Annotated in this window: 54 protein-coding genes and 5 pseudogenes (2 of these 59 only partly in view); 34 read left to right on the top strand and 25 right to left on the bottom strand. The window is 61.4% G+C overall.

The genetic code is table 11. The features are described 5' to 3' along the window. The 7 genes and pseudogenes from WS75_RS03815 to WS75_RS31475 form a co-directional block, all read left to right on the top strand. A protein-coding gene (locus tag WS75_RS03815) for a spinster family MFS transporter (RefSeq protein WP_059679226.1) crosses the window boundary here: on the top strand, window positions 1–395 show its end. 883 nt of this gene lie to the left of the window's left edge; only the last 395 of its 1,278 coding nucleotides appear in the window; the start codon falls outside the window, past its left edge; the stop codon is at window positions 393–395. A 92-nt stretch (window positions 396–487) separates the two neighbouring features. Beyond that, entirely contained in the window at window positions 488–1,240 is a 753-nt protein-coding gene (locus WS75_RS03810) for an SDR family NAD(P)-dependent oxidoreductase (protein WP_059679225.1), read from the top strand. Between the two features lie 28 nt (window positions 1,241–1,268). Continuing rightward, window positions 1,269–3,221, top strand: coding sequence for an oxidoreductase (locus tag WS75_RS03805; RefSeq protein WP_059679224.1), 1,953 nt, complete (start codon window positions 1,269–1,271; stop codon window positions 3,219–3,221). Window positions 3,222–3,322: 101 nt separating this feature from the next. Further along, complete coding sequence (locus WS75_RS03800) at window positions 3,323–4,219, top strand: SDR family NAD(P)-dependent oxidoreductase (RefSeq protein WP_059679223.1); 897 nt, start codon at window positions 3,323–3,325, stop codon at window positions 4,217–4,219. Next, window positions 4,216–4,974: an SDR family NAD(P)-dependent oxidoreductase gene (locus tag WS75_RS03795; RefSeq protein ID WP_059679222.1), complete on the top strand. Its 759-nt coding sequence runs from the start codon at window positions 4,216–4,218 to the stop codon at window positions 4,972–4,974. The genes WS75_RS03800 and WS75_RS03795 overlap by 4 nt, the downstream gene beginning before the upstream one ends. Window positions 4,975–5,003: 29 nt before the next feature. Further along, the gene (locus WS75_RS03790) at window positions 5,004–5,681 is read left to right on the top strand and encodes a carboxymuconolactone decarboxylase family protein (protein ID WP_082729498.1); all 678 of its coding nucleotides are present in this window, start codon (window positions 5,004–5,006) and stop codon (window positions 5,679–5,681) included. A 94-nt stretch (window positions 5,682–5,775) separates the two neighbouring features. After that, window positions 5,776–5,979 (top strand): annotated as a pseudogene (locus WS75_RS31475) (transposase); the annotation flags it as partial. Window positions 5,980–6,448: 469 nt separating this feature from the next. On the opposite strand, the gene WS75_RS03780 reads toward WS75_RS31475, so the two are convergent. From WS75_RS03780 to WS75_RS03765, 5 genes are all read right to left on the bottom strand, one after another. After that, the gene (locus WS75_RS03780; protein WP_059679219.1) at window positions 6,449–7,990 is read right to left on the bottom strand and encodes a class I adenylate-forming enzyme family protein; all 1,542 of its coding nucleotides are present in this window, start codon (window positions 7,988–7,990) and stop codon (window positions 6,449–6,451) included. Continuing rightward, a complete protein-coding gene (locus WS75_RS03775) occupies window positions 7,983–8,780 on the bottom strand; it encodes an SDR family oxidoreductase (RefSeq protein WP_059679218.1) in 798 nt (265 codons plus the stop codon). The genes WS75_RS03780 and WS75_RS03775 overlap by 8 nt, the downstream gene beginning before the upstream one ends. Beyond that, window positions 8,780–9,127, bottom strand: a complete 348-nt coding sequence (locus WS75_RS31470) for an EthD family reductase (RefSeq protein WP_082729485.1) — start codon at window positions 9,125–9,127, stop codon at window positions 8,780–8,782. Before WS75_RS31470 ends, WS75_RS03775 begins: the two co-directional genes overlap by 1 nt. 17 nt (window positions 9,128–9,144) lie before the next feature. Then, window positions 9,145–9,951, bottom strand: a complete 807-nt coding sequence (locus WS75_RS03770) for an enoyl-CoA hydratase/isomerase family protein (RefSeq protein WP_059679217.1) — start codon at window positions 9,949–9,951, stop codon at window positions 9,145–9,147. A gap of 184 nt (window positions 9,952–10,135) precedes the next feature. Then, on the bottom strand, window positions 10,136–11,317 hold the full coding sequence (locus tag WS75_RS03765) for a porin (protein WP_059679216.1): 1,182 nt from the start codon (window positions 11,315–11,317) through the stop codon (window positions 10,136–10,138). Between the two features lie 361 nt (window positions 11,318–11,678). Between WS75_RS03765 and WS75_RS03760 the strand changes: the two genes are divergently transcribed. From WS75_RS03760 to WS75_RS03730, 7 genes are all read left to right on the top strand, one after another. Beyond that, window positions 11,679–13,064 carry an FAD-dependent oxidoreductase gene (locus tag WS75_RS03760; RefSeq protein WP_257129315.1) on the top strand — a complete coding sequence of 462 codons (1,386 nt, stop codon included), beginning with the start codon at window positions 11,679–11,681 and terminating at the stop codon, window positions 13,062–13,064. A gap of 59 nt (window positions 13,065–13,123) precedes the next feature. Continuing rightward, window positions 13,124–13,585 carry a Zn-ribbon domain-containing OB-fold protein gene (locus tag WS75_RS03755; protein WP_059679302.1) on the top strand — a complete coding sequence of 154 codons (462 nt, stop codon included), beginning with the start codon at window positions 13,124–13,126 and terminating at the stop codon, window positions 13,583–13,585. Continuing rightward, on the top strand, window positions 13,578–14,729 hold the full coding sequence (locus WS75_RS03750) for a thiolase family protein (RefSeq protein ID WP_059679214.1): 1,152 nt from the start codon (window positions 13,578–13,580) through the stop codon (window positions 14,727–14,729). Before WS75_RS03755 ends, WS75_RS03750 begins: the two co-directional genes overlap by 8 nt. 42 nt (window positions 14,730–14,771) lie before the next feature. Next, window positions 14,772–15,956: an acetyl-CoA C-acyltransferase family protein gene (locus WS75_RS03745; RefSeq protein WP_059679213.1), complete on the top strand. Its 1,185-nt coding sequence runs from the start codon at window positions 14,772–14,774 to the stop codon at window positions 15,954–15,956. 23 nt (window positions 15,957–15,979) lie between these two features. Continuing rightward, on the top strand, window positions 15,980–16,828 hold the full coding sequence (locus WS75_RS03740) for a 3-hydroxybutyryl-CoA dehydrogenase (RefSeq protein ID WP_059679212.1): 849 nt from the start codon (window positions 15,980–15,982) through the stop codon (window positions 16,826–16,828). Window positions 16,829–16,887: 59 nt separating this feature from the next. After that, window positions 16,888–17,604, top strand: a complete 717-nt coding sequence (locus WS75_RS03735; RefSeq protein ID WP_257129314.1) for a TetR/AcrR family transcriptional regulator — start codon at window positions 16,888–16,890, stop codon at window positions 17,602–17,604. Window positions 17,605–18,467: 863 nt separating this feature from the next. Next, the gene (locus WS75_RS03730; RefSeq protein WP_059679211.1) at window positions 18,468–19,088 is read left to right on the top strand and encodes a TetR/AcrR family transcriptional regulator; all 621 of its coding nucleotides are present in this window, start codon (window positions 18,468–18,470) and stop codon (window positions 19,086–19,088) included. A gap of 224 nt (window positions 19,089–19,312) precedes the next feature. Here WS75_RS03730 and WS75_RS31465 read toward each other — a convergent pair. Beyond that, a pseudogene (locus tag WS75_RS31465) lies at window positions 19,313–19,577 on the bottom strand (helix-turn-helix domain-containing protein); the annotation flags it as partial. A 455-nt stretch (window positions 19,578–20,032) separates the two neighbouring features. On the opposite strand from WS75_RS31465, the gene WS75_RS35030 reads away from it, so the two are divergent. The 3 genes from WS75_RS35030 (at window position 20,033) to WS75_RS03715 (ending at window position 21,496) form a co-directional block, all read left to right on the top strand. Then, window positions 20,033–20,518, top strand: coding sequence for a hypothetical protein (locus WS75_RS35030; RefSeq protein ID WP_059679210.1), 486 nt, complete (start codon window positions 20,033–20,035; stop codon window positions 20,516–20,518). Window positions 20,519–20,564: 46 nt separating this feature from the next. Beyond that, window positions 20,565–20,777: a DUF2964 family protein gene (locus WS75_RS34020; protein WP_179948869.1), complete on the top strand. Its 213-nt coding sequence runs from the start codon at window positions 20,565–20,567 to the stop codon at window positions 20,775–20,777. Between the two features lie 407 nt (window positions 20,778–21,184). Further along, window positions 21,185–21,496, top strand: a complete 312-nt coding sequence (locus WS75_RS03715; protein ID WP_059679300.1) for a hypothetical protein — start codon at window positions 21,185–21,187, stop codon at window positions 21,494–21,496. 120 nt (window positions 21,497–21,616) lie between these two features. On the opposite strand, the gene WS75_RS03710 is transcribed toward WS75_RS03715, so the two are convergent. Beyond that, a complete protein-coding gene (locus WS75_RS03710; protein ID WP_059679208.1) occupies window positions 21,617–21,991 on the bottom strand; it encodes a DUF3564 family protein in 375 nt (124 codons plus the stop codon). A 55-nt stretch (window positions 21,992–22,046) separates the two neighbouring features. After that, a complete protein-coding gene (locus WS75_RS03705; RefSeq protein ID WP_373558495.1) occupies window positions 22,047–22,391 on the bottom strand; it encodes a c-type cytochrome in 345 nt (114 codons plus the stop codon). Window positions 22,392–22,622: 231 nt separating this feature from the next. Here WS75_RS03705 and WS75_RS03700 point away from each other — a divergent pair, with 231 nt between their 5' ends. Further along, the gene (locus WS75_RS03700) at window positions 22,623–22,844 is read left to right on the top strand and encodes a DUF3562 domain-containing protein (protein ID WP_059679207.1); all 222 of its coding nucleotides are present in this window, start codon (window positions 22,623–22,625) and stop codon (window positions 22,842–22,844) included. A gap of 11 nt (window positions 22,845–22,855) precedes the next feature. Here WS75_RS03700 and WS75_RS03695 read toward each other — a convergent pair whose 3' ends face one another. Beyond that, a complete protein-coding gene (locus tag WS75_RS03695) occupies window positions 22,856–23,638 on the bottom strand; it encodes a helix-turn-helix domain-containing protein (RefSeq protein WP_082729497.1) in 783 nt (260 codons plus the stop codon). Window positions 23,639–24,476: 838 nt separating this feature from the next. On the opposite strand from WS75_RS03695, the gene WS75_RS03690 reads away from it, so the two are divergent. Next, entirely contained in the window at window positions 24,477–25,196 is a 720-nt protein-coding gene (locus tag WS75_RS03690; RefSeq protein ID WP_059679206.1) for a Bax inhibitor-1/YccA family protein, read from the top strand. Window positions 25,197–25,310: 114 nt separating this feature from the next. Here WS75_RS03690 and WS75_RS34410 read toward each other — a convergent pair whose 3' ends face one another. Next, window positions 25,311–25,601 (bottom strand): hypothetical protein, encoded by a 291-nt coding sequence (locus WS75_RS34410; protein WP_059679205.1) that lies wholly within the window; start codon window positions 25,599–25,601, stop codon window positions 25,311–25,313. A 224-nt stretch (window positions 25,602–25,825) separates the two neighbouring features. Here WS75_RS34410 and WS75_RS03680 point away from each other — a divergent pair, with 224 nt between their 5' ends. The 3 genes and pseudogenes from WS75_RS03680 (at window position 25,826) to mgtA (ending at window position 30,398) form a co-directional block, all read left to right on the top strand. After that, window positions 25,826–26,479 (top strand): response regulator, encoded by a 654-nt coding sequence (locus tag WS75_RS03680; protein WP_059679204.1) that lies wholly within the window; start codon window positions 25,826–25,828, stop codon window positions 26,477–26,479. Window positions 26,480–27,228: 749 nt separating this feature from the next. After that, window positions 27,229–27,660: pseudogene (locus tag WS75_RS03670) on the top strand (Crp/Fnr family transcriptional regulator); the annotation flags it as partial. Window positions 27,661–27,860: 200 nt separating this feature from the next. Continuing rightward, the gene (gene mgtA / locus WS75_RS03665) at window positions 27,861–30,398 is read left to right on the top strand and encodes a magnesium-translocating P-type ATPase (protein ID WP_059679201.1); all 2,538 of its coding nucleotides are present in this window, start codon (window positions 27,861–27,863) and stop codon (window positions 30,396–30,398) included. 67 nt (window positions 30,399–30,465) lie between these two features. Here mgtA and WS75_RS03660 read toward each other — a convergent pair whose 3' ends face one another. Together WS75_RS03660 and WS75_RS31455 are read right to left on the bottom strand one after the other, a co-directional pair. After that, on the bottom strand, window positions 30,466–31,338 hold the full coding sequence (locus WS75_RS03660; RefSeq protein WP_059679297.1) for a slipin family protein: 873 nt from the start codon (window positions 31,336–31,338) through the stop codon (window positions 30,466–30,468). 390 nt (window positions 31,339–31,728) lie between these two features. Next, on the bottom strand, window positions 31,729–31,932 hold the full coding sequence (locus tag WS75_RS31455; RefSeq protein ID WP_082729484.1) for a hypothetical protein: 204 nt from the start codon (window positions 31,930–31,932) through the stop codon (window positions 31,729–31,731). A 382-nt stretch (window positions 31,933–32,314) separates the two neighbouring features. On the opposite strand from WS75_RS31455, the gene WS75_RS03655 reads away from it, so the two are divergent. The 4 genes and pseudogenes from WS75_RS03655 to WS75_RS03640 all read left to right on the top strand — a co-directional run. Next, window positions 32,315–32,767 (top strand): type II toxin-antitoxin system HicB family antitoxin, encoded by a 453-nt coding sequence (locus tag WS75_RS03655; RefSeq protein WP_059679200.1) that lies wholly within the window; start codon window positions 32,315–32,317, stop codon window positions 32,765–32,767. Between the two features lie 61 nt (window positions 32,768–32,828). Beyond that, on the top strand, window positions 32,829–41,435 hold the full coding sequence (locus WS75_RS03650; RefSeq protein WP_059679199.1) for a GH36-type glycosyl hydrolase domain-containing protein: 8,607 nt from the start codon (window positions 32,829–32,831) through the stop codon (window positions 41,433–41,435). A gap of 155 nt (window positions 41,436–41,590) precedes the next feature. Continuing rightward, window positions 41,591–41,815: a glycine zipper 2TM domain-containing protein gene (locus tag WS75_RS03645; protein WP_174908190.1), complete on the top strand. Its 225-nt coding sequence runs from the start codon at window positions 41,591–41,593 to the stop codon at window positions 41,813–41,815. 88 nt (window positions 41,816–41,903) lie between these two features. Continuing rightward, window positions 41,904–42,668, top strand: a pseudogene (locus WS75_RS03640) (DesA family fatty acid desaturase); the annotation flags it as partial. Here WS75_RS03640 and WS75_RS31450 read toward each other — a convergent pair. Further along, window positions 42,662–42,841 (bottom strand): hypothetical protein, encoded by a 180-nt coding sequence (locus WS75_RS31450; protein ID WP_082729483.1) that lies wholly within the window; start codon window positions 42,839–42,841, stop codon window positions 42,662–42,664. The pseudogene WS75_RS03640 and the gene WS75_RS31450 overlap by 7 nt on opposite strands. A 67-nt stretch (window positions 42,842–42,908) precedes the next feature. Further along, the gene (locus tag WS75_RS03635) at window positions 42,909–43,181 is read right to left on the bottom strand and encodes a hypothetical protein (protein WP_059679198.1); all 273 of its coding nucleotides are present in this window, start codon (window positions 43,179–43,181) and stop codon (window positions 42,909–42,911) included. A 263-nt stretch (window positions 43,182–43,444) separates the two neighbouring features. Between WS75_RS03635 and WS75_RS03630 the strand changes: the two genes are divergently transcribed. Continuing rightward, window positions 43,445–43,639 carry a hypothetical protein gene (locus WS75_RS03630; protein ID WP_059679296.1) on the top strand — a complete coding sequence of 65 codons (195 nt, stop codon included), beginning with the start codon at window positions 43,445–43,447 and terminating at the stop codon, window positions 43,637–43,639. Between the two features lie 70 nt (window positions 43,640–43,709). Beyond that, window positions 43,710–44,045 (top strand): hypothetical protein, encoded by a 336-nt coding sequence (locus WS75_RS03625; protein WP_082729495.1) that lies wholly within the window; start codon window positions 43,710–43,712, stop codon window positions 44,043–44,045. Window positions 44,046–44,161: 116 nt separating this feature from the next. On the opposite strand, the gene WS75_RS03620 is transcribed toward WS75_RS03625, so the two are convergent. Next, window positions 44,162–44,338 (bottom strand): CsbD family protein, encoded by a 177-nt coding sequence (locus WS75_RS03620; RefSeq protein WP_059679295.1) that lies wholly within the window; start codon window positions 44,336–44,338, stop codon window positions 44,162–44,164. 589 nt (window positions 44,339–44,927) lie between these two features. Between WS75_RS03620 and WS75_RS31440 the strand changes: the two genes are divergently transcribed. Both WS75_RS31440 and WS75_RS31435 read left to right on the top strand, forming a co-directional pair. Continuing rightward, window positions 44,928–45,074 carry a DUF3096 domain-containing protein gene (locus WS75_RS31440; protein ID WP_082146180.1) on the top strand — a complete coding sequence of 49 codons (147 nt, stop codon included), beginning with the start codon at window positions 44,928–44,930 and terminating at the stop codon, window positions 45,072–45,074. 466 nt (window positions 45,075–45,540) lie between these two features. After that, window positions 45,541–45,699: a DUF3309 family protein gene (locus WS75_RS31435; RefSeq protein ID WP_082729482.1), complete on the top strand. Its 159-nt coding sequence runs from the start codon at window positions 45,541–45,543 to the stop codon at window positions 45,697–45,699. 127 nt (window positions 45,700–45,826) lie between these two features. On the opposite strand, the gene WS75_RS03615 is transcribed toward WS75_RS31435, so the two are convergent. The 3 genes from WS75_RS03615 to WS75_RS03610 all read right to left on the bottom strand — a co-directional run bounded on the left by WS75_RS03615 (window position 45,827) and on the right by WS75_RS03610 (window position 48,674). Further along, on the bottom strand, window positions 45,827–47,116 hold the full coding sequence (locus WS75_RS03615) for a cation:proton antiporter (protein WP_059679196.1): 1,290 nt from the start codon (window positions 47,114–47,116) through the stop codon (window positions 45,827–45,829). Between the two features lie 491 nt (window positions 47,117–47,607). Then, a complete protein-coding gene (locus WS75_RS34405) occupies window positions 47,608–47,760 on the bottom strand; it encodes a hypothetical protein (RefSeq protein ID WP_179948866.1) in 153 nt (50 codons plus the stop codon). Between the two features lie 134 nt (window positions 47,761–47,894). Then, complete coding sequence (locus tag WS75_RS03610; RefSeq protein WP_059679294.1) at window positions 47,895–48,674, bottom strand: PRC-barrel domain-containing protein; 780 nt, start codon at window positions 48,672–48,674, stop codon at window positions 47,895–47,897. A gap of 686 nt (window positions 48,675–49,360) precedes the next feature. Here WS75_RS03610 and WS75_RS34865 point away from each other — a divergent pair. Next, a complete protein-coding gene (locus WS75_RS34865) occupies window positions 49,361–49,543 on the top strand; it encodes a hypothetical protein (protein ID WP_082729494.1) in 183 nt (60 codons plus the stop codon). A gap of 151 nt (window positions 49,544–49,694) precedes the next feature. Here WS75_RS34865 and WS75_RS03605 read toward each other — a convergent pair. Then, a pseudogene (locus tag WS75_RS03605) lies at window positions 49,695–50,268 on the bottom strand (Crp/Fnr family transcriptional regulator). Here WS75_RS03605 and WS75_RS34400 point away from each other — a divergent pair. Further along, complete coding sequence (locus tag WS75_RS34400; RefSeq protein ID WP_257129319.1) at window positions 50,224–50,556, top strand: hypothetical protein; 333 nt, start codon at window positions 50,224–50,226, stop codon at window positions 50,554–50,556. The pseudogene WS75_RS03605 and the gene WS75_RS34400 sit on opposite strands and share 45 nt — an antisense overlap. 362 nt (window positions 50,557–50,918) lie before the next feature. Here WS75_RS34400 and WS75_RS03600 read toward each other — a convergent pair whose 3' ends face one another. Both WS75_RS03600 and WS75_RS03595 read right to left on the bottom strand, forming a co-directional pair. Continuing rightward, window positions 50,919–51,191: a hypothetical protein gene (locus WS75_RS03600; protein ID WP_059679195.1), complete on the bottom strand. Its 273-nt coding sequence runs from the start codon at window positions 51,189–51,191 to the stop codon at window positions 50,919–50,921. 62 nt (window positions 51,192–51,253) lie between these two features. Then, window positions 51,254–51,451, bottom strand: a complete 198-nt coding sequence (locus tag WS75_RS03595) for a hypothetical protein (RefSeq protein WP_059679293.1) — start codon at window positions 51,449–51,451, stop codon at window positions 51,254–51,256. A 557-nt stretch (window positions 51,452–52,008) separates the two neighbouring features. Between WS75_RS03595 and WS75_RS03590 the strand changes: the two genes are divergently transcribed. Next, on the top strand, window positions 52,009–52,221 hold the full coding sequence (locus WS75_RS03590) for a hypothetical protein (protein ID WP_059679194.1): 213 nt from the start codon (window positions 52,009–52,011) through the stop codon (window positions 52,219–52,221). 48 nt (window positions 52,222–52,269) lie between these two features. Here WS75_RS03590 and WS75_RS03585 read toward each other — a convergent pair whose 3' ends face one another. The 4 genes from WS75_RS03585 to WS75_RS03570 form a co-directional block, all read right to left on the bottom strand. Beyond that, window positions 52,270–52,572 (bottom strand): hypothetical protein, encoded by a 303-nt coding sequence (locus WS75_RS03585; RefSeq protein ID WP_059679193.1) that lies wholly within the window; start codon window positions 52,570–52,572, stop codon window positions 52,270–52,272. 86 nt (window positions 52,573–52,658) lie between these two features. Continuing rightward, complete coding sequence (locus tag WS75_RS03580) at window positions 52,659–53,081, bottom strand: NUDIX hydrolase (RefSeq protein WP_059679192.1); 423 nt, start codon at window positions 53,079–53,081, stop codon at window positions 52,659–52,661. 98 nt (window positions 53,082–53,179) lie between these two features. Beyond that, the gene (locus WS75_RS03575) at window positions 53,180–54,568 is read right to left on the bottom strand and encodes a nucleobase:cation symporter-2 family protein (RefSeq protein ID WP_059679191.1); all 1,389 of its coding nucleotides are present in this window, start codon (window positions 54,566–54,568) and stop codon (window positions 53,180–53,182) included. Window positions 54,569–54,709: 141 nt separating this feature from the next. Next, window positions 54,710–55,642 carry a LysR family transcriptional regulator gene (locus WS75_RS03570; protein ID WP_059679190.1) on the bottom strand — a complete coding sequence of 311 codons (933 nt, stop codon included), beginning with the start codon at window positions 55,640–55,642 and terminating at the stop codon, window positions 54,710–54,712. Window positions 55,643–55,745: 103 nt separating this feature from the next. On the opposite strand from WS75_RS03570, the gene WS75_RS03565 reads away from it, so the two are divergent. Continuing rightward, on the top strand, window positions 55,746–55,925 hold the 5' portion of the coding sequence (locus WS75_RS03565; RefSeq protein WP_059679189.1) for an SDR family oxidoreductase. The gene runs 558 nt beyond the window's last position; the window shows 180 of its 738 coding nt (coding positions 1–180); the start codon lies at window positions 55,746–55,748; the stop codon falls past the right edge of the window.

Below are 55,925 nucleotides of genomic sequence, written 5' to 3'. Positions count from 1 at the left end.
CGCAGTTCATCATGGTGCCGATTGCAATCGTCCAGTACCTCGTGCCGTCGCACGTCGTATCGATGGCGCTTGGCGCGATCACGATGACGATGATGCTCGTCTACTACGGTCCTATCGTGGCGGTTGCTCACCAGATGATGCCCGCCAGCATTCGCGGCTTTACGTCTGGCGTGCTGACGCTCGTCGTGTCGCTGATCGGCTTGGGGCTCGGGCCTCTCGTTACCGGCTTCTTGAGCGACAGATTCACAGCGGCCTATGGCGTTCAAGGGCTGGGCTATGCGATTTGCGTTACGGTGTGCGCGTCGTTGGTTTCAGCATTCATGTTTTGGCGTAGTTCGGTACAGCTTCCTAACGAAATTTTGAACAAGGAGCTGGTCAAGGAAGCGGTAGTTTAAGTACTGAGTGAAACACGCTGCGTCGCTCTCACCGTGACACAGCGTGATCCGCTTGGTGCAAAGCTAATTTAACGTGAATTCGGACGTAGAGAATGAGAAAGCTTATCGGCAAGGTCGCACTGATCACCGGTGCAGCAAGGGGTCTTGGTGCTGAGATGGCACGAGTGTTTGCACGGCAGGGTGCAAAAGTGCTCGTGGCTGACGTGCTTGATGGCTCGGATGTGGTGGATGAGATTATCGAGAACGGCGGTATTGCCAGGCATGCAAGGCTTGACGTCACCAACGAAGCTGAATGGAAACTCGCGGTTCAGGACGCCATTGATCATTTCGGGAAGCTTGACATCCTGGTCAACAACGCAGGCATCGTTCCAAAGGTTGTTCCGATCGAGGAGCGTACCGTAGAAGAGTGGGATCAGGTGATGGCGGTGAATGCGCGCGGCGTGTTTCTCGGTACGAAGATTGCCATACCCGAAATGCGTAAAGCCGGCTCCGGTTCCATCGTGAACGTATCATCGATTGCGGCACTCGGACAATGGACTCATATGGAAGCGGCATACGCGGCTTCCAAGGGTGCTGTTTTGATATTCACGAAGACGACAGCCGCTCAATATGCGAAGGATGGCATTCGCTGCAATTCGATTCACCCCGGCCCGATTGATACACCTATGCTCCGAGCTACGTTCCCGAACGATGAGACGATGAACAGGCGCCTCTCGCGTATTCCTCTTGGGCGTATGGGTCGAACGCCTGAAGTCGTTAACGCCGCGCTATATCTCGCATCTGACGACTCGTCGTATACGACGGGTACCGAGCTTACCGTCGATGGTGGCGCATCCGTGCTCTGAGTCGTTTACTAAAATTGGGGACAGGAACATGGCGTGCGAAAAACAATCCCAGGCTTTTCCGCGACTCTTCGAAAAGTTCAAGATCGGCAAAGTCGAGCTTCAAAATCGACTCGTAGCCCTGCCGCATGGCACATCGATGATCAAAGGCGGCGCGATCATGGATGCTGACATTGCATACTATGAAGAGCGCGCAAGGTCTGGTCTGGCAATGATTATCACGGGCGCTGCCGTAGTGTCTCGTACGTCGTACATTCGTTCGGGAAAGCTCGTTGCCCCTTACGACCCGGCCGTTTTCGAATCCATGCAAAAGCGCGTCGATGCGGTGCATAAGCATGGCACGAAAATCGTCGGTCAAATCCTGCACCTTGGACGTGAAACGATCGGTGGGGAGTTCGAGAACGCACCGCTTGCTCCTTCGGCTGTCCGTAGCCCGCGCGACCCGTATGGTCCCAAGAAACTCAGTGAGAAAGAGATTCTTGAGATCGTGGAAGATTTCGGTATCTCCGCAGCCAACCTCAAGGCTACGGGGCACGACGGTGTAGAGATTCATGGGGCGCACGGCTATCTCGTCGGACAGTTCCTGTCCGAGGCGACGAATTTCCGTGATGATCGCTGGGGCGGCTCGCTCGAAAATCGTATGCGTTTTCTGCGGATGGTCATCGGGTCGATCCGCAAGCACTGTGGTGAAGAATTCATGCTCGGTCTGCGTCTTAGCGCTTCCGAGGAAATCGCTGACGGGATGGAAATCCCCGACACAGTGCAGATTGGCAAACTTATTGCCGCTGACGGACTGACGGATTACCTGAGTATTACGATGGGTACGCGCGGCCTCTACGTGAAGGATGCAACGCAGCCCAAGGCTATTGCAGCGCGTGCAGCCGGTTTGATTCGTCAGGCGACGGGCTTGCCGGTGATTGTCGGGCAGCGGATCAATAGCCCTGAGATCGCAGAGAAGGTGCTCGCTGAAGGTCAGGCAGACATGATCGGTATGGCGCGAGCATTCATTGCGGATGCCGACTGGGTCACAAAGGCACGTGCGGGACAATCCGAGCGTATCCGTCCATGCGTTGGTCTGAATCAGGAATGTCGTGCATTCTCGCCGCATCTTCACTGCGCAGTGAATCCTCGAGCCGGCCGTGAACTGGTACCTGAATTCGCCATCAAAGGCCCGCTGCGCAAGCGCAGGATCGCGATTATCGGCGGTGGTCCTGCCGGGCTTGAAACCGCGCGCGTGGCGGCTGACCGTGGTCATCAGGTCACCATTTTTGAAGCAACGGATGGGCTCGGTGGTCTGTTCCTCTACGCTGCGTCGTTACCGGGCCGTAGCGATCTGCGAAATCTCATCGATTATCTGCAAAGCGAGATTCGCCGACTCGGCGTCACGGTCGAGCTAAACCGCCGCATTGAATCGGCTTCCGAACTGGAAGGATTTGACGTCGTTGTTATTGCTACAGGCTCGCAGCCGAACCCGTTGTCGGACGAGCAGTCTGGCCCGCACGTCAAGACATGGTTCGAAGTTCTCGATCAAGATATACCTGCGCCTCATGGTGAGAGACGAGTGACCGTTATTGACGATGGCTCGGCATTCTGGTGGACGTACGGAGTGGCGGAAGCGCTGATGAACGCGGGGTGGAAAGTCACGATCGCCAGCCCGGGTGCGAGCGTCGCAGGACAGATTCCCACCGAGAGTATCGGGCCTTTGATCGCCCGTCTGGGTAGTGGTGGAACTGAGTATCGAGTGCTTTCTATTTTAGATGGCATTACCGAGAAGGGTGTTTCGTTAATGAATGGCGGCTCTGGCGAAACGACGGAATATGAATGCGAACTCGTAGTCATTCAGACGGGCCGCACTTCACGTAGTGCTCTGATCGACGCACTCGAAGAATCTGCCATGGAAGTGCACGCCATCGGTGATTGTGTCAGTCCGCGTCGTGTGTCACACGCAATGTTGGAAGGTCAGCGTCTCGGCTTGAGCTTGTAGCTCGACCAGGGCTGTCGGCGGGGCGAAATCGCCACCTCAATTGAAATAATTATCGAATTAGTATCAGATGGCTGGGAACAGCTTGATACCTGGAGAATAGAATGCAATCCTTCGAAGGTCGAGTCGTGGTAGTTACGGGTGGTGGTTCGGGCATCGGTGAAGCACTCTGTTGGCGCTTTGCCAACGAAGGCGCGAAAGTGGTTGTCGCCGACGTCAACGAAGCAGAAGCTGAACGGGTTGCGCAAGCCGTGAAAGACGCTGGGCATCAGGCGCTTGCCGTTCGAACGGATGTGACGAAGGGTGATCAAGTCGAAGCCTTGGCTCAGGCCGCTGTCGATACGTTCGGTTCGATCGATGTCCTGTGTGCCAACGCAGGCGTCGTTCCGTCAGGTCGCTATCGCCCCGTGTGGGAATACCCGATCGAGGACTGGAAGTGGTCGTTCGACGTAAACATGATGGGCGTCGTCAACAGCATCCGTAGCTTTGTTCCTCGCATGCTTGAACAGGGCACGGAAGGTCATATCGTCGTCACGGCGTCGGTCGCAAGTATCGTCAGCGGTTCCGCATCGGTGGCGTACGGTGCAGCCAAGCATGCGGCTCTGCGCATCACTGAAGGGCTGTATGCGGGGCTGAAGGAGCGTGATTCGAAGATCGGCGTGACGGCCCTGATTCCGGGCCTCGTCAACACGAAGATCTATCAGTCGGAACGCAACCGTCCGAAAGAACTGCAACCGGAAGGCGGAGCGCTCGACGAGACGCAAGAGTTGAAGGCCGTGGCAGACAAGATGTACAGCGGTGCCCTTTCGCCTGCTGAGGTCGCGGGCATCGTGGTCGATGCTATCCGTGCGAATCAGCTGTACGCGATTACGACTACGGCGTTCGATGAGGCAATCAAGGAGCGTCATGTGGCTATTCAGAATCGTGAAAATCCGCAATTCGCCACGCTGCTGGAAATGACGAAGCGTGATATTCGAAGCGGGGATATGAAAGCCCAATGAGCCGACTCGCCAATAAGGTTGCACTCGTAACAGGCGCGGCTTCCGGTATTGGCTTTGCTACGGCACAACGGTTCGCTGAAGAGGGGGCCGTTGTGGTCCTCGCTGACCGCAACGGACCATTGTTGACCGAGGCACTTGCCAAGGTCCAAGAGATCGGACGAGACTGTGTCAGTGCGTGCTTTGACGTTACGTCAGAGCAAGCGTGGAAGGATCTCGCGACTACTCTCGTGAGCCGTTTCGGCAAACTGGATGTCCTGATCAACAATGCAGGTTTCGGGCGCTTCCAATCGATTGCCAACCTCTCGTATGAAGACTGGAAGGCAACCGTTGTCGTGAACCTCGATAGCGTGTTCCTGGGCACGAAGTACATGATGCCTCTGCTGGCCAAGTCAGGCTCGGGTTCGATCGTCAATATGTCGTCCATGCGCGGTATCGTGGCAGGCCCCAACGCGAGCGCCTACTGCGCAGCTAAGGGGGGTGTCAGGATGCTGACCAAGGTCACTGCACTCGAATGCGCACAGGCCGGTAATGGTGTGCGCTGCAATTCAGTGCATCCGGGTCACGTTGAGACTCCACTGACAGCCGCGGCATACGCAAAACCGGAACTCGCTAAAGAGTTTCTCGCTCATACGCCTCTCGCTCGTTTTGGCAAGGCACGGGACATTGCCAATGCCTTTCTTTTCCTGGCCAGCGATGAGTCTGGCTACATGACGGGGTCCGAGTTGGTGGTCGATGGCGGTGTGACTTGCCAGTAACCGTGGAGAACGAATTGGAAATGAAAAGCATGAGCCCGCTTCTGGATTCGAATTTACTACGTAGAATCGCTCCCTATACGCTCGCTGGCTATTCGCGGTGGCGTCAGATCGTCAATACGGACGGCGCCATTCCGGCGCGTATCAAGGCCCTGTACGTAGCAGTAGCTGCGAACACGAAGGGCTATGGTGAGATGGCCGAACGTGAACTGACGCGTGCGCATCAGTTGGGTCTCACGTACGAGGAGGCCAGCTCGGCAGGTATCATTCTCAGCAGTTGCCGTGGTGAGGGCGCCGCGTTGCGCTTCTTGGCTCTCTTGGACGCCGAGTACCAGGTTGTACCTGTCGCAGCGGCTATGCCGGTCATCGACGTGGAAGCCGGTCAAGTCGAACAGAACTTTCTCAACTACTTCGGCGCCATGCCGCCGTCGCTGGGCAAGCTAATCGATTTGCTTCCTGTCGGTAGCGAAGCCTACTACCTGATGCGCGAAGGCACGATCAATGGAACGCCGCTCGGCGCGAAGTATTCGGAACTGATGCTCGTCACGATCCTCGCGGCAGACTACAGCGACTGGACGAACATCCACATGAAGGGGGCGAAAACTGCGGGCGCGGCTGATACCGAAATCGCAGAGTCGTTGGTCTGCGCTGTCATGACCAGCGGTCTGTCGGCGTGGGTAGTTGGCGCTACCCAGATGGACAAAATGTAAGTGCTGCTCGGGCGGCCAGCGTTTCACGGGCACTCGCGAGCCGTTTGACCCTGGCCGACAAAGCTGTCCCATTTTTGAAGTCGAAAATTCCGGCATGGCGCTGTCGCCGAGACGACGAGGTCATCCCGTAAAGAAGCGCAAGTTCACCGACGAACAGATCGCCTATGCGTTGAAGCAGGCCGACCTGGGCACGCCGGGCGCGGAGGTCTGCCGTATGAGGGGATCAGCGACACGACGCTCAAGCGGCTCGTGGCGGATCTGTCGGTGGACGGCCACGCTGCAGGATGTCCTGTCAAAACCCCCCGTCGAAGCACGTCTGCCGATTTTCAGTGCGAAGGCGAGCCTGCGGCACGATCGCAGGCTGTCCGTCGGTCTCGAAGTACACAAGGAACCGATTACGGTCGCGTATGCGCCCGGGACCGATGGCCTGGCTGGGCTGCACGCCCAGCCGAACACCCGTCGACAAGAAGCGCCGCCAACGCAGCATCACGAAGAATGGCAACAGCTACGCGACAAGGCTGCTCGCCGAAGCCGCCTGCAACCCCCACCGCTGAGACGTACTGCTACGTCGCCCTCAGGAAATGCCAGCTGTATGGACTCGAAAAACCGATCCCGATTGACACCGGGAGCCATATCAGCCTGAAGGTCACTAACTTGACAGTGAAGTACTGAGGAGGAGGGTCGCAGAGCGCAAAGGCTCATTCTCGATCCGCGCCATCAAATGCAGGGCCCCAACATCCAAGCGGCTCTTTTTATTGCTCAGAGCGCTAGATGTGGCCTGCGGTCAGCAGGGCAATCGCGTTCTTCTGCAAGGTCTTCTTGTCGACCTTGCCGGTAGTGGTGACAGGCATTTTGTCGACAATCACAAGATGCTCGGGCCACTTCTTCTTCGTCAGCCCGACAGCTTCCATATGAGCGGTCAAATCAGCCAGTTGCAAGGTCGGGAAACCTGACCGGATGACACAGATAGCGCACGCTTGCTCACCAAGCTTCGAGTCAGGCACACCGACGACAACCGCGTCTTCGATGGCAGGATGCTTGAGTACCGCGGCTTCGACTTCCGCCGGGTCGACGTTATATCCACCGCGAATGATCTGGTCCTTCAAGCGGCCAACAACCTTGATATAGCCATCTTGGCCGACAATGATTTCATCGCCAGTCAGGAAGTAACCGTTCCCCGTCAGTCGGTACTCTTGGCTGCCGAGTCCTTCCGCGTACTTGAGGAACAGCGACGGCCCCTTGACACCTGCTTGACCGCGCTCACCGACGGGCAAGGGATTGAATTGAGCGTCGAGGGCTTGATCCTGAGTGCCGGGGAAGGGCTTACCGTCCGAGTTTTGACGTACTTCCAGCGAGTCCGTGGGCAGGGCGCTGCAATGACCCATGCACTCGGACATGCCGTACATACGCAATACCGGAATGCCGAGCAGTGCGTCAGCGTCTGCGATCAGCTGCGAGGTCATGGCCGAACCGCCGACTGCGAGCGCTTTCAGCGGGCTACGCTTCGTCCACTGGCCAGAACGAGCACACTCGACCATGGTGTGCAGGTGTGTCGGAACACACATACCCCAACGGCAGTTGTGCGCGTCCATGAGCTCCAGCGCGCGGCGAGGGTCCCACGCATCAACGATGATCAACGGGTGGCCCAGCGACAGGCTGAAGTGCAGCGTGAACGTGAAACCGGGTGCGCTTCCGAGGGGCACGACGCCGACAATCGCGTCACCGGGCTCGAGACCAGCAACCTTGGCGCAGGCACGCGTAGCGTAATTCATCCCGTATACAGAATGCATCACACCTTTCGGGATACCCGTCGTGCCGGAAGTGAAGGCGATAAGCGCGGCCTTCTTGTCGGCATCGTCCCACGTGCGATCTTGACGTTCGCACAGACTGAGGTAAAGCCCTTCGACACCGGGGATGGCCTTTGCGTCGACTTCCGACGAACCGATAATCGCGACGTGACCTAGACGCTGTTCGATGACACCGCGTTCTGATTTGCCGAGATCCGGTGTATAGGGACAGGCAACGGCGCCAACGCTGGAGATCGCGAGCGCTGCGGCGAGGATATTCGCAGTCTTGCGGCCTTCGACCATCACGCGGTCGTATGCACCGACACCGCTTGCGCTCAGTTCTTTCGCTATCCGCGTCGCCATCTCGTAGAGTTCCGAGCGACTCCATTCGCGAGCCGTGCCGTCCACGGCCGCGAGTGCTTGTGGGTCTGCCTCGTGCAGCGCATTGAACTGCTGCCACAGCGAGGCGTCAGTCCATGTCAACCCCTCGACTGAATATTCGATAATTCGGTTGTTAAGCAATTGTCTGTCCCCCGTCTACGATATATGTTTGTCCGGTAATAAAGCCGCCGGCGTCAGACGCCAGTAGAGCGACTGTACCCGTCAGCTCGATGGGCTTGCCGAACCGACGCAAGAGGATGTCATTCAGCAGTTTCGCCTTCTGATCCTCAGGAACCGTTTTCGTCATTCCAGTTTCGATTGAGCCGGGCGCAATCGCGTTCACACGAATGCCGTGCGAGGCCCACTGCGCAGCGAGATTGCTTGTCAGATGGACAATCGCGGCCTTGCTTGTTGTGTACGGAACGACTTGTCCTTTGTCTGGCGTGTAGGACAGGTATGCACCGACGGAGGCTACATTGATGATCGAACCGCCTTGGCCGCGGGCAATCATGTGGCGAGCAACATGACGGCAGGCCAAGAAGGTGCCGGTCACATTTACGTCCATCACCTTCTGCCAGCCCGAGAGGGGGATGTCTTCAGGCGGGCCCCACCATGAAGCGCCTGCGTTGTTGACGAGAATATCGATTTGCCCCAGTTCTTCGACAACTCGGGTGACGGCGGCCTCGACTTCGGCTTCGTTCGAGACATCGCAGCGCAGGCCCAGGGTCCACACACCGAAGCGACGTCCGATGTCGTTTGCCACGGCCTCGCATTCTTCTACTTTGCGAGACATGAAGACCACGCGACAGCCGAGGTCAGCGAGTGCTGCGCCCATCGCGATGGCCATATCACCGCGGCCGCCATTAATGACGGCAACGCGGCCGTCCAGGCGAAAACTTTGCGCGACGAAACCTTTTTCAAGAGTGGTCATCAGTTGTCCTCCTTAGGGGCATGAAGCGCAAACATATCTGCTTCTTCGGTAATCAGCGCAATACGCTTACCCTTCATACGGCCCACGTGAGCCACTGCATCTTTCCATTCTTGCGATACAAATGCTGCATCGAGTGTCGGGCGATCCGGGAACGTCAGAACTGCGTGACCGTCGTACGCAGGCCCTTCAGGGTGATCGTAGTCGTGCACAATCACCCCATGGCGATATGCCTGCAAGCCCGGCAACTTCCGGCCATACGCGGCATGTTCACCTCGCCACCACGTCGTGAACTGCTCAACAGTCCACTCGGGCGGGCGAGAGGCCAAAATTACAAGGCTTACAGTCATTATCGTTCTCCGTCTGCTTACTTACCGACCCACTTCGGCTGACGCTTTTCGAGGAATGCGCGCACGCCTTCCTTGGCGTCTTCCGAGTGGTGGACGACATTGCATGTCATCGTTTCGAGCGTGATCAGGCTGTTCGTGTCCGCGTCGAGGCCACGGTTGACGGCCATCTTCGTCATCCACATGCAGAACGGCGACTTGTCGATCAGCGGTGCGCAGAAGTCCTGGATCAGCTGGTCGAACTCAGCGCGCGGCGCGCATGCGCTCATCAGGCCCCATTCGACGCATTCCTTGCCCGTCAGCAGCTTGCCGGTGAGCATCAGTTCCTTCGACTTGCGCGTACCGATCATGCGCGGCAGGCGATAGATCGGGCCTGCACCGCCGAAGAGAGCGCGGCGAATATGGAAGTCGCCAACCTTGGCTTCTTCGGTTGCGAGTGCAAAGTCGCACGATATCATGAGCTCGAAACCGCCAGCGACTGCGTAACCATCAACGGCGGCGATGGTCGGCTTTTTCATATTGAAGATCTTGTCGTACGTACGTGCAGAGTCGATTGCGAGTTGCAGCGACGTGGACGTTTCTTGCAGCACCGGGCCGACGAGCTTGCCGAGGTCGGCGCCTGCGCAGAACGTGTTTTCGCGACCACGGAACACGACGGCGAGAACGTTGTTGTCTTCCGCTGCACGATCAACGGCAGCTTCGAGATCCTTCAGCAGTTGCGGGCTCACGCAGTTGCGAACGTGCGGGCGATTCAGCCAAATCGTGGCGATGCCGTTGTCAGCTACTTCGTACTGGATCACGTCCTTCTCTTGGGTCACGTCGCTCATGTCAGTTCCTGTGATTGTCATAACAGTGCAGTGTTGGATACTAGATTTTCCCCGAAGAGGGTAAAGCCCTATCCGAGATCTCGACCGACCGTGCGGTCGAGTGATAAATTTACCATCGCCACTCACAAAGTCAATACTTAGTCGTTGCAAACAGCGAAGAGGGTCCTGAGGGGGAGCTTCTCGATTAGAAGCGGTGACGAATGCCGATCGTCACGCCAAGCTGGTCTTTCGCGCCTTGCGTGAGGTAGTAGGCGTCGATGTTGCTGTTGCCCGTGTTATCCATGTCTTGAGCCGCGTTACGGGCATATGACGTGACGAAGTACACGTCGGTGCGCTTCGAAAAAAGGTAGCTCGTGAAGAAGCTGATTTGCCACGGGTTGCCGATACGACCATCCGCTGCGGTAGCGCTCGTCTTCATCGTTGACAGACGATTGTAGTAGAGGCCGAGACCGCTCTTGATGAAAGGTGTAAAGGAATACTGAGCACCCGTCCAGAAGTAGTCGCCGCGATAAACGACATGGCTGTTCTGGTCTGTGGTGCGTCCAAAGCTGTAGCCGCCCATGAGTCTCAGGTTGCTTGTGATCATATAGCTGCCGCCCACAGCGATCTTGGTGGCATTCCAGTTTTCGCCGGCGCCCGTAGTCGACATTGACGGGAAGAGTTGGTCGACGCCGAACGCCAACAGCATCGGGCCGTCAGTATAGGTGGCGCCAATACCCCATGCCGTATTGTCGTGGAAGTGGCCGGGGATCTGACCGTTGCCGCTGTTGGCGACCGGACGTCCATTAAAGTTTACTTGGGCCGCGCTAAAGCTGTAGTGGCCTTCGACCATCACTTTTCCGAAATTGCCGACATACTTGATCGAACTGTCTTGGCGGTAGTTGCTGCCCGTCTGGACAGTGACCGGCTCGTACATCGTTGCCAAATTGATCGGTCCGAGCGTCGCCATCACTTCGAGCAGCGTCGTGTACTGACGACCGAGCGAGATAGCGCCCCAGTCGGCGGACTTGAGTCCGACGAAGGCCATACGACCAAACATGCGACCGCCCTGTTGGAGTTGGCCGCTGGTGAGGCCGAAGCCGTTCTCCAACTGGAAGAATACCGACAGCCCGCCGCCGAGGTCTTCTTTGCCCTTGAAGCCCCATCGCGAGTTCGACAGGCCGCCGCTCGAGTTCAGCGACCAACGATTACCGCCTGGCTTCGGAATGGGAAGGCCGTTTGCATCCAAGGTTGGCGCGCCCGATGCCTGGTGAGTGACGAACTCGAGAGGGGCGTCCACGATGCCGTACATCGTCAAGCTGGATTCCGCGTGCGCTGCTTGAGCAAACGAAGCAAGTGCGGTTAAAGCGAGAAGCTTCTTTTTCATGCCTATGTGTCTCCAAGTCTTCATATTATTTTGGGGAATTTCTGCTAACCACAAACGTAAAGAGTGCGGACTGGCGGTCGCGCTCAGCGACAGGAATCGTTGACGGAAGTGAAGACGACCGATCGCTTTAGTAATGATATGTACTTCTAATTAACGAAGATATCGACTAGATAAATTTACTGCAGTACTACTGCGGCACTCACGGCGGTGGCGAATCTACTTGACGCCAATATAAGGTGTCAACACGGGTAACCATGAGGTTGCCTGTTGTGCGCTGCGGCGCCGGGCTCGTGCGTCGTTTTGGTTGACGCCCGACCAGTCGGTCGAGTAGCATTGGTTGCTATGAGAGGCGATCTCGGGCATGGGTGTCAAGAAGTTTTTCAATTTGAATCTGCATGGGTCTGAAGGAGGCAGTGTGGGTCACGAAACAATGGAATGCGACCTCTTGGTCATCGGCTCCGGCATGGCGGGACTGTCTGCCGCCGGTTGGGCGGCTGAGCGGGGCGCACGCGTTGTCGTAGTTGAGAAAGCGTCGACGCGAGGTGGCTCGGCTGTATTGAGCGGCGGCGTTCTTTGGACAGCGACTTCCGCTTCCAAGATGTCGATGTATGGCTGCGGCGATCCCAGGCTGGGCGATGTTGTGCTCGATACCTATCCTCGGGCGCTTTCCTGGATGCGCTCACGCGGCATTCAGGTCAGTCCGGCGATGAGTGTGCTGCATGGCCGTGGCTACGCAATCGATCTGATCCACCATCTGGACGACTGCATTCAGATGGTGGAAAAGGGGGGCGGCTATGTCGTATACGAGACGACGACCGAAACACTGCTCAAAGACGACGCAGGGAAAGTCATCGGGGCTCGCACTGTATGCGCCGATGGCGTTGTAGATGTCATCTCCGAAAACACTATTCTTGCCACGGGCGGTTATCAGGGCTCGGCCGAGCTCCGTGCACAAAATATCCATGAAAACGCGCGCAACCTTCTGCTGCGTTCCAACCAGGTTTCGCGGGGTGATGGTATCCGTCTGGGTACCGGCGCCGGTGGCGTCTTCGACAAGAACAACAAGGGTTTCTACGGTCACTTGGTGACGAAGAGCCCGAACTGGGGCGAGGAACGCTACTACACGGGTCTCAGCCAATATCACAGCGACCACTCGCTGCTGTTCAATGAACAGGGCTTCCGTTACTGCGATGAAACGGAAGGCGATCATACGAACACGTATCGCACGGTTTTCGAATCCAACGCACGCGCTATCCTGCTTTGGGACAAGCGCATTCAGGAAACGTACGCGACGGCTCACGTCGTGCTTTCCGCGCCCCCGCTGGACAAATACAAGGTCGCTATCGAGAACGGTGGTGAGGGCGTACATACGACGGACATTGCTGAACTGGCGAGGTTTGCGACGGCTCACGGCTTCGACGGCGCGCAACTTGTGAAGAGTCTGGCCGAGTATCAGGAAGGATCGATCAACGATTGGGAAAACCTGAATCCTCCTCGGCGTGAATCTGCGATCCCGCTGGATGGCGAGTACTACGCGCTCATCGTGTATCCAGCAATCACGTTTACGTTCGGTGGTCTGATGATCGATTCCGATGCGCGCGTGCTCAAGGAAGATGGCGCGGTGCTTCCGGGTCTTCTCGCAGCAGGTTCGGATGCCGGTGGCGCATACGGTATCGGCTACGCGGGTGGTCTTGCACTGGCTATAACGTTTGGTATCACGGCAGCTCAAACGGCTGGCTGGAAATAAGTACTGCAGCCCAGGTAGTTGCAAAAACTACCTGAACCACCATGGAAAACAGCCTAAACATGAATGCTGATAATTTTGTACTAGTCTGTCCATCGTCAATTGAGCGAGATGTAAATGGCACCGCGACTCTGGTAGGTAATCAGTGCGTCGACTGTGGTGAAACCTATTTCCCCGCTGCGTCTGGGTGTACGCGCTGCACCAGCACGCACCTAAATCGATTTAATTTTGGGCGTCACGGAACGTTGTGGACGTGGACGATCCAGAGCTTCTTGCCCAAGGCGCCCTACAACAGCGGCGAGATCGAGGCTGATTTCAAGCCGTATGGTGTTGGTTATATCGAAATGCCTAGTGGTATCAAGATCGAGAGTCGCTTGTCTGTTGCTGACGCCGATAAGTTGAAAATCGGCGCGTCGATGGCGATGTCGCTCGAGACCTATGGGAAAACGTCTGAGGGCGCTAGCCTCGTGACGTTTGTGTTCTCGCCAGCAGAATCCGATATCAAGGGGGTAGGCAATGAGTAACGATGTCGCGATCATTGGCGTTGGCATGCACCGATTCGGGCGCTTCGATGGTGTATCGGGTCGAGCGCAGGGCGCTCATGCGGTGCGAGAGGCGCTTAAAGACGCGGGTATTACGTGGGATCAAGTTCAAGTCGCATACGGCGGTTCGCAGGACGCGGGCAATGCGGATGCGCTTGCTAACGATCTGGGTCTCACTGGCCTGCCTTTCGTCAACGTAGCCAATGGTTGCGCGACGGGCGGATCATCGCTCGCAGCCGTCATTGCCGCGATCCGTTCGGGTTCGGCCGACATTGGCATTGCCGTTGGTTTTGATAAGCATCCGCGTGGGGCTTTCAATCCGATGCCTAAAGACTGGGGCCTCGAAGACTGGTATGGCGAAACGGGTTTGATGCTCACTACTCAGTTCTTCGCGATGAAGACTCGTCGCTATATGCACGAATACGGCATTACGGAGGATGCGCTGATTCGGGTCGCTCAACGTGCATCGCGCAACGGAGCACTGAATCCGAACGCATGGCGCAGGCAGGCGCTCGATTACGAGCAAGTCGCCGAATCGAGCGCCGTGAGCCTGCCTCTTCGCAAGTTCATGTTCTGCAATCCGGCAGAGGGTGGTGCAGCTATCGTCCTGTGCTCGGCCAAGCTGGCAAAGAAGTATCAAGCTCATCCCGTGATCATCCGCTCGGCGGCGGTCAGAACCCGTCATCACGGTTCGTTCGAAGTCTTCAGTCCCGCACTGATGGCGCAACAGGTGCCGGCTCCGACAGTGACAGCGTCTAAAGCGGCTTTCGAGGAAGCAGGCGTCGGGCCAGAAGATATCGACGTTATTCAATTGCAGGATACTGATTCCGGGTCGGAAATAATCCACATGGCGGAAAATGGATTTTGTGAGCATGGCGAACAAGAAAAATTGCTCCGCGAAGGCGCGACGGAAATCAACGGACGTCTGCCTATCAATACCGATGGTGGATGCCTGGCAAATGGTGAGCCTGTCGGTGCTTCTGGCTTGCGTCAAGTAATCGAAATCAGTTTGCAACTCCGCGGGCAGGCAGGGGCGCGCCAGGTGCCGAACAACCCGCGACTGGGTTATACACATGTATACGGTGCACCCGGAGTGAGCGGCGTTTCTATTCTCGAACGCGGTTAACTGCTCTTGCTCAACAGCTATCGCAACAGAACAGGATTCAAGATGGATCGTGAAATCTTCGTAGTTGGAGCGGCACGTACCGCTATCGGAAGCTTTGGTGGCTCGCTCAAGGACATCGACCTCATTACGCTCGGCACAACTGCCGTTCGTGCGGTGCTGGATCGTCATGCCGTGCCCGCTGACACTGTCGGTCACGTGGTGATGGGCAACGTCGTCCCGACCGCTCCCCGTGATGCCTACCTGTCGCGTGTCGTCGCTATCGATTCGGGTTTGCGAGAAGATACCCCGGCATTTAACGTGAATCGACTTTGCGGTTCGGGGCTGCAAGCCATCATTAGCGCGGCTCAGTCGATTGCGCTCGGCGACTGCGAAGTCGCTGTTGGCGGCGGTGCCGAATCTATGTCGCGCGGCCCTTACATCGTTCCGACTGCTCGCTGGGGGCAACGGATGGGCGATACGAGTATGGTCGACTATATGAACGGTATTCTTCATGATCCGTGGCAGAAGGTGCATATGGGGATTACCGCTGAGAACGTCGCGGCTCGCTATGGCATTACGCGCGAACAACAAGACGAGCTCGCAGCCGAAAGCCAACGGCGTGCAGTGAATGCAATTCGTGAAGGTCGCTTCAAGAATCAGATCGTCCCCGTCGAGATCAAAACGCGTAAGGGTGTTGTAGCCTTTGACACCGACGAGCACGCAAAGGCTGAAGTTACCGTCGAGTCGCTGTCCCAGATGAAGCCCGTGTTCAAGAAAGATGGCGGCACTGTTACCGCAGGTAACGCGTCAGGGTTGAACGATGGCGCGGGTGCTGTCGTTCTGGCCGAGGGGCGCGCAGTGAATTCGCTGGGCCTGACTCCGATGGCTCGACTCGTGGGTTACGCTCATAGCGGGTGCGAGCCGCTGTATATGGGTATCGGCCCGGTCTTGGCAACGCAACGCGTGCTGTCCCGCACCGGCCTATCGATTAACGACCTGGATGTCATCGAAGCTAACGAAGCGTTTGCCGCGCAAGCGCTGGCAGTGACTCGTGAACTGGGTCTCGATCCCGCTCGTGTCAACCCGAACGGTTCCGGTATCTCGCTAGGCCATCCGGTAGGCGCTACCGGCGCGATCATTACGACCAAGGCTCTCGCAGAGCTTAGACGTACTGGTGGTCGTTACGCACTGGTCACGATGTGCATTGGCGGTGGGCAGGGCATTGCAGCGATCTTCGAACGCGCTTAACCCCATATAAAGGTACGCTGAACATGAACAACAAGACTATTGGTGTAGTCGGTGCGGGTACGATGGGCAATGGCATTGTCCAAGTCGCAGCCGCAGCAGGTTTCAACGTCGTTATGCTCGATGTGTCGGATGCAGCATTGGAGCGCGGCCTGTCCACGATTAGCAAGAGCCTCGACCGTCTGGTACAGAGGGAGAAGATGGGCGCCGAAGAGAAGTCCGCTGCTCTTGGCCGTATCAAGACTACGATGACGTATTCCGACCTCTCAAGTGCTTCGATCGTGATTGAGGTTGCTACCGAGAACGCGGACATCAAACAGAAGATCCTCAAGTCGATTGACGCGTCAGTGGGTTCGGCGGCCGTGATAGCGACCAACACGAGTTCGATCTCAATTACCAAGCTCGCGTCGAAGGTCTCGAATCCTGGCCGGTTCATCGGTATGCATTTCTTCAACCCAGTACCGGTCATGACGCTGGTCGAACTGATTGCAGGCCTCCAGACGGATGGCTCGACGCTCGAAGTGGCGAACGACTTCGTTGAGACTATCGGCAAGACGGCAATTGTGGCTAAAAACAGTCCGGGTTTTGCCGTCAACCGTATCCTGGTCCCGATGATCAACGAAGCCATTTTCGCGCTTCAAGAAGGACTGGCTTCATCCGAAGACATCGACAAGGGCATGAAGCTCGGGGCGAATCATCCTATCGGCCCGCTCGCACTCGCAGACTTGATCGGCCTCGACACATTGCTTATGGTGCAAGAGGTGCTGTACACGAGCTTCAACGATTCTAAATATCGACCGGCACCATTACTTCAGGAGATGGTCGATGCCGGATATCTGGGGCGAAAATCAGGTCAGGGCTTCTATCAGTATTAAGGAGGCGACCGATCATGGTCTGACTGATTTAAAGTGGAATCGCAGGCGTCAGCATTATCATGTGGATGCTTTCCATTCTTGATCGGGACTGGCGGGTAGGTTTTGCGCAAGGTGGTTTCCGTGCAATATTTGCTAGCGCACTGGATAAAAAAGAGAAAGCCAAGGAAATGAAGGATAAGGATAGGGCAACAATGACGGCTGAGCATGGTGAGAAAAGACTGAAAATCTTCGATCACTGTGCCGACCTGTTTGACAAGGTGGGCTACCACAAGATGACTATGCAAATGTTGGCTGACGAAGCTGGAATGGGCAAACCCACGCTTTACCACTACTTTCCTAGTAAGGCTGCGATTCTTTTTGAAATGCACCAGGCGCACGTGGAACTTCTGATAGAGGACCTGGAGAATGCGAGCGATGGATGTACGCACGCGTCATCATTACTGGTTAAAGCCTGTGCGTCCACCTTGCGCCAAATTTCTGAGCATCCGGGATATGTGCGAGCATTCATGGATCACTATGGTGATCTGAAAAATGAGCATCGTGAGCAGATCCGAAAGCTACGCGACAAGTACCTTAAGCGTATTCGCAAGATTGTCACTGACGGGATTTCTTCTGGTGCCTTCCGTGACAATGATCCTGATATCACCGTCTTTGCGTTCCTGGGAATTTGCAACTGGGCTTACAAGTGGTACCCGCGTATGGCCTCAGAGCATCCGCCGCGCGAAATGGCCGAAAAACTTTGCCAAGTTATCCTTGATGGTCTGGTGGCCACGTAAGGTTTTGACCAAAGCCCTAGCATGTAAAGTCCATCGGCTTATACATAACGCTGCCGGCGCGCCAAGCGCTTGGAGCAAGCCGTTTTGAGATCAATCGGATGGGATTGAGGCTGATATGGCTCCCGGTGTCAATCGGCATCGTTTTGTCGAGTTCATATTGCTGGAATTTCCTGAGGGCGACGTAGCAGTACGTCTCGGCGGTGGATCACGGGCGCCGGGTGCAGGGAGTTGCATGCGACTTCGACGAGCAGCCTTGTCGCGTAGCTGTTGCCATTCTTCGTGATGCTGCGTTGGCGGCGCTTCTTGTCGACGGGTGTTCGGCTGGGCGTGCGGCCCAGCCAGGCCATCGGTCCCGGGCGCATACGCGACCGTAATCGATTCCTTGTGTACGTCGAGACCGACGGACAGCCTGCGATCGTGCCGCAGGCTCGCCTTCGCGCTGAAAATCGGCAGACGTGCTTCGACGGGGGCGCTTGTGGCCCAACGAAAGGCCCGACTCGCGATACACGCGCGCTATTCTACGGGCCAGGGTCGCTGTACCGTCGGGGGCGAGGGGGCATGCTAAAATCGCCTAGCGTGAATCGATATCACAGGTAGACAAGGCCGAAAGTGGACAGCGCCGCCGCTCTGGAGCAGCGCATCAACTTGGTGGATGTCGATGGATTGAGCTGCTTTAGAACCAGACACCGGCCGGCGCACTTCAGTCGTCGCTGCGAATCAGCGCTCATCGTCGGGCTCGGTTCCGCCGAGTCAGGAGCACGGGCGGAGCCGATCCGCTTGTTCTTCAAGCAGCTTCGGTATGCATATGTTGCAAGCACGACGTTACTTTCAGGAAAGCTGGTGGTAACAGAAAAGGTCAATCAATGGTAACGGGAAGAAATTCAAAGGCACGAGTCACTACCGCCGCACACGATGAAAGGCGGCTGGAGATTATCCTGCATAGTGCCGATTTATTCGATAAAGTCGGCTACCATAAAATGACGATGCAAATGTTAGCCGATGAAGCTGGCATGGGCAAGCCTACGCTTTACCACTACTTCCCTAGTAAGGCTGAAATCCTCTATGAGATGCATCAGATCCATATGGACGCTTTGCTGGGCGACCTGGACGCTGATGCCGAAGCCAATGCTGATTCTGCTGAGCTACTGGTCAAGGCTTGCGCCTCTGCGCTTCGCCAAATTGCGGAGCATCCTGGATATGTGCGGGCTTTCATGGACCACTACAGCGATCTGGAAGATGAGCACCGTAAACAGATTCGCAAGCGGAGGAGCGAGTATTTCCAACGGATTCGAAAAATCATCACGGACGGCATTGCCGCAGGCAGACTCCGAAAAGTCGATCCGGACGTCACGGTTTTCGCTTTCCTCGGGATTTGCAATTGGGCCTACAAGTGGTACCCAGGCATGGCGACTCAATCGCCACCCGACGTCATGGCGAAGAAGCTGTGCCAGGTGATACTGGACGGCATTAAACGTCAAAAATGATGATGGGCAGCCCGCAACGAGGTATCCGGGAGTGTGCGAGAGACAGGTTGGAATCCAGATTCCGATGCTAGCGCACTCCGGGTAGGGCAGCGCGAACTGCGTCGGATTGAAATCGGCGATGAAGGAGGGCGCATACTCGTTGGCGGCCTCCCATGTGCTGATTCCGGGCAGCCCAAGCGCTTTGACGAGCCAGTCCTGCAGTGTCAGGTTGGCCCGTTTCACACGATCTGGGTCGGTTCGCCCAGGCATGCACGGCGGTTGCGCGGTTGGTCGATCTCCGGCGGGCGTTGCTTGCGTGGAGTCCATAGGCCGGCCGCGGATCAATGCCAGCGTGCGTTGCGCCCTGCGTGCAGGCAGATGGTGATTGCTCGGGCGCCTACGCTTGCCTGACACCAATCCGGCCACGCCGGCCGCGCGATAGCGCAGCACGAGGCGTTCGACTTGCCGCACGCTCAAATCCAGCCGTTCGGCTGCACGGCTGGGCTTGACCCTGAACCGGAATTAGTCCCGGCCGGAAGTGGAAATTTCCATCGTGTGACCCTGAGCCAAATGTGGGTAGGAGGCTATCTGCAACTGCGGGAGTCTTACCCGGCGGGTCTGCGCGAGAGATGGTTGTAGTCGGCTGCCTTCCGCCACATGGGCCTTCCGGCCTGTTCCGATCTCTTCCGGTGACGTCCTCTGCATCGCTGATTTCAAAGCGTTTTGCGGGTGGCGGCATGCTTGCGGCTACCGTTGACGTCCCGCACTATTTCCTCACGAAGTTTGGGTAGCGATGTGGGTTCGTGGGTAGGGAGGGCGACATGGCTGGACGACGGTTGCATCGACTCAGCGCGCTGCGGGTCGCGGAGGCGGTGGCCTCTATATGCAGATCGCGTGTTGATTTTCACTGAGTCGGCATCCACGGTAGGTCAATTCGGTATGCTTATCAAAGCGGGTGGATCATCATGATCGATCCCGACTGGAACCGGCTCGAGGTTGCGCGCCGGTTCGGCGCAACCGACTGCATCGACGCTCGCGCGGGCGACACGGCTGGCGAGATCATGACCTTGGCCGACGGGATCGGTGTCGACTGCGCGATCGAGGCGGTCAGCATCGCCTGGCGCGAACGGGGGCGCTGCGAGTCGTCGACGGCGCAGGCGGGCAATCCGGGCGGCGCCGCGTTTTTTCTAGGGACAGCCGGAGCCGCGCCAGCGCTTGATAAAAGCCAACGCTGCGGATTCCGAAGCTTCGAAGATGAACGTGTGGCTTCGCCTGCCGCGTTCGATGGTTTCGTGCGGCAGGCGGCGCGGGCGGGTGCAGAACCCGGTCCGCCGTCGTGCAGGCCGCCGCCGCGGCATCCGGCGCGCAGTGCCGGGCAGCGTGGCCGTGCGGTTCCCGCGCGTGGCCGGCTGTCCGGTGCCGATGATTTCCGCGGCCCGGGCTACCCATGAGGATGCCTTAAACGTCGTAGTCGTCATCCCTCTCCAGGAGAGCGGCATGTTTCCCAACGATTTTCGCCAGTGTTTTGCCAACGTTGCGATCTTCGCGTCGCAAGCCGGGCTCATCGCAACGGTGCACGCCATGCTGGCCCACGACGGCTGGGCGCTCTATGTCGGCATGCTGTCCTGTTGTTCGGGCGTCGGGGGATTGATCGCGATGTGGCGGCCCGCGATCCCGCGAGTCGTGCGGGTCCGGCGCGATCGCCTGTAGCCGGATGCCTGATGGCGCCCGGAATGAAGCCGCACCGGCTTTCGTGCGGTGCCAGCCGTGCGTGTCGCCGAAGGTCCGGCTGTCCGACCCGCGCACCGATCGGGCCTGTGGATGTTGCCGGCGCGGATCGCCGATGCCGGCACCGTCTCCAGCTGAACGAGCCGGCGGCGGGTTGCCGCCGCGCTGCCGGCCGGCTGGATGCTCGGCACTGACTTCTCGAGGCCGGCGCGGGTTGGCGGACAGCGTGCGGCGATGTCCGTCGCTTGACTCATATCAACGATGCAAACCCAGCGCCACGGAAGATGGATGCACGAAATCGGGCATTGCGAACGCACCACACTGAAGATGAAGAACCGGCTCTCGCCGTCAATCGGTGCGATCAACAGGAGCGGAACATGGGAATCGGGATGCAGATCGCTTACTTCGGCTTTGCTGGATCGGCTCGGCTGGAGGCGGAAGCGAGCATCCAGCTGATGCGCCTCGAGCCGTTCTGTATGCAACTGGCCGGCTGCCATCTCGCGATCGAGGCGATGGGCATGTCGACCCGCGAGCCGACCTACGACGTACGACTCGATCTGATCACCCGCAACGGGGAATTCCGTCCCGTTCCGCATATGACGGGCGCGGATCCCTTCGACGCGCTGCAGCGGGCGTTCGATCTTGCAGGGTGGCAACTCGCCGGGACCGCCGCCGCCGAACCCCACGAGAACCCGCGCTGACACGTTCCGCGCATCGGGCACGATTCGCCGCGGCGCGACGCATCGGCCCGCCGCGGTTCGCCTGGCGTGAGTCGATCCGCCCGGGCGACGGGGGCGGCGCAGCCGGCGCCGCTGGTCCGGCTAATCTTCCTCGTCGCCCGTGAATATCTCGTGCTCCGGCATCTCCGCCGTCTCGTCGATGCACTGCACCCGCCATGCGCCAGGCACGGGCGCCTGCCGGGCATCGCGCAGCCAGCGCGCGATGCCGGCCTGGCCTTCGAACGGCGCGGACGGTGGGTCGATACCGAAATCGTCGAGCCAGCACAGGGCGCCGGCGTTGTCGGGCCCCGTCATTACAGTGGCGCTGCCGTCGCGGACGAGCGTCCCCCACGCGGGCAGGTCCATCCCCGCATGACCTTCGCGTGACCAGCGGCGCATGGCCGTGTCGATCCAGAGAATGGCATAGGCCGAAGGGTTGTCGCAGGCGAAAGTATCGAGATGCAGGGTGATTCGCACGATGGGCTCCGAATCGATGAAGGAGGGTGGCCGCCGTCACCGGCGGCCGACGCTTTTACTGGCTCATGACCCAGTGAGTCAGCGTATGCGCGTCCTCGGAGGACCGCGAGCCGCCGCGCTCGGCGGCCAGCGGCATCGCGGTGTCGCCCCAGTGCGCGCGGCCGCCCAGTCTCAGCTTGTTCGCGAGGAAGTCCTCGGCATGCGGCGTGTCCCGATGCCGTTCCGCGATCTCGTGAAACGTCGGTGCGAGGCACGACATGTCGGCGGTGTAGCAGAACGCACATTGCTGCTGGTCGACGAACGCGGCTGGCGCCGGCACCCGGGCGGACGCCGTCCCAACCGCGAGCCACGCAAGGGCGAGCAGGTCTCCCGGCATGCGTGTCAGAGGAGCGCTCGCCATCGCGCAGTGTCCGGCAATTAGTCCGATCCAGTCTATGCGTGGTCCCGGGCCGGCGATTGATGCAAGTCAAACTCCGGAACACCCTCGCCGGCCGGCTGGATCCGCGGTCGCGGCCGCGCATCGATCCGGGGCGCGTTGACTCATGTCAAGCGCGGTGGCGCTGCCGCGCGTTTCAATGGATTCAGCCAGGACGACCGTGGATGAAGGCCTTGTCCCTGCGGGAGGGCGGTGATGAACCAGGATCGGTTGTTCGCATCGTTGGCGGCGTTGGCGCGCGACCTGTCGATTTCGGACGACGCGTTGCGGCGGATGCTCGACGACGAAATCGCGACGCTGACGAAAGATGCCCACGTGCATGATTACGTGCGGATATTCGCGATCCGTCGCCTGAGCCTGCGCATGCGGTCACCGGATGCCGCAGGCGGGTATCCGGGGCCGAAACCGGGAGAATAGGTGGTCAGCGCTCAGACGCGCGCGAGCCCGGCCAGATCGATGATATGGATCTGCTTGCCGTGCGGCGCGATCAGTCCGTCGCGCTGGAATTTCGACAGCATCCGGCTGACCGTTTCGAGCTTGATGCCGAGGTAGCAGCCGATCTCCTCGCGCGTCATGCGCAGGTTGAAATCCGCCGACGAATAGCCACGCGCCCTGAAGCGTTCGGACAGGTTCAGCAGGAACTCCGCGACGCGCTGTTCCGCCGACATCGTGCCAAGTAGCATCATCAGGCCCGACTCGCGCACGATCTCGCCGCTCATCATCTTGTGGAGATGGTGCTGCATCGACCTCACCTTGGCGCAAACCTTCTCCAGCTGGCCGAACGGGATGATGCAGACGGTGCTGTCCTCCAGCGCGATCGCATCGCCGTTGTGGCGCCCGCTGCACACACCGTCGAGACCGAGAGTTTCCCCAGCGATCTGGAACCCCGTCACTTGCTCCTGGCCGTCGCGATGCATGACGATCGTCTTGAATGAGCCGGTGCGGACGGAATAGAGGCTCTGGAACGTATCGTGCGCGCGGAACAGCGACTCGCCCCGCTTGACCGAGCGGGTCGTGCAGACGACCTCGTCGAGGATGGCCAGGTCTGCATCGTCGAGTTCCGCCGGCATGCACGCCGAACGGACCGGGCAGGTCGAGCAGTGCGCGCCGGGGTGCTTCATTCGCTCGTCCCGATCGACGGGATGCAGTGCGATCGTCATCGCATACGCGACGGCGGGACGGGCATTTTCGTGGGCTTGGGCGGTCGGCATGATCTGCTCCTCGTCACTCGGTCGGGTGCGGCGCCACTGCATGGAGGGTGCGTCATGCAGCGGCACGGTCGATCTGGCCGAAAATTCGTTTCTGGTCATTTGCCGCCCGTGCACAGCTCGGAACCTGGCGATTGAGTCAGCGCGACGGCGGGCGGCGATCCGGTACGCGTAACAGTGCTGCGCTATCGTCGGCGCGACGCTGGCGACGGCATGATCGGCACCCGGACCTCCATACAGATCAGTATGGTTCGCGCGCGGCCGGACCGAAATCGACACGGATGGAAAGTCACGTAGGGTTTGGAGAACGGCTGTAGGAGGATGCTGACAACGGCTGCGGCGGGCGAAAACCCTCGTTGGCGTCGCCCGGGTGCTCCAGCGGGGGTAAGCGCCAGTCGTCGGCTGTCAGATGCCGTCCTCGTCGTCGAACCGCTAGCGCTGCATCGCATGACGCACGAGCGCGGCATCGTGCGGCATGTCGCCGTTCCGGATCGGAAAGGCTGCCGCTGCCATCGATGCGATGCCGCCGCCGACCGGATAGAACCGGCGGCTGTCCCGATCGATGCCGGCCGCGCGGTCGGCGAGCGGCTCGATCCGAATCCTGTGTGCTGCGTTGCGTGGAAAAGCCCCTGGTCAGAATGGTTGAAACCCCTGTCGACGTTCGAGGACGCCGTATCGCCCTGTCGCAATTCGCGAGCGTGCGAGGCTCTGTAGTGCGGGTGCGGCGCCGGATGGGCTTGATGTGAGTCAAGGTGCTCGGTTGCCCGAGGGGCGAGATTGAGTATGGGCGTGGCCAGGGCGAAGCACGGCCGCCACGACTGTGATCCGAGGAGAATCGATCATGGGAAACGACTTTCGACAGGGGGCGCGAGCAGAAGAGTCGCAGCGCGTATTGGGCGGCGACGACGTAGGCCTTCGTCAGTATGTGCGGCGCATCTACAACTATATGGCCGGGGGCCTGGCGCTGACGGGTGCCGTTGCGTACCTCGGCGCGTCAACCGGGCTTTACCGGTCGATCGCCGGAACACCTCTCTTCTGGGTGCTGCTGCTCGCACCGCTGGCGCTGGTCATGTTTCTGAGCTTCCGTATCGAGCACATCAGCTTCGGCGCTGCGCAGATCAGTTTCTGGGCCTATGCCGCGCTCGTCGGGCTTTCGTTTTCCGGCATCTTCCTCGTGTATACGGGCGAGAGCATTGCGCGCGTTTTCTTCATCAGCGCGGCCACGTTCGGTGCAACGAGCCTCTATGGCTACACGACACGGGCCGATCTCTCGCGCTTCGGCTCCTTTCTGCTCATGGGACTGATCGGCATCATCATCGCGGGGTTCGTGAACATCTTCCTGGTTTCGTCGGCGCTGCAGTTCGTCGTTTCCGTGATCGGCGTGCTCGTGTTCACGGGACTCACCGCGTACGACACGCAACGCATCAAGCGCATCTACATAGCGGACGAAGAATACGAGATCGCCGGCAAGAAGGCGATCTTGGGGGCGCTTGCGCTCTATCTCGACTTTCTGAACCTCTTCCTGATGCTGATGCGGCTCTTTGGTAGCCGCCGCAGCTAGGCGAGCGGTAGCGGCCAGGGACAGGGTGCCGCCCGGCAAGCCCCGGCGGGATCGCCGCCGGAGCAAACAGGAGCCGGGATGAATCTGGCCTGGCCGCCCGACACCGGTCGCACATTACGTCGGTTTGGTTTGAACGTTGACGCCGCCCAACACCTCGAGCGCGGCGAGTCGGGCATTCATCAGCTCTGCGTGCAGCTTGATCGCCCGGATCAGAAATTGAACATCCTCGTTTTCGCTCTTCGAAGCAAGGTCATCAAATTCGGCCCATAGCTCATTGATCCGTTCGGCGCGCATGGCAACTCCTTTGGCGTGTGTATGGATGACGTCGTACGGCAGGCTGGAACACCCTTGACGCCGTATGAACAGCATCGGCACTGGCCTGTCTTGTGTGCTGATCTGGATCAAGGGGGCGCCACTTCGGGGTATCGCTCGATATTCGGCACGGGATGTGAAGGACCTTTGCCTCGCTCTAAGTGCGCGTGTCGCGGCGCTCGGTCCGTGCCGCCGGACTTTGTACGGCAGCGTGCAGACGAGACGCATTCCCGATCCCATGCTTTGAAACGAGTCAGTGCCTGCAAATCACCCGCCATCGCGAGTTGGTTCGCTTACCAAATGAATGGGTGTCTGCCATGATCAAAATGGTGATTGCCGACGCGCATGCCGTCATGCGGGCAGGTGTGTGTAGCGTCCTCGCTGAGGTCGACGACGTCGATATCGCCGGTGAAGCCACAGATGGGGCCGGCACGCTGGAACTCGTGAGCGCGGTGAAGCCGCGCGTGTTGTCACTCGGATTGGCGATGTCCGGTATTCACGGGGTCGAACTCATCAGGAAGATCAAGAAGGAGCATCAGGATGTTCGGGTGCTCGTTCTGACCGCGCATTCCGAACAGACCCATGCGGTGCGGGTGTTCAGGGCTGGGGCTTCGGGATTTCTTTCGAAGACTTGCTCGCGGTCGGACCTGATAGACGCGGTTCGAAAGCTTGCCGACGGTGGGGTATACGTGAGCACGATGGTGGGCGATCTGCTGGCGCAAGTCACCAACGGTGACAGTGAGGCGCTCGCACATCATCGCCTGACCGCGCGGGAGTTCGAGATCCTGGTCGGCCTGGCATCAGGACAATCGATTTCGCAGATGGCCGGAAGCCTGGACCTCAGCATCAAGACAGTCAGCACATACAAGTCGCGCATTCTGGAAAAACTGGACCTGAATAATGAATCAGACATGGTCCGCTTTGCGCTACGTCACCAGTTGCTGGATCTTGGTGTTGAAGGAAGCTGTTAAACGGATCAGGAATCGTCCGCGTGGAAGCGTATCGTCTCCCCAACTTCGAGATGCGGAGCCGCCATGCGATGCACGACTGTTCTTGAGTTCGATAATGGCGATTGGAGTGCCGTGAAGCGTGCGCAGGTCATGCGGTTTCACAGGGCCACCGAGGACGTGTAGTGGTCAACTCATCCCGGACACTGCGTTAAGCCTTTCTTCCGAAAAAGCTGGCGGCAGTCCGTCGTTGAACTGATGGGGCCGTATCCAGTTGCACCGTTTTCAGGAGTAGCACATCGACGAGAATTCGACTGCAGGAAACCGCCCGATAGTCACTGGTTGCCATCCTGACAAATCGGGGCGAAAAATTTGCGCACAGGTCCCGGCCCTGAAAGACGCCGAGAGCAACTCGGCATCTATCTGTCCGGGCTCAAGGTCATCTTTCTGATTTCTCCCAGAGTGATAGGATGAAAAATATACATGAAGGGCCATCATGGACGATCTCATATTCAGTACAACAACACATTGCGCACGCATTCGTATAATGGAATCTGCTCACGGTATGTTCCGAGGATATGTGTATCTGCGCCGCGCCACTGAAGGGCCGAACGAGGATGCCCCATACCAAACCGATGCTGACAGAGCCCAGTACGATCTCGCGCTCGAAGACGCCAAGATCCTCGCGCAACGTCTGCTTCGCGAACTCGAGTCCTAAGCGCAACGCCTCGCGTCGCGGGAGCATCAGGTAGTGGCTGCATCACGAGCGACGTGTGTCTGGTCAGCCATCCATCGTCGAGAATCATTGTCTGTCAGCATGGCCGGAAGTAGATCCTGTGCAAATTTCGAAGCAGCTTGCGTTGGCTGACATGCCGCTGGGAAAGGTGCGGTACGAGTCGGGCGGTTCTCGCAGTTGCGTCTACTTTCCGACGACGTCAGGTGTCTCACGGTTGTGCGTGATGGAGAACGTTTCCTCAGCGGAAATTGCTGTCGCCGGCAATGCCGGGCTGATCGGCATCGCGCTTTTCATCGGGGACGAAACAACCCCGAGCCGAGCAAGCTGGCAGAGCGCAGGGTACGCTTACGGACTCGACGCACGCTTCCTGAAAGAAGGGTTCCACCAAGGCGCGTCGATGCAGCGACTGTTGCTACGCGACATCCAAGCGCTCATCACTCGAATGGTGCAGACCGTTTATTTGCACCGAATCCTGACCTCCATGGGCCAAGATTTGGTACAAATCAACAGTCATAGATCTCCGGACATCGATCGACAAGAACCGGAACAGGCGGGCTGCCGCTCACGGCGAACCTCGGAGCCGTGACAGCCTCTTGTGCTGACGTTTGGACCTCGAGCAGTCGTCGGTGGCCTGGCGCGAACGCGCAGTTTCCGCAGAAGGTGTACGCAATGGATCAGCCGGGATCTTGCTTTTGGAACCAGCCTTCTGCTGCACTCCAGGCCCGTTTAGCATCATCGGGTGAGGGCTTGAGCCAGTCGGAAGCACGCAAAAGGGCAGTGCGCTTCGGCCCCAATACACTGCGCTCGCGCGGTGAACGATCCCTGTTGCTACAGTATCTGAATCACTTCAGGAATCCCCTCGTGATGATCCTGCTCGCCGCCAGTGCCGTGTCGGCGCTGACTGGCGAGGTCACCGGATTCGTGGTCATTTGGGTCATCGTTCTTGTCAGCGTGACCCTGGATTTCGTTCAGGAGTATCGGGCCGGGCAGGCTGCGGAGCAGCTCAAACAAACGGTTGCCGTTCGCGCAACGGTGATACGCGATGGACATCCACAGGACGTGCCGATCGCCACGCTGGTGCCTGGCGATGTGGTTCTGCTTACCGCTGGCGATCTCATGCCGGCCGATTGCCGCTTGATCGAGGCTAAGGATTTCTTTGTCAACCAGGCATTGCTGACGGGCGAATCTTACCCAGTCGAGAAGCATGCAGCGGACCTCGCTGAGCCGACGGGCGACCTCAGTCAGGCCGAAAACGCCGTCTTCATGGGAACGTCCGCCATCAGCGGGATGGCAAGGGCGATGGTGTGCCAGACTGGTTCGGATACCGCCGTTGGCAACATCGCCGATTCGCTGGTGGCAAAGGCTCCACCCACTGCTTTTGAGTTGGGTACGCATAGCTTTGGCATGCTGATCATGCGCCTGACCGTGCTGCTGGTGCTCTTTGTGTTTCTGGTCAATGCGCTCTTCCATCGCCCCTTCCTGGAGTCGTTTCTCTTCGCTATCGCGCTTGCGGTCGGGCTGACGCCGGAACTCCTGCCGATGGTGGTTACAGTAACGCTCTCGCGCGGCGCACTGCGCATGGCCCGGCAGCATGTCATCGTAAAGCAGCTCGCCGCGATTCATAACCTCGGCAGCATGGACGTGCTGTGCACCGACAAGACCGGCACGCTGACCGAGGCACGCATCCATCTGGAGCGGCATCTGGATGTGCAAGGGCGAGACAGCGCGCAGGTGCTGCAGTTGGCTTACCTCAATAGCTATTTTGAAACCGGCCTCAAAAGCCCCCTGGACGCCGCCATCCTTGAGCACACTGAGATCGAGGTCGATCATTGGCACAAGATCGATGAAGTGCCGTTCGATTTCGAGCGCAGGCGTGTGTCGGTGTTGCTCGATGATGCCCAGCAGCGGTTGCTGGTGGTAAAGGGCGCGCCGGAGGATATTCTCAGACTGTCCACACAATACGCGCGTGGAGAAGCACTGGGGACGCAACCTCTGGATGAAGCCACGCTGGCGACCATCCAGGCATTGCACGACAGCCTTGAGCGCGAAGGCTTCAAAGTGCTTGGCATCGCGTGGCGTTCGGTCGCGTCGGACTGCTTGCACGCGGGTCTGAGTGACGAAACCGAGCTGATCTTCGCCGGCTTTGCGGCCTTCCTGGATCCCCCCAAGCCCAGCGCGTCCAAGGCGCTCAAGGAGTTGGCGGAAATCGGCGTGGACGTCAAGATCGTCACCGGTGACAGTGAGCTGGTCACCCGACACGTGTTTACACAACTTGGCGTACCAGTCACGGGGGTACTCACCGGCAACGAAATCCAGCAAATGGACGATACCGCGCTAGCGGTGCAGATAAAGAAGGCCAACCTGCTTTGCCGCGTCACGCCCGCGCAGAAAAACCGCGTCATCCTGAGCCTGAAAGCCCAAGGACATACCGTCGGTTATCTTGGCGACGGGATCAATGACGCACCCTCGCTTCATTCGGCGGATATCGGTATTTCGGTCGATAGCGCGGTAGACGTGGCCAAGGCGGCGGCAGCGATGATCTTGCTGCGGCAAGACTTGAACGTATTGCGTGCTGGCGTGCTGGAGGGCCGACGGACCTTCGCCAACATCATGAAGTACATCATGATGGGAACCAGCTCGAATTTCGGCAACATGTTCAGCATGGCGGGCGCAACGATGTTTCTCGCCTTTTTGCCGATGCTGCCGGCGCAGATTCTCCTCAACAATCTGCTGTACGATGTTTCGGAATTGCCTATTCCGATGGATAACGTAGACGACGATTTCCTTGCTCATCCCAAGCATTGGGATACGAAGTTCATTCGCAATTTCATGTGGGTGGTCGGACCAGTGAGCTCGGTCTTCGATTTCTTGACGTTCTTCATCATGCTGAAGGTGTTCAATGCGGGCGAGGCGTTATTTCACACGGGCTGGTTCATTGAATCGATTGCCACTCAGGTACTGGTGATATTTATCATTCGAACGCAGGGCAGTCCGTTCAAGAGTCGGCCAGGTCGCGTACTGACAATTACCTCGCTCGCGGTCGTGCTGATCGCCGGTGCATTGCCCTTCACGCCGGTTGCAGGGCTTCTCGGCTTCGTCGCACCCCCGCCGCAGTTCTTCCTGATTCTACTGGCGATGCTGCTCTGCTATTTGGTTGCGGTGGAATGGACTAAGCAATTGTTTTACCGATTTTTTGCGGCGCATTGATCCGGCGCAACACGACTGCGGACTCTGGTTTTCCGATAGCCAGGGCCGTCGACATGCTGCCGCACCTCTATGCTGCCGTCTTGAGCGTCGGCACCGAAGTCGAATCGGTCACGTCGTGCCCGGCAATTGCCAATGCCAGAACCGGGTTCAGGCTGTCCACCATCGAACTCGGAATCAGAATCGTGGCGCCGCGCTCCTTCGTCGTTTCATAAATGATGTTCATTGCTCGCAATTGAAGTGCGGACGGATGATTCTCATAGACTTTCGATGCCTCGACGAATTTCGCCGCCACTTCTGCCTCCGCGGAACCGAGTATCACACGCGCCTGCTTCTCGCGTTCGGCTTGCGCCTGCCGCGACATCGAATCCTGCAGCGCGACAGGGATTGCGACGTCTCGCGTTTCCACGGACCTCACCGTGATACCCCAATCGGCGGTTTTTCTGCCGATCTCCTCTGCCAGGTGTTCATCGCCCGCTTTTCGATCGGAGAGCAGCGTGGCCAGCATCGACGAACCAATCATCTCCCGCAGCGAGGTTTGCGCGACACGATCGATGGCCTGCCGGTAGTCAGTGATGGCGAGCGCTGCCTTTTGGGCGTCGTGTACGTGCCAGAAGATGATGGCGTCGACGTTGACCGGCACGGTATCCCTGGTAAGCGCCTCTTGAGCATTGAATGCCGTCGTTTGAATGCGCTCGTCGATCACTGCGACGACGTTGTCCAGTATCGGTACAATCAAAAAAAATCCGGCGCCCTTGACGCTCTGCAGTTTCCCAACGCGCAGGATCACGAATTTTTCCCAGACATTCGCCACTTTTACGGAGAGTGCGATCAGGATGGCGACGATGAAGACGGGTAAGGCGAGATACGGATTGACCAAGGCGCCGACGGCAAGCGCCGCGAGCATTACGACGGCGGACAGAAATAGCGTGACGGGGTTCATGGTGGCGCTCCATTCGATGATGCCGACTTGCGGCAAGCGTCACGAAGCACGACAACTTTTCGCGCGATTGTCCTTGCGCCCGGGCATCGGAGATTTGGGCGTTCATTCGGAAGATGCGCCCGATTGCGATGCGAATCTGTACGATGACGTACCGGGTCGGGGCGCAGGAGCCACGACTGGTCGCGAGCAATGCGCAAGACTTGCAAACGCCGCGCACGGTATCGCCAATGCCGCCGATCCGGCACCGGACAGTGCGGCGTTCCGAGCGCCGTTTATCGTGACGGGCGACCTGAACAGGTAAAAAGCCGGCGTTTCGGCCGGCTTCCCATTCCGCCTTGCTGGGGCGGCTCCCCGTTCTGTTTGAGCGCGAGGAGGTTTACTACGGAAACGTTACAGGGTCGATAGAAAACCCATGCCGAGACGCTTCCTTGCGTCGGAAACATATCGTCTGGGCGTCACGGCTTTCCACAAAAGGGGATATCGCTTTTTTCGCTGCGGACCCACGACCGGCATGCCGTCGTCGGTCGCGCGCGCTTCCGCCTGTTCTTGTTGGTTGTCCTTGAGATTATTTTCTCGCTTCGGGTGATCTTTCATCAAACGGCTCCGTCAGGGAATCGTTGCGTCATGGTTCACGCTTGTACTGCTTGAGTCGAATCAAAGCGCGCAGGCGATATGGGGCGAAACGAGGCACAAGGGGGCGCAACAGCCTACGTCCATCATGACGTCCCCCTCGTCATCAAGGCCACGGTCCATCGCCAATCTGCGCATGAAGTACCACCATGCGTCTGCACGCTTCGTCAGTCGGTACGCTGTCGTACAAAGCCGATGGCGTATAGGGCGGGGCGCGCGGGACCGCGTCCCTCGCGCTTCACGCGCGATCATCAAACACGCCACGCAGACTGTTCTTCAGCGTACAGATTCGTCGAGCCCCGCCATGCATGATGACTTTCGTTGCATTTTCCGTCGGGAGCGAGTCATGAAATATCCGGTCTATATCACGCGGCGCGGGAATCCTCGCTATCACGGCGCGCTTCCGGATTTTCCGGAAATCGAGGTGGAGGGTGGCTCGTATGACGAGTTGCGGGTGGCTGCGGCGCAACAGGTCGTGGCCTGCTATGACGGTTCCCGGCGCCTTGTACCGCCGCCGACCACGGATATGTCGATATTGCAGGCGTCGGATATCGACGTGGGTGACGGAATCTGGCGGTTCTTCGATATCGACCTGACCGGCATGACCTCGAGTTCCGAGAGGATCGAGCTGTGCCTGCCGAAATGCGTTGTGCGCGACATCGACCTGAAGGCGAGTGCGCTGCACACGACTCGCGATGCATTCGTGTCGATGGCGTGTGCGAATGCCATCGACCGATCTGCACTGCACGTCGCGGAGCGTTTCGAACCGGACGTGAAATCGCTGTCGGAAGCGGTTTGACGGTGCGACGCTTTGGGCGTGAAGCCTGGGCGGATGGAGTGGTCATTCAGGAGAAGGTGCCGTGAAGATTCCCGTTGCGCGTGTTTCGCGACGCCGGACATCGCCATGGAGCAATGCACGGCCGATTCGCGAGGAGTTCTTCGGCGATGAACGGCTGGCGCAGCATGCGGGAAGCCTGGCGCGTGCGCAGAAGGTAGTGCCCGGGGCGGCCTCTGGTCCGTCTCTGGCGACGCGGCTGAAGGACAACGCGGATCATCTGCTGAAGGCGTACCGGAACACCGTGGCCGCAGACGCGCGCGGCGAAGAAATCACACCGGCAGCGGAGTGGCTGCTCGACAACTACTATCTCGTCGCGGAGCAGGTGCGGCAGATCCGCGACGATCTTTCCCCGCGCTATTACCGGCAACTGCCCAAGCTCGGCAACGGGCCGTTTGCCGGTTATCCGCGCGTTTTCGAGATCAACTGGTCATTCGTCGCCCATACGGACAGCCGTTTCGATCCCGATATGCTATGCCGGTTCATGCTTGCCTATCAGGCCGTGGAACCGCTGACGATCGGCGAACTGTGGGCGGTTGCGATCACATTGCGGATCGTGCTGATCGAAAACCTGCGTCGGCTCGCCGATCAGATCATCGACGACCGGCGCGCGCGGCTCGACGCCGACGCACTTGCGGATCGCCTGCTGGGCGAACGCGGGCATGCGCGGGTGGAGGCGGAGCCGCTTGTCGCCCGTTATGAACAGGCCGTATTGCACGATGCGTTCGCGGTGCAGCTAATTCAGCGGCTGCACGATCCCGATCCGGCCGTCGCGCCGGCACTGGTGTGGCTGCATCGGCACCTGGCGGCACGCGGCGCGACGCCGGAGCAGATCGTCGCCTCCGTCAACCATCAGCAGGGCGCAGCCAGTCTGACCGTGCGCAACGTCATCACCAGCATGCGGCTGATTTCGGAAGTGGACTGGACCGTTTTGTTCGAGCGCATCAGCCTGGTCGATCAAGCGCTGCGTCATCACCCGGGCTTCACGGAGATGGATTTCCCCACGCGTAACCTGTATCGCGACGCGGTTGAAGTGCTTGCCCGTGGCGCACCCGTCAGCGAACTCGAGATTGCCCGCCGCGTCGTCGCCGATGCGGCGGCGCAGGGGACGCGCGGCACGCTGGCCGCCGGTGCCGCGCCGGGGCGCGAGACGGATCCAGGTTACTACCTGCTGGCGGACGGCCGCGCCGCATTCGAGGCGGAGATCGGCTATCGGCCCCCGGTTGCGTTGTGGTTGCGGCGCCTGACGCGCCGCGCCGGTCTCGGCGGCTATCTCGGTCGTATCGGGCTAATTGCTGCAGTGCTGCTGACGGCCATGCTGGCCTGGCTTACCCGCATCGAGCCGCCCGGTCACTGGCTGATCTGGCTCGGCGTTGCCGGCCTGCTACCCGCGCTGGATGTCGCGGTCGCGCTCGTCAATCGCAGCGTGATGCGCGATGTCGGCGCGAAGATCCTGCCCGGCCTCGCGTTGCTTGACGGCATTCCGCCGGACCTGCGCACCATGGTCGCGGTGCCGGTGCTGCTGACGACGAACGCGGCGCTCGCCGAGCAGATCGAGCAACTGGAAATTCATCACCTGGCAAGCCACGATGGTACGCTTTACTTCGCACTGCTTTCCGACTGGGTGGATGCGCCCACCCCGAACACCGATAGCGATGACGGGCTGCTGGCATTCGCGGTGGCGGGTATCGACCGGTTGAATGGCCTTTATCCGCCGGCACCGGGCGAGAGCGAACGCTTTCTGCTGCTGCACCGCAAGCGCGTGTGGAGCGACGGCGAACGCTGCTGGATGGGCTGGGAGCGCAAGCGCGGCAAGCTGCACGAGCTGAACCGGTTGCTGCGCGGGGCGTCGGACACGACGTTCGTCGCGCCGGGAGGCCGACCGCCGCGGGTGCCGCCTGACGTGCGCTACGTGATCACGCTCGATGCCGATACGCGGCTGCTGCGCGATACTGTGGGCCGCCTGGTCGGCAAGATGGCGCACCCGCTCAACCGGCCGGTATTCGACCCGGCGAGCCGGTGCATCGTCGAAGGCTACGGTGTGCTTCAGCCGCGCGTTGCGTCGTCCCTCGCGAACGGCGACGAGGGGTCGCTTTTTCAGCGCGTGTCGTCGAGCGCGCACGGCATCGATCCTTACGTGTCGGCCGTATCGGACGTCTATCAGGACCTGTTCGACGAAGGTTCCTATGCGGGCAAGGGCATCTACGACGTCGATGCGTTCGAGGCGGTGCTCGCCGGCCGCGTGCCGGAGAACACGGTGCTCAGTCACGATCTGTTCGAAGGCATTTTCGCGCGGGCCGGGCTGGCGTCGGATGTCGAGGTCGTCGAAGCGTCGCCGTCGCGCTACGACGTCGCGGCGGGACGCCTCCACCGATGGGCGCGCGGCGATTGGCAGCTCCTGCCGTGGTTGATTTTCGGGCACGAGCCGCTGACGGCGGTTGGCCGCTGGAAGATGCTGGACAACCTGCGTCGCACGCTCACGGCGCCCGCCATGCTGATCGCGCTACTGGCCGGATGGATGCAGCCGCTTCCCGTATCGCTCGGCTGGAGTGCCTTCGTGCTGGTGACGATCGCGCTGCCGTTCCTGTTGCCCGTAATGAGCGGACTGGTGCCGCGCTGGCGGCGCACGCACGTGAAGATGACCACGCGCAGCGTGCTCCATGCGTGGTCGACGGAGCTGCAGTTCGCGTTGACGCGGTTCGGCCTGTCGATCGTCATGCTGCCGCAGCAGGCATGGTCGATGGGCGACGCGATCGCGCGCACGCTGTTTCGCTTGGGGATCAGCCATCGCCACCTGCTCGAGTGGACCACGGCGGCCGAAGCCGGCGCACGCGACCGCCGGACCCTGGCGTCCACCTATCTGCAGATGCGCGGCGGCGTGACGCTCGCGCTGCTTGGCGCGGCCGCCAGTCTGATGGTGGGCTGGCGCGTCGATCGTCATGCGGGCTGGCTGGCCGTCCCGTTCGCGCTAGTCTGGCTCGCGGCGCCCGCGATCGCCTACTGGTTGAGCCGCGCACCGCGGCCGGCGGGCGAGTTGGCGGTGACGCCGCACGATGCGCGTCAACTGCGGCGCGACGCGCGCCGGACCTGGCGTTATTTCGAGACATTCGTGACGGCCGACGATCAGATGCTCCCGCTGGACAATTTCCAGGAGAACCCGAAGCCCGTTTGTGCGCACCGGACTTCGCCCACCAATATCGGGCTGTACCTGTTGTCCGTCGTCAGCGCCCGCGAGTTCGGCTGGCTTGGCACGCTGGATGCGGTGTCGCGTCTGGAGGCGACGCTCGCGACGATGCGGCTGATGTCGCGCTATCGTGGCCATTTCTACAACTGGTACGACACGCGCGATCTGCGGCCTCTCGAGCCGCGGTATGTGTCGACGGTCGACAGCGGCAATCTCGCCGGGCATCTGATCGCGCTCGGAAACGGTTGCCGGGCGTGGGCGAATCAGCCGGCTGGCGTGGGACGGCAGGCCGCGCATGAAGGGATCGGCGATACGCTGGCGCTGTTGCGCAAGGCCGTGTGCCGGGATGGCGACGCCCGGACGACCTTGCACGGTGAATTCGAGCGGGCCGCGACCGAACTGGAGGACACGCTCGCCGCGACGGAATGGAATGCGATCACGATCCTCGCTGCGACGGTCGCCGATATCGCGCGCGCGCTGATGGACGAGATCGGCCGGGTGCGAGGCGGCGACGTCGACGACGTGTTGTTCTGGGCGCAGGCGCTGGAGCACGTGGTGCAAGGGCATTGCCGTGACGCGACGCGCGCGCCGGCCGAGGCGGACGTGCTGAATAAGCGTCTTCAGGTGCTGGCCGATACTGCGTTGCAGATGGCCTATGCAATGGAGTTCGGCTTTCTGCTCGACCCGGTGCGGAACCTGCTGTCGATCGGCTACGCGGTGGCCGATGGTCGGCTCGATCCGGGCAACTACGATCTGTTGGCGTCGGAGGCTCGCCTGGCGAGTTTCGTCGCGATCGCGAAGGGCGACATTCCCGCGCGCCACTGGTTCCGGCTAGGCCGCCTGGCGACGCCGATCGGGCACGGCGCAGCGTTGATCTCATGGTCGGGATCGATGTTCGAATACCTGATGCCGTCGCTCGTGATGCGCGCGCCGGACAGCAGCCTGCTTGCACGCACCAATCACCTGGTGGTGCGACAGCAGATCGCCTATGGCGACGGGCTGCGCCTGCCGTGGGGCATGTCCGAGTCGGCATACAACACGCGCGACATCGAGCTGACCTATCAATATTCGAGCTTCGGCGTGCCGGAGCTGGGGCTCAAGCGCGATCTCGACCAGAATCTGGTGGTCGCGCCCTATGCGACCGCGCTTGCGGCGATGGTCGCGCCGCACGCCGCCGCGTGCAACTTCGAACGGCTGCGTACGGCCGGCGCGTGCGGGCGCTTCGGCTTCTACGAAGCGCTCGACTACACGCCCGCGCGCGTGCCGGAAGGCATGCCGGTTGCCGTCGTGCAGGCGTTCATGGCGCATCACCAGGGCATGTCGATCGTGTCGATCGCCAATGCGTTGCTGGGCGGGCGCATTCGCACCTTCTTCCATGCGGAACCGGCCGTTCGGGCCACCGAGCTGCTGTTGCAGGAGCGGGTGCCGGGCCGGGTCGCGGCAGGGAGGCCGCGGGTCGATACGCGCCCCGCCGGCAGGATGCATGGGATCGATGCCGGCGTCGCGCGGCGCCTGCTGTCCGCGAACGATCCCACACCCGTCACGCATCTGCTGTCCAACGGCCGCTACGCCGTGATGCTCACGGCCGCGGGGTCCGGCTACAGCCGTCGCGACGATCTGGCCGTTACGCGCTGGCGGGAGGACGCGACGCGCGACGATTGGGGCAGCTATCTGTATCTGCGAGACGCCGAGAACGGCGACGTCTGGTCGGCCACGTGGCAGCCCACTGGCGTGGTACCGGACAGCTACGACGTGACGTTCACCGAGGATCGCGCCGAGTTCGTGCGTCGCGACGGTACCTTGACGACGTCGCTCGAGGTGGTGGTATCAGCCGAGGACGACGCGGAGGTGCGTCGGGTGTCGGTGGCCAACACGGGCACCCGGCCGCGCGTGATCGAATTCACGTCGTACGCGGAAATCGTGCTCGCGCCAGCCGCCGCCGATCACGCGCATCCCGCATTCTCGAAGCTGTTCATCGAAACCGAGTACATGCCGGCGTCCGGCGCCATTCTGGCGACGCGCCGCAGGCGCGCGCCGAACGAGGCGGAGGTGTGGGCCGCTCATCTGGCGGTGACGGCCGGCGAAACCGTCGGCGCGGAAGAATTCGATACCGATCGATTGCGTGTCATCGGACGCGGACGCAGCGTTCGCTTGCCGCTTGCGCTGACCGAACGGCGCGCGCTGAGTGCTTCCGAAGGCGCGGTGCTGGACGCGGCGTTCACGTTGCGGCGGCAGTTGCGGATCGAGCCGGGCGCGAAGGCAAGTATCGCCTACTGGACCATCGTCGCCGATTCGCGCGCGCAGTTGCTCGATCTGGTCGACAAGCATCGCGACGGTGAATCGTTCGCGCGTGCGGCGATGCTCGCGTGGACCCAGGCGCAGGTGCAACTGCGGCACAGCGCGGTGAGCCTGGACGAGGCCGCGTTGTTCCAGCAGCTGGCCGGATACATGCTCTACAGCGATGCGTCGATGCGGCCGGGCTCCGCCGCGCTGCAGCGCCATGCGGCGGCGGTATCGGCGGCGGGCGGCGTGGGCGCGTCGCCGTTGTGGACGCATGGCGTATCGGGGGATCTGCCGATACTGCTTGTCCGGATCGACGACATCGAGCACATCGCCATGGTGCGGCAGTTGATTCGCGCGCACGAGTACTGGCGGATGAAGCGGCTCGAGGTCGATCTGGTCATTATCAACGAGCGCGCGGCGTCGTATGTGCAGGATTTGCAGGCGGCGCTCGAGGGGCTGGTGCGGCCCCGGCAGCCGCCGGGCGAAGCCGGACGCGGCAATATTTTCGTCCTGCGCGAGGACCTGATGGCGGTGGCGGCGCGCGCACTGTTTCCGGCCGTTGCGCGGGCCGTGCTCGCCGCGCGCAACGGCCGGCTGGTGGACCAGTTGCGGCGCCTCGCTGCTGCGCCGCTGCCCGTGCGCCCGGATGCCGCGAGCCCGCCGCTGCCACCGCCCGCGATTTCTCCACCGAAGGGCGCACAGGCCGGCGCCGGTCTCGAATACTTCAACGGCATCGGCGGTTTCGCGCGCGGCGGACGCGAATACGTCGTGACACTGCAGCCCGGTCAATGCACACCGATGCCGTGGGTCAACGTCGTCGCGAATCCATCGTGCGGCTTCCTGACATCGGCGGAGGGGGGCGGCCATACCTGGGTGACGAACAGCCGCGAGCATCCGCTGACGCCGTGGTCGAACGACCCGGTCACCGATCCGCCGAGCGAAGTGTTCTACATCCGCGACGACGAGACTGGTGTGCGCTGGGGGCCGCAGGCGGGTTCGATCGGCGACGACGCGCCGAGCGCGACCGCTTTCGTGGCGAGTCATGGCCAGGGCTACAGCCGGTTTGCGCATTCCGCCGCCGATGTCGCCGTCGAGTTGCTGCAGTTCGTGCCGCTGGCCGATCCTGTCAAGATTTCCCGCCTGAGCCTGCGCAATCTGTCGGACCGGCCCCGCCGGCTGTCCGTCGCAATCTATGCGGAGTGGGCGATGGGTGCGTCGCGCAGCGCCTCGGCGCCGCACACCGCGAGCGAGATCGATCCGGCCACCGGCGCGCTGTTTGCCCGCAACGACTGGAGCCAGGTGTATCGCGGCAGAGTGGCGTTCGCCGATTTATGCGGGCTGCAAACCTCGTGGAGCGCGGACCGGCGCGAGTTCATCGGCCGCAATGGTGTCCTGAGCGATCCCGCCGGCTTTCCGGGCAGGGCCGGCGCATCGCCGTTGTCGGGCCGCGTCGGCGCCGGGCTCGACCCGTGTGCCGCGTTGCAGACCACGGTCGATCTCGAACCCGGCGGCAGCGTCGAAATCGTTTTGCTGCTCGGCGAAGGCGTCGATGCGGCAACGGCGCGCCAGTTGATCGCGCATTATCGTCAGGCGGATCTCGACGCGATATTCGCCGCCGTGACGGCGTTCTGGGACGAGACGCTCGGCGCCGTTCAGGTCGAAACGCCTGATCGTGCGATGGATCTGATGCTGAATCGCTGGCTGCTGTACCAGACGCTGTCGTGCCGGATCTGGGCGCGTGCGGGCTTCTATCAGGCGAGCGGCGCGTACGGTTTCCGCGACCAGCTGCAGGATGGCATGGCGCTCGCGGTCGCTCGCCCGGCCTTGACGCGCGAGCATCTGCTGCGGGCGGCGGCGCGCCAGTTTCCCGAGGGCGACATGCAGCACTGGTGGCTGCCCGAAAGCGGCAGCGGCGTACGCACACGGATCTCCGACGACCGGGTCTGGCTCGCCCATGCGGTTGCGTACTACGTCGACGTCAGCGGCGACCGCGCGATTCTCGATGCGTCGATTCCGTTCATCGACGGACGACCGCTGGCCACCGACGAGCAGGACGCGTTCTTCATCCCGCGCATCTCGGAGACGAGCGCGTCGCTGTTCGAGCATTGCGCGCGCGGGTTGGAGTCCAGTCTGGCGCATTTCGGCGAGCATGGTCTGCCTCTGATCGGCACGGGCGACTGGAACGACGGCATGAACCGGGTCGGCGAGGCCGGGCGGGGCGAAAGCGTCTGGCTCGGGTGGTTCCTGCATGCGACGCTCACGGCGTTCGCCCCGCTCGCCACGGCGCGCGGCTCGGGCGAACTGGCGGCGCGCTGGCTGACGCGCGCCGACGCGTTGCGCGACGCGCTTGCCGAGGCGGGGTGGGATGGCGCGTGGTATCTGCGCGGCTACTTCGACGACGGCACGCCGCTCGGCGCGGCCGGCAACGCCGAATGTTCGATCGACTCGATCGCACAGTCGTGGAGCGTGCTGTCGGGCGCGGCGGACCCGGCGCGCGCCGCGCAGGCGATGGGCGCGCTGGACGCGCGACTGATCCGCCGCGACGATGGCCTGGCGTTGCTGTTCGCGCCGCCGTTCGATCGTTCGCCGGTCGATCCCGGCTATCTCAAGGGCTATCCGCCGGGCATCCGGGAAAACGGCGGCCAGTACACGCATGCGGCCACGTGGTCGGTGCTCGCGTTCGCGCAAATGGGCGACGGCGATCGTGCCGCGAACCTGTTCGCGCTGCTCAATCCGATCAATCGCAGTCGCACGCGCAGCGGCGCGAATCGCTATCGGGTGGAACCATACGTGGTTGCGGCCGACGTCTATTCGGTCGCGCCGAATGTCGGCCGCGGCGGATGGACCTGGTACACCGGCTCGGCGGGCTGGCTGTATCGCGCGGGCGTCGAAGGCCTGCTCGGCCTGCGCAGGCATGGCGACATGCTGTCCATTCAACCGTGCATCCCGCAGTCCTGGCCCGGCTTCAGGGCCACGCTGCGTCACGGGGCGGCGCACTACGACATCGTGGTCGAGAATCCCGACGCCGTCAGCAGCGGCGTGTCCAGCCTCTTCGCGGATGGCGTGCGGCTCGCCGCCGGCGAAGTGGCGGTGCGACTCGTGGACGACGGCCGGCGTCACAGCGTGGTCGTGACGCTGGGGGCGGCGCAAGCGGTGCTTCTGTGAGGCGACAGGTCGGCATCCGGGCCGGTACGTTAGCGGACGGACTGTGCGCGATTCACCGCCCATCATGAACTGACGTCCCGAATTTCATCGGGATGTCTGCGCAGGGGCTTCCGTGCGTCGTGCCGGATCGGACGGCGCGGCGGCAACCCGAGGGGATGATCATGAGAAAGCTACATTCCGTGGCGGTCGAGATGGCGATCGTCACGTTGACGATTGTCGTGCTGGCGGGTTGCGGCGGTATGTCTCGTCGCGGAACGGATACCGTGATCGGGGCGGGTGTCGGTGGCGTCGCCGGCGCGGTCCTGACGGGCGGCAGTGCGTTGGGCACGGTGGGCGGCGCGGCCGTCGGCGGCGTTGTCGGCAACCAGGTCGGGAAATAGGCCGGCCGAAGAGTAGGGAATCGGCACGCGCACTCGCCGTCACGGCGAAGCGCGCGCGGATACGTGCGTGACCCGGAGTGCGACCGGTATGTCGGCACTTCTCCTGAACGGTGAACTGAGGCTGTCCTGGTGGCAGCTTGCGGGGGGGCGTGTTCGCGCTCACGCATGTCACCATCATCAGCGTGACCGTGTAACTGCACCGCTGTCAGGCGCATCGGGCGCTGGATCTGCGCCCGTGCGCGAGCCACTTCTTCCGGTTCGGCTGTGGTTGACGACCGGCATGCTGACCATGCAGTGGGTCGCGGTGCATCGCAAGCATCACGCGAGGAGCGAGACCCCGGAGGATCCGCATAGCCCGCGAACCCGTGGCCTCGCGACCGTGCTGCTTCGCGGCGCGGAACTGTACCGGGAGGAAGTGTGGAACGAGGAAACGCTGCTCCGGTATGGATCGGGTACGCCGGACGACTGGCTCGAACGCCACGTCTATGCCCGCTATCCGAATCTCGGCGTCGGTCTGCTCGCCGTGATCGACGTCGGGCTGTTCGGGCTCCCTGGCGTGGCGGCATGGGCGATCCAGATGATGTGGATTCCGTTCTGGGCCGGCGGCGTGATCAACGGTTGCGGCCACTTCAGCGGTTACCGGAATTTTGCGACGCCCGATGCGAGCACCAACCTTTTCCCGCTGGGCATCCTGATCGGCGGGGAAGAACAGCATAACAATCACCACGCATACGTGACGTCCGCCAGGCTGTCGAACCGATGGTTCGAGTTCGACATCGGCTGGCTGTACATCCGCCTGCTGGCGGCGTTCAGACTGGCGACCGTTCGGCGCGTCGCAAGCGCCGCTCATCTCGCCCGATTGTCTGGACGCGAATAACGCCACTTGCTCGCATTGGAATTGATGCCGGCATCCTGGCGGATGCGCTTTTCGGCGCGTTCGACGTCGGCACGGGCCAGATCATCCCGCTGCTTTTGCCGGGTCGCGTCATCGCGCCGATCGATCGAGGCGCCTGTGTGATATTTCATGGACTGCTCCTGAGTGAGGTGTGCTCGCGTCGCGAGACGCCGCGTCGAGCCGGTTGCGGCGGTCGGATCAGATCGCCGCAGGGGCGATCTTGCCGTCCACGATGTCCTTGCCGAATTGCATCGCCGGTTCGAGTGAGAGCGCCGCCGTTTGCGGAGCGCCGTGCTCGAAAATGGTCGAGTAACGCGGTGCCGTTGCTGAGGTCGCCGGAATCGTGGCGATGCGCACGATTGAAGCGAAACGCTTCGGGCCGGGGGCGTGGGGGTCGCCGAACGGCGGGAAAAGCATTTGTGAATAGACGCGGAGTTCACGTCCGCGATATTCGAGAGTGGGGATGGTCATGATTTGCTCCTGACAGAGCAACCGTTGGCGCCGAAGGATTCAAGGGCGCCGATGCCTTGACAACAAACCGGCAGGTATCTTCAGTGTGCGCGCTTGACGGTGGTTTCGCAATAACAATATCGGATGCCGAATCATATTTTCAATGCGGGTCAATCACCGGGTTGCGGTGCAGTTGCGGAAGAATCCGCTTCCAAATAGTCGATACCGTACAGACCAACGCGTGTCGTCCGGTTCACGATGAACTCAACACCGAGGAGGCCGCCATGTGCATCCCACTTTCACCCGAGGTCGTGGAGACCCTCAAATCGCTTGATCGGGTTCCCGATTCCCAGGCCGATATTCCACGCGCCATAGCCGATGAACTGCTGACCCACGGGCTTGCATACGAGTCGCGCACCGGCGGCTCGATCAACATGACGGCCGCAGGCCGGCTGTGGCTGAATCGGTGTGCGGATTAGCGCGCATGCGTTGACCGGGCGGGAGCGGGGTTTTGTCCTGTACAACGATCCATGGACCCATGAGGCAATGATGAAAAGCCAAACTACACGATGGTTTACGCTGAACCGATACGCACCTGTTCGCGACGGATGGTATGAGGTGCGACTGGTGAGCGGCGACGCGGCGTTTGCGAAGTTCGGCGACGGCGAATGGACCGAAAAGCCGGTGCTCACCTTTACACGCTGGCGAGGCTTGTGCTCCGATCCGGCCAAGTCGGGCGACCAGGAGACGATTGCCGCGGATGCGACCGCTGCGAAAGGTGTCCGCGATGCGTGGGACGCGTTCTTTCCCGGCGTGGGAGACGAGCAGCACAAACCACTTGCCGCCGCGCATAGCGGCCGCCCTCGACGCATTGCGGCATTGTGATGGTCAGTCGGGAAACGGGTATCGCCGGATGTTGCCGGCACGCGCCGTCAACATCCGGTGAATCCGCATCACGTTGCCCGATCGCGCGGCGCTACAGAACCGTTCGCGCGAACACCCTACGGCCGCTTCTTGAACTGCTCTTTCGCGTCACCGAATGACGCTTGCGTCTTTCCGATGACCTGCTCGACCTTGCCCTGCATTATGGTCGATCGATTTCCCATGACCTTTCCGACCATTGCCTTGAGTCTGCCTTTCGCTTCCGCGATGCGACCTCTCATCTGATCCCTGTTCATCACGCTGCTCCTTGACATTGGTCGCCTGTTTTACCGGTGCGAAACCCTGAACCGTCGAAGCGTCGGATCGGGCGCTTTAGCGTGAAACAATCAGGAGGCCAGAACACATGCTGCGCGTCGTCGTGAAGGAAGTCGGTACGATGCCGTACGTGAATCGGCGCAGGCGCACCGTCGAATGCACGCGTGCGGCGATCGTGGCAATTGCCGCGAAGAAAGGGTGTGCCGGTTGTCTGGTTTTTCATTCTTGGTACGCTTTCGTACCGCATTCGTATTCGTCTGTGTGTAGTATCAGGGACATCCTCGAACCCCTTGGGGCGAACCGCGCAGCGACGAACATTTCCATTGAGTACGCCGGGATCGCTCCTTGCTATCGGTTTCGTGGTACCGGGATGCACGACGACCGTTACATCCGACGCCGGTGGCCAGATCGACACACGCCACATCATCGACGCAGGCGTCGACTCGACCCTTGCGCGTCCTTACACGACCGCCAAAGGCTCGCATGTCACCCGGCCCAAGTCGCTGTAACGAGCGGCGGAGGCAGGGTGGCTTCAAATTCATGTGTTGTTTTCAATCTTGCGGAGGGAGTATGCACATCCTCACGACTGCGGGCCCACTGGTTTCGCTGATTGCAGGCATACTGATTCTTGTAGTGCCCCGTCTGTTGAACTATATCGTTGCGATCTACCTGATCGTCATCGGGTTGCTCGGGCTGTTCGGCGGACACATCCACTGAACCGGGCCCCAACCCAGAAAAAGCAGACGACGAAACTCGCGGGCGGCACCCGCGATCGTCGACCCGTTGCCGTTGACAGGTCCGCACGGCGTCGACGGAAGAACGATGTGCCGCGACGTTCGCGATGACGCGCGCGCGTCCTCCGGTACGCTGCCGGACAGACTCCACGCCCGCGTCCATCTACCGTGATATCGAAAGCGTCGATGCACGTCCCGAACCGGGTGCATCGAGCATGAGTCCTGCATCAAGAAGCAGGACGATTGACGCCCGGGGTGCGCCTCAATCGAAATGCAGCACCGCCAATATCGACGCGACAGGCGACGAACGGCGGATGCGCGCGCCGACGCGGGAGCGCATGTAAGCGTATCGACGTCAAGACGGCAACATCGGTTCGAATGCATTCGGCCGGGCCGTCGGTGCGCACGCATCGCGACATGACCAGCCGGATTGATCGAGGAGAGACGACATGTCACTGGGACTTCTTCTACTGATCGTTGTCGTGCTGCTGATGGTTGGGGCGATCCCGACCTGGCGCTACAGCAATGGCTGGGGTTATGGTCCAAGCGGATTGCTGGGCTTGGTGTTGATCGTGTTACTCATCATGATGCTGCTGGGCAGACTGTGACGCGGGACATCATTGACGCTGCAGGGTCATGGAAAGACGGCAGCCCGGCACCTCGAGTGTCGGGTGTGGCGCCGCGCCGCACCGTTCGACTCCCGCACGCATTGCGCCACTGCGCACGCGCGGGATCTCACGCAAAGCGGCGCATGAGCGGCGCGGCTGAAATGCCGTGCAGCACGATCGACACGGCGACGATGGCCAGTACCCACGGCACCAGCGGCAACAATTCCGTGCGCGGCCCTTGCTCGAGGGCCAGCATCAGGTAATACAGCGAACCCACGCCGCGAATGCCGAACCAGCTGATCAACCGGCGCTGGTGGCGCGACGCACGGGAGCCGATCAGCGCGAGCTGGGTGGTGGCCGGCCGGATGACGAACAGCAGTGCCGCGACCACGGCCACGCTCGTCCAGGAGAGCATGTCGGCCCAATAGCGGGAGACAAGCGCACCGATCAGCAGGATCAGCACGGCTTCGGCGATGTGTTCCAGTTCGGACGTGAATCCCATGACAGATTCCGCGACGAACGCATGGGCTTTGTCGGGATCGGTGGCGGTGGCCTCGACATCCTCGCTGTCCACGACGCCGACCGTCTCTTTCGACGTCTTCCGGCCGCTCGTGCGATGCTCGACGCGCCGCATCGCGACGCCCGCGGCGAACACGGCCAGGAACCCGTAGCCATGAATGGCGAGCGCCACGCCATACGACAGCATGATCAGGCCCAGCGCGAAGAACCCTTCGAGGCCGAGTGCCTGCCCGTGCCGGCTGCGCAGGAATGCGACGAGCCGGGCAGTGGCGAAGCCGAGCATCCAGCCGGCGCCCACCCCGGAGGCGATGCCCCATGCAACGGCGCCGACCATGCTCCAGTGAAGCTCCGATGTCGTGCCGGAACCGCACAAAAGCAGGCCGAGCACCGCGCACGGGTAGGCCGTGCCGTCGTTGATCCCGCCTTCTCCGGACAACGAAAAACGCACCAGTTCGACGTCACCCGCGTCGCGCACGCCGACGTCATGAGCGAGCACGGGATCCGTCGGCGCGATCATCGCGCCCAGCAGTACCGCGACGCCGAGACTCAAATGCAGCGCCAGCATGCCGAGCGCGGCGATCGCCGTGACGGTGAAGATCATCGCGACGACGCCAAGCCGCAGCGGCAGCATCCAGCGGCGATCGGCGGGCGGGACACGCAGCCTGAGGCCGATCGCGAACAGCGAGATCAGCAGGCCGATTTCGGCAGCGATGCGCAAATGCGTGACGTCGTCCGGCAATGTCAGCGACAGGACGCCGGTGCCGGCCGGTCCGATCAGAACGCCGATCCCGAGATACACCATGGCCGCGCTCAGCGGCAGGCGCTTGAGCGACGATCCGATGAGTCCCATGAAAATCAGCAGGGCCCCGAAGATGAGGCATCCAATCGTTTCGGTCACTTTGAATGTCCTGCATGGATAACGTCGCGTTCGCCGCGCGGCGAGCCCGGGTCGCTATGCGGCGCCGTGGCAACTGCACGCGGCACGCTCGGGACGGCACACACTGGACCGGACGTCGATGCCACGCGTTCGTCGCACACTATCGCGCCGGTCGTACCACCTTCGCAGCGAGCCGATCTGGCGTCTGTCCGATGGCGGACAAAGAACCGGGCGCAACCGTCGCGATCGAAATGACGCGTGGCCGCGGCGAATGCGTCCGGGAAGGCGCGGCCAAAGCGGCTGGCACGCGATGCATACGCGATGTATGGTAGCGGGCAAAGCGGTGCCGTGCATCGTCATGGACCGTTCGCCGATCCTCACGACAACCGGAGCGTGGCCCGGGCCCGTACCGCAATCGAGGGCGCGCTACGTTCACTTGAACGACTCATCGCACGCGTCACGCTCGGTGAGCCGTCTCCTTGGGCCTTCTGGCGAATACGGCTGGAATCGATTCAGGAACACGGCGTCGCGGCGTCCTCGCCGACAGTGAGGCTGGCCGAGCGGACCGATCGCCTTTTCGACACCCGGCGCGTGCGGCCGCGTTCCGGATGGCAGCTCGCCGCTTTCTGCACCGCATCGATCGACAGGATGCGCAGCGTAGCCATGCAGAGCGCATCGAGTAGCGAATCTTCGGTTGTCGGGAAACAGGTTGAGCTCATACAGGTTCTCCCTGGCGTCCGGTCACGCCATATCCCGCATGGGATCGGGTTGCGTCGGCCGCCCCTCGCGAAGGTCTGCGTTATCGGTCTGCGTTCCAGTAGCCATGCTTACCGTAGAACTCATGCAGCTCGATTTCGTAGCTTCGATGAACGAGCTGTGAATCGTCGTATAGAGGGCTCCGGCGGATTGCGTCGCGCGTGAGCGTGGTCGATACCGTTTCCGTTGACCAGTCCACGTGGTCGAGCCAGTGGGTCGCGATCAGCACCTCCTTGCCGGTCGACCACCAGCTCGACGTGTCGATCGCCAGGTAGCGGATCACCCACGCTTCCTCGTCGTAAATGAAGTCCGACACGTGGCCGATATGTCCGTCCGCGGCTTCGAGCCGATATCTATCGACCTCGCCGGTGCTATGCAAATGCGTATCCGCCGGTGCGCTGGGCGGCGCGGTGCCCGAGAAAAGCGGATCGCCCGCTTCAGGATCCTGCAACGGCCCGGCGGGATCGAAAGCCGGGTACGCGCCCATTCCCCAAAGGTTCGGGCCGCCCCAGTAAGTCGGGTAGTTGTAGTAACGCAGGATCTCGATTTCGTGCTGGCGGGATACCGGCTTGTGCGTGTCCAGATTCGGGCTATCTCTCACTTGCTGTTGCGTCAGGCTGACATATAGTGTGCGGAATTCGGCATGTGTGACGGAATACGGCGAGATCAGCACCTGCCTGTCGTGTAGCCAGTCGCCCGTCTCGACGACGAGGTAACGGATGCACCAGTTGTCATCGTCGAAGTACGCCTCGCGGATGTGCCCGATATCGCCGTTCTTCGCTCGAACTGTGTCTCCGTGCAACTTTCGGATGCTTCGCAACATGATGTCCTCGCCAGAGCGATGCTCGGCGCCTCGGTAATCCTGCTGACATGCCTGCCATGCGGTGGCATCCAGCCGTTCGTCCGCTGATGCGGAGCGTTTCTTGCCGAGCGCGTCCCCTCGGATGGCCGGCATATCTGAAACGCTACACGCGACGAATGGCCGATGCGGTACGAAACCGTACAAAGTGCGAGCGGGGGCAATCGGGCGGCCAATCTACAGGCATGTCGCGACATCCAACCGGACGCTATCATGAGGATAGCGAAGAAGTTTGAGTTGACACGTTGATAAGCCGCCGGGCCTCGTTGGGTCAGCGGCGAATTCGGTCAGGTGGCATAGCTCTACGCGCGACGCGCAGTCTCAGTCTGTCCGATGCCGACGGTTTATCGGTGCGCGTGATGAGTGGAACCGGAGCGGCCCCCGAGCGTGCGCGGACCAGCATGCGTGTTTGTCAGCGCGGCCCGGCGGAGTCGAGGTCCCGGTCGATGCGATGGCAATGCGAAGCCGCGAGCGTGTTCGTGCCGCGGTGTCCGGTGTGTTTCGGCGAAACATGCGCGTGCCCGGCGGAATATTCAGTTCGGGCCTATGCTGGCATTGTGACCGGCGGCATTCCACGCTGGCGTGCGCCAGCACGCAGCCCGTCGAATCCGGGCCAGCCTCGTCCGGCACTCAGCTCCACGGAGGTGGATATGCGCAGCAGGTATCGAGAGCAGCATACGAACGGCGGCAAGAGCGAACGCAATGTCGACGAAGCGGTCGAGGGGACTTTCCCCGCCAGTGATCCGCCGTCGATCGGCGGTGTCACCAGGATGATTTCCCGACCGGCCCATCGAAAGCATCACCGGAAGTCGCCCCACATCAAGCACCGTTAGCGCAGGTTGCTCGGCGCGGGTCGGCGCGTTGCATGACCGGAATACTGGGCAGCCTGAAGGTAGCTGATCCGTCTCGTCGAGCGCGCGACGGTGTCGATCCTCCGGTTTCGCGCCTTCGGGAGCGTCACGGAAATCTGCGGTGCAGTAGCGGCTAGAGTCGCTTCAGATCGGGAAGCAGGCGATCGAATTCGCGTTTGACCACCCCATAGCATTCGCACACGCGCTTTTCGAGTCCGGGGCGGTCCAGCACTTCGATATGGCCGTAGTTGTAGCGGATGAGGCCTGCGTCTTGCAGCTTCAATGCCGCTTCCGTTACGCCCGACCTGCGCACGCCCAGCATGTTGGCGATCAGCTCCTGCGTCATGCGCAGCTGGTTCGAAGGCAGGCGGTCGAGACTGAGCAGCAGCCAGCGGCACAGTTGCTGATCGATCGAGTGATGCCGGTTGCACACCGCGGTCTGGGCCATCTGCGTGATGAGCGCCTGGGTATAGCGCAACAACAGGCGTTGCATCGCATTGCCCCGCGCTTTGTACTACGGCGCGGCTCGGCGTCGTTTCGCCGCCCATGAACAGCGACACGCCGATCATGCCCTCGTGGCCGACGATCGCGATTTCAGCGGAAGAGCCGTCCTCCATCACATACAGCAGGGAAACGATCGACGTGGTCGGAAAATAGACGTGATGAAGCTGGCCACCCGATTCGTACAGCACGTTTCCCAACGGCATGTCGACAAGGGTCAGGTGAGCGGCGAGGTGAGCGCGTTCATCGTCTGGCAGCGCGGCAAGCAGTTGATTTTCGGTAATGGGCGGGTTGTCCTGCATGCGTGGCTCCTGCGCTCGCGCGCGGCTGACGATGGAGCATCCGGCCGATATGGGCGCAGCGGGAATGGGCGGGACGGGCAATCATCATACTTTACCGATCCGACGACCGGACAGGGTGGTGGCGACAATGCGTCCTTTTTCGATGAGTTCGGAATGACCGTTCGAATGCGAATCTACCTTCAAGAATTATAGTGTCGGCACATGTCGCATCAACGTGGGCGCGCTCGATACGGAACCGATATTCCACTGCGCGATTTGCGGGAAATCGTGGTCGCGATGCGTGCGCAGCGTCGATCGCGGAAGATGCGCGACGATGACTCGGGGGCGTCGGTATTCAGCGTTGAGGTGGGGAGGGAGGTCGAGGCGGTGGATCTAATCGAGGCGCGCGAAGGCGGAGGGAACGCGAGGCACCGGCTATATCATGCCGGTTACGAATGGCATTGAAAGTCTGACGATGCAACTGCGCAAGATCATCAGGACGCGTGGTCACTTCCCGAATGATGAGGCGACGGCGAGCGACCTCCGATTGACGGAATGCCCGCAAGCGGGGCGCTTCATTTCCGGCGCCGCAGCCGACTTAGAAGCTTGAGCGCGACCATGTCAGCATCGTTGTTCATCATCTCCGCGCGCAGCAGCAAACCGCCGACACGAACGGCCTCATCCCAACTCGCCTCCGACATCGTCTGGTGATTGGTGGCCAGTTGCTCGGCAAGAGCAAGCAGCGCCGTCATCGTTCCCGGCTCGCCGGACGTTCGGCACTCTTCATGCCCTGCAACTAGCTGGAATAGAGCAAGAATTGATTCGGCAGTGATGGGAGGGGCGGCCATACGATCCTTATACGCCCTTTGCCCTTGCCGGGCGAACTTTCAGGTCTGGCCCTTGAGCTCGCCTAGTATCGCCGCGCGTACCCTTCTCGATACAGCGTCGCACCGATAGACGTCAGCAGGGCGATGTCGTCCTCGCCCAATGTGTTCCATGCCCCGGCCAGCCAACCAGCAAAGCCTGCGCAGGCGTGGTCCATGTCGACCATCGCTCTTCCTTCGGCGTTCAGTTGTTCGAAAACAGCGATCACATCGTGGGGAGTCATGAAGTGCTCCTGATGAGCTTTCAGCATACACGCTACGCCGTCCGGCGCCACCTAAATCGGCGACGCTGTTGATGTCCACGCTGAATTGACCCACCGGGGATGCGGTATGCACATGAACAAATGTGGGCGTCGAAGCGATGTGTCGTCACGACCTGTACGTCATTCGCGATTGCCATCCGTGGGGAGGCCGCCAACATGTTGAAACGGCACTCGCCGTGCTTGGTGAATCACACCGGCAGGTTTACACGCCAGCGCCGGCTGATGCGGACATTCATGCAGCGGTAGACGATGGCCGATGCGATGCAGCGGTGAGTTCTCCGTCGGAGCGGAAGGATTGACGCTTCTTGATCGGTATTCGCGATGCAAGGGCAGGTAATGCGGTTCGCGGCGAATGAATCCTGTCCGGGAACACGGCCCATTTCGCGATCGGCGAAAACTTGATCGGTGAAAGCACTGAATCCGCCCCGATTATTTCGCCGCTATAGTCGAAGCACGAACGGCAGTCGCGTGCGCCATGCGCCGCCACCGTTCAGGTAACGACTGTAGACGGATGCTGTATGAAAAACACAATCGAAAAGACCGCCGGACCTGTGTGGGGTGTAGCGGCAGGCGTACTCCTGGCTGCCGCGGGACTGAGTCTCGGCATTTTCCCGGAATCGCTGAACAGCATGGGAACCGCAAACGACTTCATGGCATCCGGCATCGCAATGCTGGGGATCTTCCTCGTCGTCTATTCCACGCACGAACTACGACGAAAGCGCCTGAACTGAGCGTCGGGGCACCGTCTCCGCGCCGAACGCTCCAGGCCGCCCGCCGGCTCAGGAATGCGCGCGCCCGTCTGCGGAGCCGGAATCGACCAGCAGGTCGTCGACGATGATTTCGCCGGCCGCCCGGCCCGCGCGCAACGCGTTGAGGGTGTCGCCGAACAGGCGGCCGCCATCGTCGCCGAGCCGGACCGGCGCCAGCAGGCGCGGCGCGCAGCCGGCCGCGCGAACCTGCACGACCGCCACGAATCCGAACCGAAGCGTGGCGGGTGGCGGCGCGTGGTCGCGCGGTTCGTCGAGCCGGAATTCGCAGCGGACATCGATGGTGTATCCGCGGTAGGTGTACGCACTGTTCATCTGCAGCTCGCTCGGAAGGGAACGCGACGACGGACCGTGGGCGCATGATATCGGCTCGTGCGCGCCGGTGGGGGTGGGGCGTCTACCTACTTGAGGATTTCGTGCCGGTAGACGAGCTCGACGATGCGCTTCGTCGGGATGCTCGCGCGCAGCGCATCGACGTTGTCGACACGAAACCACTTGCACTTCTCGATCTCGTTGCCTGCCTGGGGCGTATGCTCCGGGCCGACTTCCGCGAAGAACACGTGGTGCACCTTCGCGAGCCCGGTGAACTGCATCGAATAGACGAGGTTCTGGCCGATGATGCCGGTTTCTTCCAGCAATTCCCGATGTGCAGCCTCGAGCGGCGTTTCGCTGCGCTTGATCGTGCCGCCGGGCAACGCCCAGCGCGACGATACGCGCGCAACGAGCAAGACCTGTTCTTCGCGGTAGCAGACGATGGTCGCGCGTTCCTTGACGGGAACCGCACTGGCTTCCGGCGTATTCGTGGGGACGAGAGCTTGAGGCATGACCCGATTCTAGCGAGAGTCGGGCGCCCGTCCAAGCCGGAGCCGCCGAGCGCGACGCGGCCCGTCGGTCGGGCCGCGTTGCGATGGAATCCGTCGCGTTACTTCTGTTCGGGCAAGAACCAGTTCATCACGAGCGCGCAGATGCCGCCCGTCGCGACGCCCGATTCCAGCACGTTCTTCAGTGCATGCGGCAGGCTGTTCAGGATATCCGGCACTTGCGATACGCCGAGGCCGAGCGCGAGCGACACCGCGATGATGAGCAGCGCGCGGCGATCGAGCTGGATGCCGGACAGGATGTTGATGCCCGATGCGGCCACCGCGCCGAACATCACCATCGCCGCACCGCCGAGCACGGGCTCGGGTACGGCCTGCAGCGCGCCCGCGACGACTGGGAACAGGCCGAGCACCACGAGCATGCCCGCGATCCAGATGCCGACGTAGCGGCTCGCCACGCCGGTAATCTGGATCACGCCGTTGTTCTGCGCGAACACGGAGCTCGGGAACGTGTTGAACACGCCGGCCAGCAGCGAGTTCGCGCCGTTCACGAGCACGCCGCCCTTGATCCGCTGCATCCACACCGGCCCCTCGACCGGCTCCTTCGAGATCTTGCTCGTGGCGGTGACGTCGCCGATCGCCTCGAGCGACGTGACGAGGTAGATGATCAGCATCGGCACGAACAGCGACCACGAGAAACCGATGCCGAAGTGCAGCGGCGTCGGCACCTGGAACAGCGCGGCCTGACGCACGCCGGTGAAGTCGAGGCGGCCCAGCACCGCGGCCGCGGCATAGCCGATCACGAGCGCGATCACAAGCGCGGTGCTGCGCACCCACACGATCGGCACGCGGTTCAGCAGGATGATCGTGCCGAGCACGAGGCACGACAGCGTCAGGTTCTGGGCGCTCGCGAACGTGCCGTTGGCCATCGCGCCGTAGCCGCCGCCCATGCTGATCAGGCCGACCTTGATCAGCGTGAGTCCGATCAGCAACACGACGATGCCGGTGACGAGCGGCGTGATCAGGCGCTTGACGAACGGCAGGATGCGCGACACGCCCATCTCGACGAACGAACCGGCGATCACGACGCCGAAGATCGCGGCCATCACGGTCTCGACCGGCGTGCCCTGCTTGACCATCACGCTGCCGCCGGCGATCAGCGGGCCGACGAAGTTGAAGCTGGTGCCCTGCACGATCAGGAGGCCGGCGCCGAGCGGACCAAAGCGCTTGCACTGCACGAAGGTCGCGATACCGGAAATCACCAGCGACATCGACACGATCAGGGTCGTATCGCGGCTCGATACGCCGAGCGCCTGGCAGATCAGCAGGCCGGGCGTGACGATCGGGACGATGATCGCCAGCAGGTGCTGGAGCGCGGCGACGAAGGCGACCATCGGCGCGGGCCGGTCATTGGGGCCATAGACGAGGTCGTGCGACGAATCGGCGTCGTCGGTGCCGTGGGAGGCAGATCGGGCGGGGGAGGCGGGTTGCATGGCGAGCGGGCCGGACAGGATGGAAAGTGCGGCATTTTAGCCGAAGGGCCGGCCGGCGCCCCCCGGCGCGATGCAATGGTCGGGATTCGGAAAAGCGGTGCCGGATCCGTGTCGTCGAGTGCGCGGCACTGCCCCGGTTTGTCAGCGCGTGCGGCCCGGCGGGCGCTCCGTTGCCCGGAAGCCGGGCAACGCGGGAATCCGCTCCGTCATGAACGCCAGGAACGTGCGGGTCCGCAGCGGCAGATACCGACGCGACGCATAGACGAGATGCAGCGCGTGCGGCACGGCCATCTCCCACTTCGGCAGCAGCCGGACGAGCTGTCCGTCGTCGATCAAATCCTGAACGAGCCACGCGGGCGCGCTGCCCACCGCGTGGCCCGCGAGGAAGCATTCGCGCAAGGCGAGCGAACTGTTGACGCGATACCGGCTGCGCACGGGCACGCTGACGGCCTCCGTGCCTCTTTCGAATGCCAGCTCCGTGCCGATGCCGGCGCGCGCGTAGCCGACATGGTCGTGGTTGGCGAGATCTTCGGGGCGGCGGATCCTGGATGCCTGCGCGACATAGCGCGGCGCCGCCACCAGCAGGCGCGGCGAGGTCGCGATGCAGCGCGCGATCGCGTCCGGCGGCAGCGCATGGCCGAGGCGGATCGCGACATCGACGCCTTCCTCGACCAGGTCGATCACGCGATCGGTCAGATGCAGCTCGATCTCGATCTCCGGATACGCCGCGAGGAATTCGAGCACGAGTGCATTCAGGCGCAGTTCGCCGAGCCCCATCGGCGCATTGACGACCAGTTTGCCGACCGGCCGCAGCGTCTGTCCGCGCACGTCGGCGACTGCGCTCGTGTATTCGTCGATCACGCGCTTGCAGCGCTCATAGAAGCGCCGACCTTCGTCGGTCGGTGCGACGCTCGTCGTCGATCGATCGAGCAGGCGCACGCCGAGCGCTTTCTCGAACGCGGCGATGACCTTGCTGATCGTCGGCTGGCCGGTGCCTTCCTCGCGGGCGACCGCCGAGAAATTGCCCAGTTCGACGGCGCGCACGAACAGACGCATGGAACGCAGCGAGTCCACCTTATTCCTCCCGGGCATGAGCCCTATTCGAATTCGTCCTGTTCTGCCTCGCCGGAGCATGACCTAACGTCCGGGAATCTTCAATCCCCGACGAGGAGTCGACATGAACGAGGCAATGCAATCTGCGGCGCTGGACGGCGCGCACGTGGTGGTATTCGGTGCGAGTTCCGGAGTCGGCCTCGCGGCCGCCGCAGCCGTGAAGGCGCGAGGGGCGGCCGTCACGCTGGTCGGCCGCACCGGTGCGACGCTCGCGGCCGCCGCGCAGGCGATCGGCGGTGCGCGT

The sequence above is a fragment of the Burkholderia sp. FL-7-2-10-S1-D7 genome (assembly GCF_001524185.1).
Lineage (GTDB): Bacteria > Pseudomonadota > Gammaproteobacteria > Burkholderiales > Burkholderiaceae > Burkholderia > Burkholderia diffusa.
The sequence above is the reverse complement of the archived record's forward strand: the minus strand, read 5'-3'. Positions and strand labels throughout refer to the sequence as shown.

Excerpts from the sequence above, each read along its gene's own strand:
- WS75_RS03810 (WP_059679225.1), top strand. The coding sequence starts at position 488 with ATGAGAAAGCTTATCGGCAAGGTCGCACTGATCACCGGTGCAGCAAGG.
- WS75_RS03805 (WP_059679224.1), top strand. The coding sequence starts at position 1,269 with ATGGCGTGCGAAAAACAATCCCAGGCTTTTCCGCGACTCTTCGAAAAG.
- WS75_RS03800 (WP_059679223.1), top strand. The coding sequence starts at position 3,323 with ATGCAATCCTTCGAAGGTCGAGTCGTGGTAGTTACGGGTGGTGGTTCG.
- WS75_RS03795 (WP_059679222.1), top strand. The coding sequence starts at position 4,216 with ATGAGCCGACTCGCCAATAAGGTTGCACTCGTAACAGGCGCGGCTTCC.
- WS75_RS03790 (WP_082729498.1), top strand. The coding sequence starts at position 5,004 with ATGAGCCCGCTTCTGGATTCGAATTTACTACGTAGAATCGCTCCCTAT.
- WS75_RS03775 (WP_059679218.1), bottom strand. The coding sequence starts at position 8,780 with ATGACCACTCTTGAAAAAGGTTTCGTCGCGCAAAGTTTTCGCCTGGAC.
- WS75_RS31470 (WP_082729485.1), bottom strand. The coding sequence starts at position 9,127 with ATGACTGTAAGCCTTGTAATTTTGGCCTCTCGCCCGCCCGAGTGGACT.
- WS75_RS03770 (WP_059679217.1), bottom strand. The coding sequence starts at position 9,951 with ATGAGCGACGTGACCCAAGAGAAGGACGTGATCCAGTACGAAGTAGCT.
- WS75_RS03765 (WP_059679216.1), bottom strand. The coding sequence starts at position 11,317 with ATGAAAAAGAAGCTTCTCGCTTTAACCGCACTTGCTTCGTTTGCTCAA.
- WS75_RS03760 (WP_257129315.1), top strand. The coding sequence starts at position 11,679 with ATGGGTGTCAAGAAGTTTTTCAATTTGAATCTGCATGGGTCTGAAGGA.
- WS75_RS03755 (WP_059679302.1), top strand. The coding sequence starts at position 13,124 with ATGAATGCTGATAATTTTGTACTAGTCTGTCCATCGTCAATTGAGCGA.
- WS75_RS03750 (WP_059679214.1), top strand. The coding sequence starts at position 13,578 with ATGAGTAACGATGTCGCGATCATTGGCGTTGGCATGCACCGATTCGGG.
- WS75_RS03745 (WP_059679213.1), top strand. The coding sequence starts at position 14,772 with ATGGATCGTGAAATCTTCGTAGTTGGAGCGGCACGTACCGCTATCGGA.
- WS75_RS03740 (WP_059679212.1), top strand. The coding sequence starts at position 15,980 with ATGAACAACAAGACTATTGGTGTAGTCGGTGCGGGTACGATGGGCAAT.
- WS75_RS03735 (WP_257129314.1), top strand. The coding sequence starts at position 16,888 with ATGTGGATGCTTTCCATTCTTGATCGGGACTGGCGGGTAGGTTTTGCG.
- WS75_RS03730 (WP_059679211.1), top strand. The coding sequence starts at position 18,468 with ATGGTAACGGGAAGAAATTCAAAGGCACGAGTCACTACCGCCGCACAC.
- WS75_RS35030 (WP_059679210.1), top strand. The coding sequence starts at position 20,033 with ATGATCGATCCCGACTGGAACCGGCTCGAGGTTGCGCGCCGGTTCGGC.
- WS75_RS34020 (WP_179948869.1), top strand. The coding sequence starts at position 20,565 with ATGTTTCCCAACGATTTTCGCCAGTGTTTTGCCAACGTTGCGATCTTC.
- WS75_RS03715 (WP_059679300.1), top strand. The coding sequence starts at position 21,185 with ATGCAGATCGCTTACTTCGGCTTTGCTGGATCGGCTCGGCTGGAGGCG.
- WS75_RS03705 (WP_373558495.1), bottom strand. The coding sequence starts at position 22,391 with ATGGCGAGCGCTCCTCTGACACGCATGCCGGGAGACCTGCTCGCCCTT.
- WS75_RS03700 (WP_059679207.1), top strand. The coding sequence starts at position 22,623 with ATGAACCAGGATCGGTTGTTCGCATCGTTGGCGGCGTTGGCGCGCGAC.
- WS75_RS03695 (WP_082729497.1), bottom strand. The coding sequence starts at position 23,638 with ATGCCGACCGCCCAAGCCCACGAAAATGCCCGTCCCGCCGTCGCGTAT.
- WS75_RS03690 (WP_059679206.1), top strand. The coding sequence starts at position 24,477 with ATGGGAAACGACTTTCGACAGGGGGCGCGAGCAGAAGAGTCGCAGCGC.
- WS75_RS03680 (WP_059679204.1), top strand. The coding sequence starts at position 25,826 with ATGATCAAAATGGTGATTGCCGACGCGCATGCCGTCATGCGGGCAGGT.
- mgtA (WP_059679201.1), top strand. The coding sequence starts at position 27,861 with ATGGATCAGCCGGGATCTTGCTTTTGGAACCAGCCTTCTGCTGCACTC.
- WS75_RS03660 (WP_059679297.1), bottom strand. The coding sequence starts at position 31,338 with ATGAACCCCGTCACGCTATTTCTGTCCGCCGTCGTAATGCTCGCGGCG.
- WS75_RS31455 (WP_082729484.1), bottom strand. The coding sequence starts at position 31,932 with ATGAAAGATCACCCGAAGCGAGAAAATAATCTCAAGGACAACCAACAA.
- WS75_RS03655 (WP_059679200.1), top strand. The coding sequence starts at position 32,315 with ATGAAATATCCGGTCTATATCACGCGGCGCGGGAATCCTCGCTATCAC.
- WS75_RS03645 (WP_174908190.1), top strand. The coding sequence starts at position 41,591 with ATGATCATGAGAAAGCTACATTCCGTGGCGGTCGAGATGGCGATCGTC.
- WS75_RS31450 (WP_082729483.1), bottom strand. The coding sequence starts at position 42,841 with ATGAAATATCACACAGGCGCCTCGATCGATCGGCGCGATGACGCGACC.
- WS75_RS03635 (WP_059679198.1), bottom strand. The coding sequence starts at position 43,181 with ATGACCATCCCCACTCTCGAATATCGCGGACGTGAACTCCGCGTCTAT.
- WS75_RS03630 (WP_059679296.1), top strand. The coding sequence starts at position 43,445 with ATGTGCATCCCACTTTCACCCGAGGTCGTGGAGACCCTCAAATCGCTT.
- WS75_RS03625 (WP_082729495.1), top strand. The coding sequence starts at position 43,710 with ATGAAAAGCCAAACTACACGATGGTTTACGCTGAACCGATACGCACCT.
- WS75_RS03620 (WP_059679295.1), bottom strand. The coding sequence starts at position 44,338 with ATGAACAGGGATCAGATGAGAGGTCGCATCGCGGAAGCGAAAGGCAGA.
- WS75_RS31440 (WP_082146180.1), top strand. The coding sequence starts at position 44,928 with ATGCACATCCTCACGACTGCGGGCCCACTGGTTTCGCTGATTGCAGGC.
- WS75_RS31435 (WP_082729482.1), top strand. The coding sequence starts at position 45,541 with ATGTCACTGGGACTTCTTCTACTGATCGTTGTCGTGCTGCTGATGGTT.
- WS75_RS34405 (WP_179948866.1), bottom strand. The coding sequence starts at position 47,760 with ATGGCTACGCTGCGCATCCTGTCGATCGATGCGGTGCAGAAAGCGGCG.
- WS75_RS03610 (WP_059679294.1), bottom strand. The coding sequence starts at position 48,674 with ATGTTGCGAAGCATCCGAAAGTTGCACGGAGACACAGTTCGAGCGAAG.
- WS75_RS34865 (WP_082729494.1), top strand. The coding sequence starts at position 49,361 with ATGCGCAGCAGGTATCGAGAGCAGCATACGAACGGCGGCAAGAGCGAA.
- WS75_RS34400 (WP_257129319.1), top strand. The coding sequence starts at position 50,224 with ATGAAGCTGGCCACCCGATTCGTACAGCACGTTTCCCAACGGCATGTC.
- WS75_RS03600 (WP_059679195.1), bottom strand. The coding sequence starts at position 51,191 with ATGGCCGCCCCTCCCATCACTGCCGAATCAATTCTTGCTCTATTCCAG.
- WS75_RS03595 (WP_059679293.1), bottom strand. The coding sequence starts at position 51,451 with ATGACTCCCCACGATGTGATCGCTGTTTTCGAACAACTGAACGCCGAA.
- WS75_RS03590 (WP_059679194.1), top strand. The coding sequence starts at position 52,009 with ATGAAAAACACAATCGAAAAGACCGCCGGACCTGTGTGGGGTGTAGCG.
- WS75_RS03585 (WP_059679193.1), bottom strand. The coding sequence starts at position 52,572 with ATGAACAGTGCGTACACCTACCGCGGATACACCATCGATGTCCGCTGC.
- WS75_RS03580 (WP_059679192.1), bottom strand. The coding sequence starts at position 53,081 with ATGCCTCAAGCTCTCGTCCCCACGAATACGCCGGAAGCCAGTGCGGTT.
- WS75_RS03575 (WP_059679191.1), bottom strand. The coding sequence starts at position 54,568 with ATGCAACCCGCCTCCCCCGCCCGATCTGCCTCCCACGGCACCGACGAC.